Source organism: Pseudomonas sp. NPDC089996 (assembly GCF_044748405.1).
Lineage (GTDB): Bacteria > Pseudomonadota > Gammaproteobacteria > Pseudomonadales > Pseudomonadaceae > Aquipseudomonas.
The window spans coordinates 1-55396 of sequence record NZ_JBIVGA010000023.1; the positions used below are offsets into that span (position 1 = coordinate 1).

Genomic DNA, 55396 nt, shown 5'->3' on the forward strand with positions numbered 1-55396 from the left:
TGTGCTCCCACTCGTGCTCATGGCACCTGCGGCATTCAGCTTGTCATTCACCGCTCTCACTTCAGATTCTAATCCCCTCTTAAGACACAAGCGGCTTTAGCCGCGAAGAGGCCGGTACAGGCATTACAAAAACCGCTTTTGAATTCCCCTGATTGTCTGTAGCCTTCGGCGTCCGATAATAATCCGCGCCCGCAGAGGGCCGTGACGGCTTGCCTGCCGTCCGGCACCCCTAGCCGATCTGCCAGGGCCGGGTGATACACTCGATTTGACGCGCGCGCGCCTGCAGGTCCAGCGATCATGACCCAGATTTCCGAACGCCTGTTGGTTCAGGCCCACCTTGACGCCAAGCAGCCCAACCCGCTGACCGCCGAGCAGGAGGCCGAGTACCGTGCGGCCATCGCTGCCGAGCTGAAAGCGCAGAATGCCGTGCTGGTGGCCCACTACTACTGCGACCCGGTCATCCAGGCGCTGGCCGAAGAGACCGGCGGTTGCGTGTCCGACTCGCTGGAGATGGCCCGCTTCGGCAAGAGCCACCCGGCCGATACGGTGATCGTCGCCGGTGTACGTTTCATGGGCGAAACCGCCAAGATCCTCACCCCTGAAAAGCGCGTGCTGATGCCGACCCTGGAGGCCACCTGCTCGCTCGACCTGGGCTGCCCGGTCGAAGAGTTCTCGGCCTTCTGCGACAAGCACCCTGAGCGAACCGTGGTGGTGTATGCCAATACCTCCGCCGCGGTGAAGGCGCGGGCCGACTGGGTGGTGACGTCGAGCTGCGCGCTGGAGATCGTCGAAAGCCTGATGGACAACGGCGAGACCATCATCTGGGGCCCGGACCAGCACCTGGGCCGCTACATCCAGAAACAGACCGGTGCCGACATGCTGCTGTGGGACGGTGCCTGCATCGTTCACGAAGAGTTCAAGTCGCGCCAGCTGGCCGACATGAAGGCGCTTTATCCGGATGCCGCGATCCTGGTGCACCCGGAGTCGCCGGAAGCGGTGATTGAGCTGGCCGACGCGGTGGGTTCCACAAGCCAGCTGATCAAGGCAGCGCAGACCCTGCCGAACAAGACCTTCATCGTCGCCACCGACCGCGGCATCTTCTACAAGATGCAGCAGCTGTGCCCGGACAAGGAATTCGTCGAAGCGCCGACTGCCGGTAACGGCGCGGCGTGCCGCAGCTGCGCGCACTGCCCGTGGATGGCGATGAATACCCTGGAGCGGGTGCTGCATTGCCTGCGTAACGGGGGGGATGAGATTTTCGTTGATCCGGCGCTGGTGCCGAAGGCGATCAAACCGTTGAACCGGATGCTCGACTTTACCCAGGCGGCGCGCCTGAAGCTCTCCGGTAACGCCTGAGATTGCTGGGGCCGCTTTGCGGCCCTATCGCGACACAAGGCCGCTCCCACATTGATCGGCGCTCGCAGGACCTTGTGGGAGCGGCCTTGTGTCGCGAAAGGGGCGCAAAGCGCCCCCAAAATTGTCAGCGCCCCATCATTTCCTGAACCATGCGCTTCTGTTCCATGATCTCGCGCTGGCGCTGGTCGATCTGCGAGGCCAGCGGGAAGTTGCTGCCCGCCCGACGCTTGGCGTAATCCAGCTGCTGGATCGCCTGGTCGAAGTCCCCCACCAGCGTGAAGTACTCCGCCCGAGCCCGGTGCAGGCCGATGGTGTTGCCCGACAACCCGCGCACTTCTGCCATGTCGTACCAGACGTCCGGGTCGTCCGGCCGGCTTTTGAGCAGGCCGTCCAGCACCTTCTCGGCCTCGGCCGGCTTGTTCTGCTTCACCAGCAGGTCGGCACGCACCTGTTTGAGCGGGTAGTTGCCTGGGTACAGCCCCTGCATGCGCTCGGCGCGCTGCTGCGCATCGGCCAGGCGGTTGTTGGTGATGTCCAGGTCGATCTGCGCGAGGTTGTAGGTAATGTCGTTGGGCGCCTTGGCCAGCAATGGCTTGAGGTTTTCCCGCGCTTCGTTGAGCTGGCCGCCTTTGATCTGGGCCAGGGCCAGGCCATAGCGCGCAGCGTCCAGTTTCGGGTCTTCGTCGAGCTGTGCGCGGAAACGCTTGGCCGCCAGGCCCGGGGTGCCCTCGTAGATGAGTGCCACGCGCGCGCGTATCAGCTGGTAGCGCTGGCTATCCTCGACGCCGCCCTTGGGCGCCTGCTCGGCGCGGTTGCGGGTATCGGCGATACGCGATTCGGTCACCGGGTGAGTCAGCAGGAATTCCGGCGGCTTGGCGTCATAGCGGTATTGGCGCGCCAGGCGTTCGAACATGGTCGGCATGTTGCGCGGGTCGTAGCCGGCCTTTTCCAGGTTCTGGATGCCGATGCGGTCGGCTTCCTGTTCGTTCTGCCGCGAGAAGCGCCGTTGTTCCTGGATCGCCGCAGCCTGGGTGCCGGCAATCATGCCGATGCCCGCATCACCCGCACCACCTGCTGCCAGCACGATACCGGCCAGCAGCGCGGCCATCATCGGCAGCTGCATGCGCTGTTGGGCCTCGACGCCGCGGGCGAAGTGGCGTTGCGACAAGTGCGCCAGTTCGTGCGCCAGAACCGATGCATACTCGCCCTCGGTCTGGGCATTGAGGAACAGGCCGCCGTTGACCCCGACGATGCCGCCTGGCGCGGCAAAGGCGTTAAGCTCGCGGCTGTCGATGAGGATGAATTCCAGGCGCCGGTCCTGCAGCTGGCTGGTTTCGGCCAGGCGGTAGACAGTGGTTTCGACGTAGTCCTTGAGTTGCGGGTCGTTCAGCTGATTGACCTGGCCACGCAGCAGGCTAAGCCAGGCGCGGCCGAGGTCGTGCTCCTGCTTCGGCGAAACTATCGCGGAACTGGCGTCGCCCAGTGACGGCAGGTCGTCGGCATGGCCGGGGAGGGCCATCAGGCAGGCCAGCGTCAGCAGGGTAGGGCGCAGTAGATTCATGCAGAAGCTCGCGTCGATCAAAAGGCTTACTGTAGCCGGGTCGCGCGGAGCAGACCAGTGGCGGTATGCTAGCGGGCTTTTCCAATGACTATTCGCCCGGCCCCGGAGACGCGCCCCATGAGTGACACCCTGACCTGCGACGCCGAGCTCGACGCCAGCGGGCTGAGCTGCCCACTGCCGCTGCTCAAGGCGAAGATGGAGCTCAACCGCCTGGCCAGTGGCGCGGTACTGAAAGTCATCGCCACCGATGCCGGTTCACAGCGTGACTTCCGCACTTTCGCCCAGCTTGCCGGTCATACCCTGCTGCATGAGACGGCCGAGGCCGGTACCTATACCTACTGGCTGCGCAAGGCCTGAGCCACCCAAGGATCGTCAATGTTCAAAGTGCTTCGCGACTGGATGCATCGCTACTTCTCCGACGAGGAGGCGGTGGTGCTGGCGGTTTTGCTGTTCCTGGCGTTCACTGCCGTGCTCACCTTGGGGGGCATGCTTGCGCCGGTGCTGGCGGGCATGGTCCTGGCGTTCCTGATGCAGGGGCTGGTCAACGCGCTGGAGCGCGCGCGGGTGCCGACCCGTTTCGCGGTGATGCTGGTGTTCGCCCTGTTCATGGGCGCGCTGGCGGTGTTCATGCTGGTGCTGGTGCCGCTGCTCTGGCACCAGTTGATCACCCTGTTCAATGAGCTGCCGGGGATGCTCGGCAAGTGGCAGTCGCTGCTTTTGCTGCTGCCCGAGCGTTACCCGCACCTGGTGTCGGACGAGCAGGTGCTCCATGCGATCGAGTCGGTCCGGGGCGAAATCGGCAAGTTCGGCCAGTGGGCGCTGACCTTCTCGCTGTCGAGCCTGCCGCTGCTGGTCAACGCGATGATCTACCTGGTGCTGGTGCCGATCCTGGTGTTCTTCTTCCTCAAGGACCGCGAGCTGATCGGGCGCTGGGTCAGTGGTTACCTGCCGCGCCAGCGCAGCCTGCTGAACCGGGTTGGTAGCGAGATGAACCGGCAGATTGCCAACTACATTCGTGGCAAGGGCATCGAGATCCTGATCTGCGGGATTGCCACCTACATCGCCTTCATCAGCCTGGGGCTCAATTACGCGGCGCTGCTGGCGTTGCTGGTGGGCTTGTCGGTGGTAGTGCCTTACGTGGGCGCGGTGGTGGTGACCGTGCCGGTGACGCTGATCGCGCTGTTCCAGTGGGGCTGGGGCGACCAGTTCATCTTCCTGATGACGGTGTACGCGATCATCCAGGCACTGGATGGCAACGTGCTGGTGCCGCTGCTGTTCTCCGAGGCGGTGAGCCTGCACCCGGTGGCGATCATCTGCGCGGTGTTGCTGTTTGGCGGGTTGTGGGGGTTCTGGGGGATTTTCTTTGCGATCCCGTTGGCGACCTTGATCAAGGCCGTGCTGGATGCCTGGCCTAGGCAGGAGCCGAGCGTCTCACCGATGCTTTGATGCAATTGGGGCTGCAAAGCAGCCCCGACCAACATCAGCTTTTATGCAAGGCCTGGGCCGCTGCCAACACGGCATCCACATGCCCAGGCACCTTCACACCACGCCATTCCTGGCGCAGTACACCGTCCTTGTCGATCAGGAAGGTGCTGCGGTCGACGCCCATGTATTCCTTGCCATACAGCTTCTTCAGCTTGATCACGTCGAACAGCTGGCACAGGGCCTCGTCCTTGTCGCTGATCAGCTCGAACGGGAAGCCCTGCTTGGCCTTGAAGTTCTCGTGCGACTTGATGCCATCGCGCGACACCCCGAACACCACGGTGCTGGCCGCCGCAAAGGCGTCATGCTGGTCGCGGAAACCCTGGCCTTCGGTGGTGCAGCCCGGGGTGCTGTCTTTCGGATAGAAGTACACCACCACCTGCTGGCCCTTGAGCTCGGCCAGGCTTACGGTCTGGCCGCTGGTGGCCTGGGCCTGGAAGTCGGCGACGGGTTGGTCGAGTGCTACAGCCATGGTCGGTTTCCTTACATGGGGTTTTGTGGACGCCACGGCTCGATCAGGGCATCGAGGTTCAGGGCATCGGCGAAGTCCAGGAACTGGTCGCGCAGCCAGCTGATCTGCGTGCCGGCCGGCAGGATCACGGTGAACTGGGCGTTGAGCATGCTGCTGCCGGTCTGTGGCGCGAGGTAGGTGTCGCAGGTCATGGCTTCGAGCTCGACGCGGTGGTCGAGGAAGAACTGGCAGAGCTCGTTGATGATGTCCGGGCGATAGGCGGCGCTGACGTAAGCCACGTAGGGCAGAGCCTGCGGGCGCACTTCCTGGTCGGCACTGCGCACCACGTCGAGGGTCAGGCCGTGCTTCTTGCCCAGGCCTGGCAGCATGGCTTCGAGGCGCGCCAGGGCGTCCCAGCTGCCGCCTACCTGCAGCACCAGGGCGCTGGTCTCACCATGGCGGCTCAGGCGCGAGGTGACCACCGCGCAGCGGTTTTCGAAGGCGGCGCGGCTGAGGACGTTGGCCAGCTCCATGGGATTGGGGCCCAGGGCGCTGATGACAAGAAATTGTTCGCGGACGGAGGTGGGGGTGGACATGCAGCATTCCTAAAGCGATGAGCGGTCGGTACAGGACTGGCGAAAGCCTCCTGTCGGCAGGACCCGGGGCTCGCATGCGAGGACGTGGACGCTGGCCGGGGAGCAGGGTCGACGGCCCGGCGGGCCGCGCTGCACCGATCAAAGGGTCAAGGGTAGCGAAATAAGGCGCCGAGGGGAATGCTCCGCCCGCCTGCTTCGCTTGTGCAAGGCCGATGCCCCCAGTACCATTACCGCTCTCTTTTTCCGGCAGGAGCAGTTACATGATTGCGGGCAGTATGGTGGCGTTGGTCACACCCATGGATGCACAAGGGCGTCTGGACTGGGTAAGCCTCGACAAACTTGTAGACTTCCACCTGGAAAACGGCACCCACGCGATCGTTGCTGTCGGCACCACCGGTGAGTCGGCCACGCTGGATGTCGAAGAACACATCCTGGTCATCAAGCATGTGGTCGAGCGCGTCAAGCGCAGCAACAAGCCGATCCCGGTAATCGCCGGCACTGGCGCGAACTCCACCACCGAAGCTGTGCACCTGACCCAGAACGCCAAGAATGCCGGCGCCGATGCCTGCCTGCTGGTAGTGCCGTACTACAACAAGCCGACCCAGGAAGGCCTGTACCAGCACTTCAAGCACATTGCCGAAGCCGTCGACATTCCGCAGATCCTCTACAACGTGCCGGGCCGCACCTCCTGCGACATGCAGGCCGAGACCGTGATCCGCCTGTCGGCCGTGAAGAACATCATCGGCATCAAGGAAGCCACAGGCGACCTGGTCCGCGCCAAGGCGATCCTCGACGGTGTCAGCAAAGACTTCATCGTCATGTCCGGTGACGACCCGACCGCCGTCGAGCTGATCCTGATGGGCGGCAAGGGCAACATCTCCGTCACGGCCAACGTCGCCCCGCGCGAAATGGCCGACCTGTGCGAGGCCGCCCTTGAGGGCAACGCCGAAAAGGCCCGCGCCATCAACGAAAAACTCATGCCGCTGCACAAAGACCTGTTCTGCGAAGCCAACCCGATCCCTGTGAAGTGGGCGTTGGTGGAAATGGGCCTGATGCACAAAGGCATTCGCCTGCCGCTGACCTGGCTGAGCGAAGGTTGCCACGAAAAAGTCCGTACTGCCTTGCGCCAGTCCGGCGTACTGGTTTAAGAGGAAGTACACCGCATGAAGCGACTGGCTGGTCTTTCCGCGCTCGCCCTGATCATTTCCAGCACCAGTGGGTGTGGCTGGCTGTGGGGCGAGGATGGCTATTTCCGCGACCGCGGCAGCGATTACCTGCAGGCGCACCCGACTGCCCCGATGCAGCTGCCGCCGGACGCCGGCAACGTCAAGCGCCTTGACCCGTTGCTGCCGATCCCGCGCAATGTCGCCGACGATCGCGCCACCGGCGAGTTCGAAGTGCCGCGCCCGCAACCTCTGACCGCTGGCGCCGAAGCCAGCGATTACACCTTGCAGCGCAGCGGCAACAGCCGCTGGGTCCTGGCTCAGCACTCGCCGGCTGAAGTCTGGCCAGTGGCTCACCAGTTCTTCGAGGACAATGGTTTCCGCATCGCTGATGAGCGCCCGCAGACCGGTGAATTCAACACCACCTGGCAGCGTTTCGACGAACTGTCGGCATCGCTCGGCCAGCGCCTCGCGAGCGCCGCCAGCAGCGGCGACAGCGAGGTGCGTGTACGTGTGCGCATCGAGCCCGGCGTGCAGCGCAACACCTCCGAGGTGTACATCGTCAGTGTCGAGCGCCCGGCCGGCAGCAGCGCCGACACCGCGTTCCCGGCCACTTCGGCCAACACCGGCGCGGATGCGCTGCTGGTCGACGAAATGCTTGCCAGCATGAGCCGCAGCGCCGAGAAGGGCGGTTCGGTATCGCTACTGGCCGCGCGTGATTTCGACGCCCCTAGCCGTGTCAGCCTGAGCGAAGACGGCAGCGGCAACCCGGTGCTGTTCCTTGGCTCGGACCTGGACCGGGCCTGGTCCGGTGTGGGCCGTGCCCTGGAGCAGGGTGGCCAGTGGCGCGTCGAGGACATCAACCGCAGCCTGGGCCTGTACTACATCAACCTGTCGGAAAAGCCTGACGACAAGCAGAACGAGCCTGGCTTCTTCAGCCGCATGTTCGGCAGCGAACCGACCAAGGAAGAGCGTGAAGCCCGCGCCGAGCGTTATCAGGTACGCCTGAGCAAGGTCGGCGAGAGCGTGCAGGTCACCGTCGAGAAGAACATCAACACCGTGGCCCCGGCCGATGTCGCCCGCCGCGTGCTGAGCGCCATTCAGGACCACCTGGGTTAAGTGCGCTTCGCGGTACTCGGAAGCGGCAGCCAAGGGAACGGCACGCTAATCGCCAGTGGTGACACGTTCATCCTGGTCGATTGCGGGTTTTCACTGCGTGAAACCGAGCGGCGTCTGGCGCTCCTCGGGGTTTCGGCGGCACAACTGAGCGCCGTGCTGGTGACCCACGAACATGCCGACCATGTGCATGGGGTGGGGTTGCTCTCACGGCGCTACAATGTACCGGTCTACCTCAGCCAGGGCACGTTGCGCGGCATGCGCAAGCCGGTGGAGGTGGCCGGTTTTCTCGCTTGTGGCGAGCGGCTGCAGATCGGCGGGCTGGAAGTCAGCGCGGCACGGGTCGAGCACGATGCCTACGAGCCATTGCAGTACGTGATCAGCGACGGTCGCCGGCGTTTCGGCATGCTTACCGACCTGGGCTCGTACGATGCGCTGCTGCTCGAACGCTATCAAGGCCTGGACGCACTGCTGATCGAAGCCAACCACTGCCGCGACCTGCTCGCGCGGGGTCACTACCCGGTCTTCCTGAAGCAGCGGGTGGGTGGCATGCAAGGGCATCTGAACAATCATCAGGCTGCGCGCCTGGTGCAAGAGTTGGGCTGGAACAACCTGCAGCACCTGGTGCTGGCCCACCTCAGCAGCAAGAACAACCTGCCACATTTGGCGCGCCAGTGCTTTGTCGACACCCTCGGGTGCGACCCGGACTGGCTCCAGGTGGCTAACCAGGAACACGGGCTCGACTGGCGCGAAATCGCCTAGCCCAACACCTCAGCAAGCGGAGCCCAATCATGGAAAAACGCGAAGAACTCTACCGCGGCAAGGCCAAATCGGTTTACAAGACCGACGACGCCGACCGCTTGATCCTGCTGTTCCGTAACGACACCTCGGCGTTCGACGGCAAGCGTATCGAACAGCTCGACCGCAAAGGCATGGTGAACAACAAGTTCAACGCCTTCATCATGCAGAAACTCGAAGAAGCTGGTGTGCCGACCCAGTTCGACAAGCTGCTGGGCGACAACGAGTGCCTGGTGAAGAAGCTGGACATGATCCCGGTCGAGTGCGTGGTGCGCAACTACGCCGCCGGCAGCCTGGTCAAGCGCCTGGGTGTGGAGGAGGGCATCAAGCTGGAGCCATCCACCTTCGAACTGTTCCTGAAGAACGACGAGAAGGGTGACCCGTTCATCAACGAATCCCACGTTGTCGCGTTCGGCTGGGGCACCGCCGAGCAGCTGGTGGAGATGAAGAAGCTGTCGCTGAAGGTCAACGAAGTGCTGAACAAGCTGTTCGATGACGCAGGCCTGCTGCTGGTCGACTTCAAGCTGGAGTTCGGCGTATTCCACGGCCAGATCGTCCTGGGTGACGAGTTCAGCCCGGACGGCTGCCGCCTGTGGGACAAAGAAACCCGCAAGAAGATGGACAAGGACCGCTTCCGCCAGGGCCTGGGTGACGTGATCGAAGCCTACGAAGAAGTTGCCAAGCGCCTGGGCGTGCCGCTGTAAGCGGCACGTTCACGCAAGCGCCTGATACCACGCGATTTTTTTTGAAAAAAGATTTGCGTTTCAAGAAAACGCTGGTATGATGCGCGGCATTGGAGAGATGCCGGAGTGGTCGAACGGGACGGATTCGAAATCCGTTGTACTGGCAACAGTACCTAGGGTTCAAATCCCTATCTCTCCGCCATATTGTAAAAGTCCTTATAAATCAATGATTTACAAGGATTCGAAAATGGCGATTTGTAGCAAGGTTTTGTAGCAAAAACCTGACCTGCAGATCGCCATTTTTTTGTCTGTCGTTTGCCCTTCCTGCTGTTCGTCCTGAGCGTCTTTGGCCACTATGCCTGTCTATCCCTATCTGATGATGTTCTGGAGTCTCTGACGAGCCTCTAAGGCGTTCCCCTGTCCGATTTTGGATCAAGGCCGCCAAAGGTGCGGGGACTTGTACCCGTGGCTTTGGCGACCAGCTGATTGTCTCGGCTTCTCCTTGGCCATCTGACTAGACTCCGTTGGACGGCTGAATGGTCGGAAACCTGCGAAAAATGGGAAGGAGATAAGCCTATTTCGCTCAGTTAAACGCGGGGTAGGTTCCAGCTCTCATTGGGTGAGGGCAGTAGGTCGGGTCAAAATAAACGAGTGGCATTGCATTAAAAACAGACGTTTTGATTACGGCCGTTTTCCCCGAGTCTCCCGGGGTATTACTAAGATCGAAGTCATCAATGCCCACCTCGCCGACCTTAACTTCCCATATCCAAACTGTATTTCCACGAGCCGACTTGCCACGATTGAAAGCACCGTGTTGATCGCCTAGGACGTATCTGAAAGTTATATAAGTGCCGGGCTTTGGGAGATGCCCTTTAGGGCGATTTGTCTCAAGAGCCATCTTGAGCTCAAGATTTCTTGCATTGTGTCGTTGTGGCAAAAGGTCCGGATAGTGATGCGGGCGATTTCGAAGGTACATTCCTTCAGAAGCCTCGGCAATGGAGCCGCCCACTATATTTCCTACCATCGAGGAAAGATTTGCTAACTCTACAAGCCCACCTATAGGAGCGAGTCCACTTGCTACTAATTCAGCATCAATTGTATCGAGTGTGTTGTAAGTATTATGTATCGCCTGTAACAACATAGAGCCAGTTAGTCCAGTATAGAGCTCTAGGGCATCCAAATTTCTAAGGCACTGGGTTTTTTCGGCCCTTACAGCCATTGCTAAAAAAGCATCGTGCTCGTTTAATTTACCGCTCTCGATAAGTTCGGCCTTGAGTAAAAGCTCCGAAAGCTGGAAATCCAAAGCTTCCGATATATTTGCAGCGATACTAAGGGTAGGTTGACGTTCGCCACGCTCAAGCAGGCCAAGAGTAGTCCTATGTATACCGGCTCTATCTGCCAGAGCCTCTAAACTTAATCCTTTTGCTTCACGCAATTGCTTGACTAGACGGAACAGAACGTCAACTGTACTACGCTTTGGTTCATCCATACCGCATCACCATCATCATACCGTTTATGTGGTGGCATTTTGATCCAAATCATGATCTTGGGGTAGGAGACTATTGTCTCCACCGGGAGTGCGTGGTATGCTACCGCCACACTGGAGATTGCTAATGAAAGTTTTAGACCTATTTTGTGGTACAGGTGGTTTTTCTCACGGCTTTGAGCTCACTGAGTTAGGATTCGAGACCGTTTTTGGAATTGATGTACTTCCAATCGCCACCCAGACATTTAACGCTAACAGACCTAACTCATTAAGTGTCTGTTCAGACATTAGGAAGATAAGACGCTCCGAGCTTAGCGATAAATTGAAGCTGAAACGTGGAATGGTTGATGTGATTGTGGGGGGGCCACCGTGTCAAGGGTTTTCTTCTATCAGGCCATTTCGCTCAAGCAATGATGATGATCCTCGTAATAGCTTATTTGAAGAATATGCGTCGTTTGTGAACTACTTCCGGCCTCCTGTTTTTGTTCTTGAAAACGTAGTTGGTTTAGCAACACATAAGGATGGTTCAACTGTCGCTCTGATGGAAGAGTGCTTTAAAAGTTTAGGATATGACACTCAGTGGCGTATCTTAAATGCTGCTAACTATGGTGTTCCTCAGAAAAGAGAGCGTCTAATTATGATAGGTGTGGAGCGTGGAGGGAGAATAGAGTTTCCTGATACGACTCACAATTTTTCTGGGGCAACGATTAGTGTCAAGGACAAACGTCGAGTTCATGCTCCAACGTATGACCTGTTTAATATGAAAGAGGAACGACTTAAGCCTGCTGTTTCTGTCATGGATGCGATATCTGACCTTCCGCCGATTCAATCTGGCGAAGAGGCGAAGCGTTACACTGAATCTCCTCGTAATGAATATCAAAAGCTCATGCGTCGTGATGTAAAAGATGAGCTAAGCTTACATTTGGCTACAGCTCACTCTAAAAAAATGCTCGAAATTATTAAGCACTCGGGGAAAAATATTAACTGTATCCCCAAAGGAATGGTGACGAGTGGATTTAGTTCCTGTTATTCACGACTTGATGCTGATGAACCTGCAGTAACTATAACAGTGAATTTTGTGCATCCCGCCTCAAACAGATGTATTCATCCGGTCCAAAATAGAGCACTAACCCCAAGGGAAGGGGCTAGGCTGCAGTCTTTCGATGACGCCTATGTATTCTGTGGTAACCGCTCACAGATTACTAAGCAGATAGGAAACGCAGTACCGCCTTTGTTAGGTAAAGCGATTGCTGGTTCAATTGCTAAGCTTTTTTAAAATAGTATTAAGTCTAATAACCATATAGGGGGCTTCCGTTATGAGGCCCTTTTGAATAAAAATCTATGAGCTTTATAATGAAAGCGGATCTGTGGTTGAGGGTCGCAGGCAATGGTTCGGGGATATATCTTTGAACCTATGGTTGCTTAATTTTGGTGAATGAAGAGCGGCTGTTCATACTCTGCAAAAGTATAAAGAGTATTCGTGCAGCATAAGGTATTGATTTTTATTTGATGTGGGAGAGCGGTATATCCGCAGAGCATGGTTTTAGCTTTGAGGATATATGTATGTATTATGTGGCGTTATACGGCAGGTTTATTTTTCTGGTCGCATTTCTTCGGTAATACGTTTTTTGTATTCTTCTGCTTCCGCATCAATTTTGGTTTTGGCTGCTCTCCAATGTTCTTCATAGGTCCCTCTGTATCGCTCGGCTACTGTTAGTGCGGTTACGTCAAGGTTTTGCTGTTTTATCTTGTTTCCGGCTCTTCCGAACTCTTTAATTAAAACATCATTTGAAATTGATTTGCAGCCAGATAACTCCGCTATGAGCTTCTTGGCGAGACTTGATGTTAGTCTTAAGTCGGGATATTCCTCCATCTCTATCACTTTTATAAAGCTGACTAAGAACCTTTGACGCTCTCGTCGCTTGAAGCCTCCAACCATGCCGCCTATCTTTCCTGCTATTTCTGCTCTTCTCATATCTTCTCCTATGCTGTTTTAAATACAAATAACATAGGTTTCTAATAAGTCAATACTTCAGGGATATATCTTCGAACTATTACGCTGGTGTTTGGCGAACTGTCAATCGGAGGCAGAGTTTTTAAATTTCAATTTTTGGGGTGGCCTACCCCTCACGTTCAATCTTGAAATTAAACTGGGAGAGATTTTTGAAATGATGAGGTGATTTTTTAGGTGAAGTTAATTGCAGATATCAACTAAGTAAAATGCGATAGGGTAGGACCCTAAATTCGAGTAAGGTTGGATGATGAAAATATTTTTGTTTTGCTATTGACAACGATTTTTCCCGTAGTTAAGCCATAAATTGATGGTCAAGGAAATCGAATTGTCAATTATTTGATATAAAGTCATAAAAAATTTTCAAGATTTTTTTTGAAAATAGCATTTTAATGCCTGTCGTTCGGATGGATCGGTTTTGATCGAAAAATGTCTATTTTGAGTTTTGGACAAAAATAGAAACTTGGTGGAAATTGGTTTCGGTTGCTGTGGTGGGTTGTCCTATGGGATTTGATATGTATGTATACATACATATAGCTTCGGGGATATATCTCCAAACCTATGTAAGCTATGCGGTGGGGTAGTGCAAAATTAAGGCATCAGGGCGTGTCTTTTATTTTGGGTGGGAATTTGTATCGCTTGAGTGAGAACGGCCCCGTTTGCCCCGTTTCCGTGAGTTATACGGCTATCGAGGTGTCGGTGGGTATGTACGTGGGTGTATATGGGTAGGAATGGGAGGAAAGGAGGAGGGGAAGGAAAGAAGAAACACCCTCACCGGGTGCTATTATCTGATATAGGCTTTTGCACTAATTATAATACTATGGTTTTCCTTTCCAGTAGAATACAGTTCTACGGCTTACTTTTAGCTCTCGCATTACTTCTTGTACGGATGCCCCTGATGTAAGCATATCAATTCCCTTCAGTCGTTTGGATTTTCCATTGAGTGCCCCTCTAAAAGCCTGTATCTCGCTTGTGTGGGTTCTTGAAACATAATCGTCAAAGGTGCCACGGTTAAAGTTTCTATGCGTCCACTTCGCTACGCTCTTAGCCGTGTGTCTAACTTCGGATATGTCCAAGGGGGTGGAGAAATTGACGTTGTAGCCAGTGGCACGGTCGAGACAAGCGTTTAGCCATTGGTTGTAATCAGGCCAGCCCTGACGGATTGCTTTGTATGCCCATGCCCTAAGTTCATCGAAAAGCATACAGTTGCGACCTAATCCATAGTCCTCTACTGGCTTCTCTTTGGCCTTTGCAGGGGTGAGATCAAGGTAGTCTGCGAGGTCGTCCAGTGTGTAGGGGGTGGATTCCCATTCTTGGACGATCCAATGTGAATTGATCGGGTTCTTGCAGATCAAACCGGAATAGCCTCTATCGGCTCCCAGTAGGTGACACAATGCTGCCTCGATGGCCGCAGCGTAGCGTAAAGGGGCTGTTTTACCGTCGATTGCGGTTCGTATAGGGGTTTGTAGCAGGTAGAGCAAATGGGCGTGTCCATTAGCCGGATTTCGAGCGATTAGGTTGGGTGCTGGTGCTCCAACGTCATCCCAGTGCATTCCGGCGTTAGATTTATCGAGGTCGAAAACTATCCAGTATCTATGAGTTGGCCCGTTCGGTTGGACCAGTCGAGCAAGTTTTGCTTTGTCTTTTTTATTGATTTTTAAGCCGCTGATTAAATCGTCAGTGTGATAAGGTCTATTTGGTAAGTAGTCCTCAAATAATTTTATGCATCCCATCGTTATCCTCTTCTAATATTGAGTTTAGAAAAAGAAAACCTTGGGAGATGACTTGACAATGTTTTATTTGGTGATTAAATGGAGGTGTAAGTTTTATAAAATATTGTTAGATGTATCTGTTGCCACCTTCCCCAAGGTGGTTTTCTTTTTCTGCTCCTTTCAAGTTGCCATACTTTAGAGGTTTGTCAAATTTGGATAATAAAAATCCCGCTTTCCAGCGGGTTTTTATTATCTGATGGGTTTGACTATTGATACGGGTCATAAGGGTCTTGGAACGGGCTTGGTGGCTTAGGCTTGAGCAGTCTTCTCTTTCTTGCCTGCTTCGCCTGCTCGGCTTCTTCCTTGTCGAATTCAACGACTTGTTTACTTGTGAACGTGTCGGTTGCCCAAAGCTTTACTTTATCAGAAAAACCTAATGCTGCTTGGGTATGGTCTAGACCTTGTTCTTTTAGCTGTTCTGCTACGTGGAATAGATAGTCCTTACGTTTCTCTGTGCCTAAGCGACTGGCCATTTCATAGGTGTTTTCTCGTAATCTTTTGTAGTATTGCTCTGGGTTTTCGTCGAGCCTACGGGCCTCAAGTAGTCGATCTACCAGAATATCAAAGCGTTTCATCAATGGTTCAAGTTCTTCCTCGTAAACCTTGATAGCATTCTCTAACACTGATTTTCGTTCGGTGTCTTCTTTGATTTTTCTGCGTAAATCGTTTAATTCCTTTGTCATTTTCTCCTTCATGGTTTTGAAATTTGTAGATAATTCCTTCGTTTTGTTGGTTTTCTCGCTTATTTCGTCATTTAATTTTTGTCTGTGATGATTAAGCTCATTGTTTTCTTTTCTCTGCTCATTAGCCTGTGTTTCCAACGTCTGGATGGTTGTTTTGTAGGTGTTTATTGTGCCTTGAAGGTCTTTTATCGTCGTGTTAAGGGTGACGGCAGTGGCCTTTTGCTCGATAAGTTCTACCTCCTTTGTTGTTAGTTCTTGCTCCAGTTTTTCTATTTGTCTGATGTAATAATTGTGGCTTCGCTCACTTTTCGGTTTTTTTGCTTCCTGTTCAATTTTGTTCAGATGTTCTTTAGTTTCCTTGGATTTAGGTAGGAATTTGGCTTGCAAACCATATGCAGCGGCTAAACCATTAAAGTGCTCATAGAAGGCCGCTTGCATGACTTTTGACTTCCATGATTCGCGTTCGCGGATAAATCTATGGTTTTGCTTTTCTTCGGTGCGATTTGGGAGCTTGAAATCTTCTAATGTCGGTGGTGCGGATATCTTGTCAAGGCGAGCCTTATTTTTCGCGTAATATTGCGATGCGAACTCAAACTCTTGAACTGAAAAATCATATTTCCCAGTTTTAGTATTTTGAAGGTCGAGAAAGGCGTGGACGTGGTTTGTCGTTTCATCCAAGTGACTGAATGAAAATAGAAGGTCATTGTTGGGAAAATTCTTCTGGTAGAACTGGTGCAGTGCTTTCTGCAGTAAGTCAGTGTAAGCCTTGGTTATGGCCAGCTTATTAGGTTCAGGGGTTACAAGGATGATCTCTTTAACCCTGTTGACCGTCCTTGATACGGCTCGATCTGGGGCGTTTTGTTCGATCTCTTGCTTCTTGGTGGTGTAGTTCTCTAAGAGGTCGATACGCTGAGCTATACGGCTAATTTTGTGCTGATTGAGTAGGGCGGCGTAGTCTCCGACTACCAGCGGCCTTTCTCCCTCCATTACAGAGGTGACATATTCTTTTATCTCGGTTGGTTCGGTTGCGTTGATGAATTTAATCAGCTTGGATTTGAATTTTCTCAGTTTTTCTTTTTCTGTGGCTATCTCATCAGACGCTTCTGTTGCTTTGAGTTTGGTTTGTAACTGGTCATTAAAATCGGCCAATAATTGTTCTGCCAATTCCCTTGTTAATACCTGCTCAATGCCACCTACAATGGCGATATTGGGGTGGTCAGGATTGGGGTTGAATTCGAAGTCGTCATACTCGTTTTGGTCGAGTCGAAGCGAGTGTCTTAAGGAGCTTTCTAACCCTTTCAGGTTGGAGTAATTTCGATCTCTTTTGGTTAATGTGATGGTCTGCAAGTTGGTATCATTCATTTTATCCTCAGTGGTGGGTTGGTTTTTTGCTTTTTGCTTTTGCTTCTGTCCTGCCGACAAGGCACCTGCGTTAATCGTCACATCTTTTGCGTAGCAAAAGTGGGATGATTAACATAGCAGGTATGTTTTTAGGGCTTCTTTAAAAATTTGGACTATAGACTGTTATTTAATCATATAAAATACGTTTATCAAGTATGGTAATCCTGTTTTTGAGGTCGTGCGTGTGATGCGTGCGTCATGCGTAGGCGTGTGCTCGTGTGTGCGTATTGGCCAACATACTGATTTGATATCTATATAAGTGATTTCAAATAGTTAGATATCTATATATGTTGTTAGCAATAATCGTGTGCGGGTGTGCGTGCGAGCGTAGCAATGCACGCGAAGGGAAGGGATTTAAAGCACTTCTGATTTTAAAAGGGCGTTTTTATGTGTAACGCCCCTGAGATTTAATGAGTAACCCCTTTGGGCTTAAATCTTCACTGGATAATTTAGTTTGGAAATCGCAACGTGCTTTTGTTTAGGGCTTGGGCCTTCGGAATATACATCGAAGGTGACGGTTCCTGTCTCATGACCAACGATAGCCGCAATCATCACACCGGGCACGTCTTGACGTTGTAGCTGGGTAATGACTGTTTTACGTAGACTGTGGAAAACGAACTGCTCTGAGTAACCGAGAGCGGTTTTTAAACGACCGAATTGTTTACTGAGGGCGTCTGAGCGATTCCCATACTTGTTTTTTCCCGTGGATGGAATCAAGAAACCATCTGTTGACTCATCGGAGAGACGTTTGATGATTTTTTGAATTTGGGGATGGATAGGTACGAGTCGTTCGCTAGCGGCTGTTTTACCGTAGATATGAAGGCACTTCACTGACTCTTCCGTGACTATATCCTTCGTTTCAAGCTGGCAAAGCTCTTCGATACGTGCTCCGGTATATGCACCGAGCAAGATAAGATCGGTGAGTGTTTCACGGTTTTTAGTGGCTTTTGCACCTTCGTAGAGCTTTTTAATGTCTTCTAGGCTGAATGCCTTTCTATCTATTGAACCATCGCCACGTTTGCTGCGGTTGACCGGGAAGTCGTGCTTTTCGAATGGCGATTGTTGATCTCGATAGAGCTTCTTGAAATTTTCATCGTGTTTGAGTGCCCATTTCCTAAAGCTGGACCCTGCGAATAGGTATTGCTTTTTAGTCTTGACGGAGAGGCTGAGCGTATCAAGATAGGTGGCGATGCTCTCGTGGTTGAGGTCGCGTTGCTCGGCCTCAAGCCAAGAACCTATCATTTTTAAGCGATTAACTTGGGTATCTACTGTCTTTTGAATGATACCCTTGGTATTGGTCTGATAGGTCTCAAATGAGGCTATTCTGTGAGTTGTGATAGGGGATTTGATTTTGTAGTTGCTTGGATCGTCGAGAATGGAGCGGATTTCATCGATATTGGTGATGCTAATAGCATGTCCTGCGGTGATACTGTAATGCTCGACGGTTTTATGTAGCTGGGTATAATCATTGACTCGCTCAACCTTACGTTCGAGCGGGATGTTTTCCCCCACTGCATACCATTTGTCTATAAACGCCTGATATTCAAGGAAGGGTTTTTGTTTGTATAGATCAATGTTGGCATCTTCTGGGCTTTGCCATCCATAGCATTGGAGCATTACGTCGATGATAAAACTACCGAGTTCGTCCAACGCGGCCTGAGTGAATCTTGGGTCAACCTCGTTGCCCTTCTTAGGCATGACAAGGCTTATCAAGGCGTTTTCTTGGCTTGTGGCAATCATATTGGCGATGTTGTAGGACGTTTCTGGCAACTGAGCAGGGATAGGCGCTGCAATGCGTTGCCGAGCGGTAGCGATGGCTTGCTTCCACATGTGGAGAAACGCCAATTTTTTCATCTGGGCTTCTGGCTTGCTGCCTGTTTTGAGCGATTCGGTGAACTCGCTTCGGTTCAAGACGTGCCGAACGTCCTTCGGGACGCTTAGCCTGACGTGCCATGTGCCTGACCGTAATACGAGGTTTTCGCTTGCCATTCTCGACCTTGCCCGGTGGGGTTTTGTTGCTGGCAAGGTAGCTGGTTTTTGGCAAAATTTGTAGCAAAAATTTGTAGCAAAACTGGCTAGAAGTGCCCGCATCCATTGAGTTTAAAGGGGTAGATGGTCGATATCGGAAAGTCCCTATCTCTCCGCCATACATCGAGAAGCCCCGCTGATTTAGGTCAGCGGGGCTTTTTCGTTTCTGTGTTGTACTCGAAGGGGCCGTGCGCATTTCCCCATCCAGAAGAGAACACCACCATGAGCATCACTATACGCAGCGAAACCGTTGAAGACATCGACACCATCACGCAGCTGACCACGGCAGCTTTCGAACACGAAGAGCATTCGAGCCATACCGAGCAATTCATCGTCAGTGCACTGCGCCGCTGCGGGCAGCTCACCGTCTCGCTGGTGGCGGTAGAGCATGGCGAAATCATCGGCCATGTCGCTATTTCCCCGGTTCGGATTTCATCTGGCGCAACGGGCTGGTTCGGGCTAGGGCCGATCTCTGTATGGCCTGAGCGGCAGGGCCAAGGTATTGGCTCCGGCCTGATGAAAGCTGCTCTGGATGAGTTGCAACGCCTCGGCGGCGCTGGCTGCGTGGTGCTGGGGGAGCCTGGTTATTATGGCCGCTTCGGTTTCCAAGCCCATCCGGAGTTGGAGCTGCCTGGCGTACCTCAGGAATACTTCCAGGTGCAGGCATTTGCCTGTGAATTGCCAACAGGTTCTGTGCAGTATCACGAGGCGTTCGATGCTATCGAGTAGGTGAGCTGCCTGTATATCTGAACGTTCTTGATTGCGAAGTCAGACTCGCGGTTCACACCTGCATCCGGGAGTAGCTCATGAGTTCAGAGGCCTGTTCGCGGGCAGCTTGGCTGGGGATGCCGGGCTCGATGCAGAACAGGGGCGGGGTGTTGTTTTCGCCTTGGTAGAAGCAGGTTTTGCCTACGGGGTGGGGCCGGAGCCTGCAGCACATCACTTGAGCCTCAGTGCAGTGTCCGAGGCTCGGCCGGCAGGTGAGCCAGGTTTTGGCAGGGTTAGGAGTATGATTCAGAAGCGCCCTACAAGGCATGGGAAAAATCTGAAGTGAACATGTAAGAGGACGTGTATCCCGCTCTCATTCAAAACGTATTTCCGTGTGGCCCGCCTTTGCGAGCCTCGCCACGGGGCGATGCGCTTTATTTCAACTGAACGTCTTGCCTTGTTGGTAGAACGGGATCGACTTCAACCCCTCGACCGCCTTCAGCGTTTCCGGCGAGCGCTCGCGCAGGGTGGAAAACGCAAGGTAGGTGCGCACGCTGAGTTCTGGCGCACCGGCCACCGTAAACAGGCGCCCGTCGGCCAGATGCTCCCTGACCATGAACTGCGAGAAATATGCCGAACCGCCGTGCTTGAGAATGTACTCCAGGGCGATGGTTTCCTGGGTGATGGACAGCCGATGGCGCCGGGTACCCGGAAAGGCGTCATGATGCTGCTCGCTGAACGAGCGGCCCCAACTGATGTACACGTAACCCTCGCCGTGGCCCTTGAACAGGGTGTCGGCCTGGGTCGACACCAGTTGCAGCGGCTCCTCCAGGAAGGGCTCGAGGATCACGTCGGGCCAGTGATGCGGCTCATAAAGAATCGCCAGGTCCAGCAACCCTTCGCGCAGTTCGTTCATCAGCAGGATCGAGTAGTCCGACTGCACCTGCGTCGCCACGCGCGGCTGGTGCCGCTCCATCCAGGCCACCCAGTCGGCGGTGATGTTGCCCCAGTGGTTCATCGGCAGTCCCAGGCTGACCGTGCTGCGCATGTCGTTGGGCAAGGCCACGTCCTGCTGGGCGCGCTCCCAGGCACTGATCACCGATACGGCATGGCGGTAGAACAGATTGCCGCCGGAGGTCAGCGTGACGCCATGGCGGCTGCGGCTGAACAGCGGGCGGTTGAGGCGGTCTTCGAGGGCCTTGATCCGTGCGCTGACTGATGACTGGGTGATGTGCAGGCGTTCGGCGGCCTTGTGGAAGCTGCCGCTGGCGGCCACTTCGATGAAGGCCCGCAGGTGCTCGATGTTCATGAATGCGACCGTCGTCAAAAGGCGAGCCGGCTGGCCCGACTCGCCGATACTAGCTGCACTCAGGCCCAGATGTCGCCGATGGTGAAGCCTTCCGGGAACGGGTCGTCGTGGTCGAGGACGAAGGTGTTCAGGCCGTAGATCCAGCTCTTGCCAGTGATGGTCGGCACCACGGCCTGTTTGCCGGCAATGGTGGTTTCGTCGATCAGGCGGCCGGTGTAGACATTGCCCAGCAGCCCCTGGTGGCGGAAGTCGCGGTGCAGTGGCAGTTCGCCCTTGGCGTGCAGCGTGGCCATCTTCGCCGAGGTGCCAGTGCCGCACGGACAACGGTCCAGCGCGCCGGTCCAGGTGGCCGGGTCGTCCCAGGAGAACGCGCCACTGGCCATGGTCACGGCATTCTTCCAGTCGGCGTTGGGGTCTTCGCTGGGGCCGGACAGCTGGGAAATGGTGATGCCGATGCCGGGGTAGTCCGGGTGGGCGACCGGCAGTTGCTCGATGGCGGCCTGGCGGATCATCGACGATACCCGGGCGATCTCGCCGCCGTGTTCGGGGATCAGCTCAAGGCCCTTGAACTGACGCACATCGGCGATCACGTAGAACATCCCGCCCCAGCCCACGTCCACGCGCACCTTGCCCAGGTGCGGCACATCGATTTCGGCATCGATATGCGCAGCGAACGCCGGCACGTTCTGGAAGGTGACCGCCTTGACCTTGCCGGCTTCGCATTGCGCCTTGATACGGATCAGCCCGGCCGGCGCTTCCAGTACCAGTTCGGTGAGTGGCTCGCGCATCGGCAGCATGCCCATTTCCAGCAGCACGGTGACCACCGAGATGGTGTTGCCGCCGGACATTACCGGGTACTCGATCTGCTCCATGATGATGTAGCCGGCGTCGGCTTCGGGGTGGCTGGGCGGGACGATGAGGTTGCAGCAATGCGCCGGGTAGCCGCGGGGTTCGCGCAGCATCAGCTTGCGCAGCTGGTCATCGTTGGCTTCGAGCCATTTCATCTTGGCGTGCACGCTGTCGCCGGGGATGTGCGGGATACCGCCGGTGATCACGCGCATGGGCGTGCCGGCGTGGGTGTCGACGGCGTGTATGGTGCGTTTGAATGACATACGGGCGGCCCTTTATTGTGGTGTTTGAGCGGGGTCTGGGCCGCAGGATAAAGGGGCAGAGTTGGGCTGTAAGGCGAAAAATTCCGATCGGGTGATCGGTTTCGTGAATGGGTTTTGTACTGGTCTGCACCGGCCTCTTCGCGGGCACGCCCGCTCCCACAGGGATCGCAACAGGCCATAGGCCGGCGCTGTACCTGTGGGAGCGGGCGTGCCCGCGAAGAGGCCGGTGCAGGATAACGCTACCAGCGCAGCGAAACGGTGCCCAGCAATGTGCGCTCTTCGCCCCAGTAGCAACGCCCGGCGTTGTTGCAGCCCGCGACATATTCCTTGTCGAACAGGTTGCGGGCATTGACTTCGACCGACCAGTTGTCGTCGATCTCATACCCGACCTTGGCATCGACCAGCGTCACATCACCGGTATCGAGCTTGCCGTACAGGCTGGCCGGCGTATAGGCGAAGGTGCTGTCGAAATGCCGCACGCCACCGCCAACCGAAAGCCCTTTCAACAATCCATCACGAAAGCGATAGGTGCTCCACACCGATGCCTGGTTGCGCGGTACGCCGGTCATCTGGTGGTCTTCGTACAGCGAACCGGCCACGTCCTTGGTGATCCGCGAGTCGGTATAGGTGTAGGCGGCAGTCAGGTTGAGGTTCTCGTTGAGGTCGCTGTTGAGCTCCAGTTCAACACCCTTGGCGCGGCTGGCGCCGATCTGGCGGTAGTCACCCACGGCCGCGTCGTACAGCACGTCGTCCTTCTTGCGCAGGTCGTACACCGATGCGGTAAAGGCGGTGTTCCAGCCCTTGGGTTCGTACTTGATGCCCACTTCGTACTGCTCGCTGGTGGTCGGGTCCAGCGGGCCGCTCCTGCTTTCGGTCTGCTGGGTCGGGGCGAAGGCGGTGGAGTAGCTGAAGTAGGGCGACAGGCCGTTGTCGAACTGGTACATCACACCGGTCTGCCAGGTGAATTTGCTGTCCCAGCTGTCCATGTCGGCTTCGGCGTTGAGGGTGCCGGCCTTGTTGCGGTACTGGCTGTTGACCCGGTCCAGGCGCCCGCCGAGCAGCAGCACCCAGTGGTCGACCTTGGTCTGCAACTGGCTGTACAGGCCGTACATGGTCTGCTCAAGCAGCGCGTTCTGCACATGCGACGGGGTGCTCGGCGTGCCGTTCCACACCGGGTTGAACACGTTGATGGTGCCGCCGTTGCCAGCGTCCCAGTCCTGGTTGAACGAGGTGCGGTCCAGGCTCGCGCCCGCCAATACCGTGTGCTCGAAAGCGCCGTCGACGAAGTGGCCTTCGAACTGGTTGTCCAGCGAGTAGGCAATGGACTTGTTGTAGCGGTCATACGCCGTATTACTCAACGTGGTGCCAAAGCCGCCATTGTTGAGGTTGCCCGGCCACATCTCCTGGCGGTCGATACGCGACTGCATGTAGCGCGAGTTCTGGCGGAACTGCCAGGTGTCGTTGAAGCGGTGGCTGAACTCGTAGCCCAGGCTCCAGGTCTCGCGCTCGAAATTGTCCCAGTCCGGGTTGCCGGACAGCTGGTCCTTGTCGATCTTGCCGTTGGGGTTGTGCAGCAGGGTGCCAGCGGCGGGGTAACCGAGCTCCATCAGGGTGCGGTCGCGCTGGTAGGTCGCCAGTATGGTCAGGCTGTTGAACTCGTCGAAGTTCAGGGTCAGCGACGGGGCGAGGTACAGGCGGTCGTCGGGTTGATGGTCGATCTGCGTGTCGGACTTGCGGCCCATCATTACCAGGCGGCCGAGGATATTGCCTTCGTCGGTGAGAGGACCGGAGACGTCTACCCCGAGTTGGCGGCGGTTGTGCGAGCCGTAGCTCAGTTGCACTTCACCACGGGCTTCGGCGGTGGGGCGTTTGCTGACCAGGTTGACCACGCCGCCAGGGGCGTTTTCGCCATACAGGATCGAGGTCGGGCCGCGGAACACTTCCACCCGCTCCAGGCCATAAGGTTCGCTGCTGGTGTCATAGCGGTTGCCTTGCACCCGCAAGCCGTCGCGCAACAGGCCATAGCCGTAGTCGGTGGCGTTGAAGCCACGGATGAAGAACAGGTCGCCCGCTTGCCCGTCACCCCCGGCGAAGGGTGGCGAGAAGATGCCCGGCACGTAGCCGAGCACTTCGGTGAGGGTCTGCGACTGCTGGTCGTCCATGCGCTGGCGGGTCACGACCGAAACCGAACGCGGCGTGTCGGCGAGTGCGCTGCTGGTTTTACTGGCGGTGGCGCTGGCCACGGCGCGGTAGCCGCTGTCGCTCTGGCCGTTGCTGGCGAGCAGGGCGGCGTTGACGGTGGTGGCATCGAGTTGCAGGGCGCTGCCGTCGGTGGCCGGTTGCAGCACATAGCCTGCGCTGCCCTGTGGCACAGCCTGCAGGCCGCTGCCTTGAAGCAGATGGGCCAAGCCCTGGGGGACGCTGTAGCGGCCTTGCAGGCCCTGGCTGGTCTTGCCGGCGGCCAGGGCGTTGCTGCCGGCCAGGTAGATGCCGGCCTGGCTGCTGAACTGGTTGAGTGCACCCGCAAGCGAGCCAGGGGCGATGTCGAAATTCATCTCGGCACTGGCGGCCTGTTCGGCATGCGCCAGGGTGGCAGGCAGCATCAGTGGGGCGACGGCGCAGAGCGAAAGCGGTGCGGCTAGCGCCAGGCGAAATGCGGGGTGGAGGGGCTTCGGCATGCTGGTCCCTGGAATCGATACGGTGGGTTGGAGGGGCTTGTGAGGGGTTAACCGAACGAAACGAGGAAAAGGGAACCAAGATCGAATTTTTTTTGCCTGTTCTCGCAGGGCTGTACATAACGCGTTGCTGACACCGAGCTTGTGGGAGCGGCCTTGCGTCGCGAAAGGGCCGCGAAGCGGCCCCGACGATATCTGCGTTGTAGCCGAAATCCTGGGGCCGCTTTGCGGCCCTTTCGCGACGCAAGGCCGCTCCCACAAAGTCCAGGCTCCCTGCACGACAGCGCGGTCGATCAGGCCGGTTCGACCGTCACCCACCAAGGCGTGAGGCGCTGCACACGCACCGGCAATGCCGCCTGCAACAGCGCCAGGGCATGGTCGCTGTCGTCGAGCGGAAAGGCGCCCATCACCGACAGCTGCGCGACCGCAGGGTGCCACCCCAGATGTCCATGGCGATAGCGCCCCAGCGTCTGCAGCAGCTGCGCCAGCGGCATGTCCTCGGCGTTCAGGCGCTGGTGAATCCACGACTCGCCGGCACTCTGCGCCGGCCGAGTGGCGCCGATGGCCTGGGCGCTGAACGCCACCTGCTGTCCGGCCTGGACAATGCGGCGCTCGGCACTGCCTGCGGTACAGACCTCGACGGCGCCGGCGTAGACGTCCAGGCGCGTCAGCTCATCTTGCTGGCAGACCGCGAAACGGGTGCCCAGCGCCTGCATGCGGGCCTGGGCGGTATCGACGAAGAACGGGCGGCGGGCATCGTGGGCGGTTTCCACCAGGATCTCGCCAAAACGCAGGTGCAGCACCCGGGCCAGCAGGCTGAAGTCCAGGTCCACCGCGCTCTGCGCGCCAAGCCACAGCTGGCTGCCGTCGGCCAGGCGGGTTTCCCGTGTTTCGCCGATCCCCGTGATCAGGTCGGCGCTCCAGCCCTGCAGGGGCGCCCCGCGCCAGGCACTCCAGCCCAGCAGCGAGCTGGCGCCCAGCACCAGCAACGATTTGAGCCCTGTGCGGCGCGTCATGCGGCGTGCATCGTGCTCGCGCAGCACCCTTCCTGCCGCACTGCCTTCATGCTGCAGGGGTGCAAAGCGCTGGCCGACCCGTTGCACGTATTGCCAGGCTGCCTGGTGGTCGCCGTGCTGCTCCAGCCAGGCCTGCCATTGCCGTTGCAGCTGCGGCCCGACGTTTTCGTCCTGCAATTGCACATACCACTGCGCGGCTTGCTGCAGGCTGGCGTGGCTGAGTTTGTGTGCCGCGTGGGTCATGGCGTCATTCCACCAGCAGGCCGTCGAGTTCGGCTTCAAGGATGGCGCAGTGCAGAAACGCCTGGGCGAGGTACTTCTTGATCATGCGTTCGCTGACGCCGATGTGCGCGGCGATATCGCGGTAGGCGAGGCCATCGATCTGCGCCAGCAGGAATGCCTGGCGGACCTTGCCCGGCAAGCGTTGCAGCATTGCGTCCACTTCATGCAGGGTCTCGACGATCAGCGCGCGCTGCTCGGGCGAGGGCTGCAGGGTAGGGGGTTGCAGGGCCAGGTGTTCGAGCCAGGCGCGTTCCAGCTTCTGCCGGCGCCAATGGTCGATGCACAGGCCACGGGCAATGGTCGCCAGGTAAGAGCGTTCCGCCGACTGGCCATCCAACTGGCGCGGGCGATGCAGAATACGCACGAAGGTGTCCTGCACCAGGTCGGCGGCATCCGGCCGGTTGCCAAGGCGCCGATAGAGAAAGCCCAACAGCCAGCGTGAATGGCTCTGGTACAGGGAATGGATCGAACTGTTCAGCTCAGGAATCGAAACCACGGCGGCATCCGGCGCTAGCGCGTATTGGGTGCGAATGAGAAATGCTCGCAATACTAGGGCTGCTTGAACGATACTGCAATGGCTTCGATCAGCGCTTGGCCAGCATGAGACAACCTGCCGCCTTGCCTATTGCCGTGCAATTTGTTTGTGCTGGCATTTCGGTTACAATCGGCGAAACGATTCAGCCTTGTCGGTCAATTCGACAAAAGCCTGAGGCGTTTTCTGGTTCTCTGGCTGCTGAACAATCATCACAACAAGCCTGCGCTGAAGAACAAGGAATACGCTGGGCCAGCCACAGGCCCACCCTCCGTTCTACTGACTGGAATTGATCAATGTTCAAGAAAGCTGGCAAGACCTTGCTGGGTCTGGCTGTCGCTGCGAGCTTCATGCAAGCGCACGCCGCCGAAACCAAGAAAGTCGATGTGCTGCTGGTTGGCGGCGGCATCATGAGCTCCACCCTGGCCGTGTGGCTGCACGAGCTGGAGCCAAGCTGGTCGATGGAAATGGTCGAGCGCCTGGACGGCGTCGCCGAAGAAAGCTCCAACGGCTGGAACAACGCCGGTACCGGCCACTCCGCGCTGGCCGAGCTGAACTACACCCCGGAAGACAAAGACGGCAACGTCAACATCGCCAAGGCCATCGAAATCAACGAAGCCTTCCAGATCTCCCGCCAGTTCTGGTCGTGGCAGGTTCGCCAAGGCGTGTTGAAGAACCCGCACTCGTTCATCAACACCACCCCGCACATGAGCTTCGTGTGGGGCGATGACAACATCAAGTTCCTCAAGAAGCGTTACGACGCGCTGCAGGCCAGCCCGCTGTTCCGCCCGATGCAGTACTCCGAGGACCACGCGCAGATCGCCAAGTGGGTCCCGCTGATGATGGAAGGCCGTGACCCGAACCAGAAGCTCGCGGTCACCTGGACGCCCCTCGGCACCGACGTCAATTTCGGCGAAATCACCCGCCAGTTCGTCGGCCACCTGCAGACCCAGAAAGGCTTCGACCTGAAGCTGTCCAGCGAAGTGCAGGACATCACCCGCAACAAGGACGGCTCCTGGCACGTCGAGTACAAGAACCTCAAGGACGGTACCGAATCGGCCACCGACGCCAAGTTCCTGTTCATCGGTGCCGGCGGCGGCGCACTGAAGCTGCTGCAGAAGTCGGGCATTCCTGAAGCCAAGGAATACGCAGGCTTCCCGGTGGGTGGCTCGTTCCTGGTGACCGAGAACCCGACCGTGGCCATGCAGCACATGGCCAAGGCCTATGGCATCGCTTCGACCGGCGCACCACCCATGTCGGTACCGCACCTGGACACCCGCGTGCTGGACGGCAAGCGCGTGATCCTGTTTGGCCCATTTGCCACCTTCTCGACCAAGTTCCTGAAGAACGGTTCGTACCTGGACCTGCTGAGCAGCACCACCACCCACAACGTGTGGCCGATGACCAAGGTCGGTATCGACCAGTACCCGCTGGTCGAGTACCTCGCTGGCCAGCTGATGCTCTCGGATGACGACCGCTTCGAAGCCCTGCGCACCTACTTCCCGAACGCCAAGAAGGAAGACTGGAAGCTGTGGCAGGCCGGTCAGCGCGTGCAGATCATCAAGCGTGACGAAGAGAAGGGCGGCGTGCTGAAGCTGGGCACCGAAGTGGTGGCTTCCCAGGACCGCACCATCGCCGGCCTGCTGGGCGCCTCGCCAGGTGCCTCGACTGCTGCGCCGATCATGCTGAACGTGCTGGAAACCGTGTTCAAGGAAAAGGTCGCCACCCCTGAGTGGCAGGCCAAGATCAAGGAAATCGTACCGAGCTACGGCACCAAGCTGAACGACTCGGCAGCGGCCACCCAGAAAGAGTGGAACTACACCGCTGACGTGCTGCAGCTGGAGAAGCCACCGGTGATCGACGAGAGCGTCGGTACCACCGTTGCGCCGAGCAAGCCAGTTGAAAGCAAGCCAGAGAACGACATGGCGCTTTGACCAGGTAATGGGGTCAAGAAAGGCCACGGGTGACCCCCGTGGCCTTTTTTCATTGCTGTTCGGGCATGGCGCCGTCGACGCCAAGTTCCTGCAGTACCTCGCTCAGGTCGAGGTCTACCGCCAGCGCCAGGAAACTCACGTCACCCGCGTCACTGACGGGCGTCATCTTCGCCTCGGTGGCAGCCCTGAGCACCACCTGATCGCCATGCATCACATGCAGTTCCGAACCATCGGCCATTTCCAGCTTCAGGCTCCCGGAGGTGGCAAAAAGCAGCAGGTCGTTGCCCGGGCTCAAGTGTGCCGCCGCATGCAGATGACGATACTCCGCGATCCAGCCATCGCGCAGGAACGTCTTGCTCAAGGCGTAGGCCAGTGAACACTCCAGTGACAGGTCAGCCATTTCGTCGATCACCCGGTCACGTGGAACCTGGGGCATCAGGCGGGAAAATTCACTCAGGTTGGTCAGGGTGACTTTCCGGCGTGCAAGGCTCATAGCGTTTTCCTTTTTCAAGCCAGCAGCGTGATCGCCACGTGCCCGGCGACGCCGGCGCACACGCTGTAGATCAGGCTCCGTGACCAGTAGGCGACAATGACCACCGGTATGGCGGCCAGCAGGTCGGCATTCAGGCCGATCAGCGAACCATCCTTGGCCACCAGCAAGGCGGGTACGGTGATGCTGGCGATGATTGCCACCGGCAGGTATTCAATGACGTCATTGAACAGCCTGGGGGACTTCTCCATCTTCAGCAGAAACGGTGTCGCGCGGGTCAGGTAGGTGATGGCAGCCATCAGCATCACCGCTGCGATCAGGTAGTTCTCTTCAGGCATAGCCCTGCTCCACAGCCTACGGCGGTTGCGATGAATACGTTCAAGGGCGAGGGCGCGTACATGTTCAACAGGCAGGTGGTAACGATCACCACCAGAGCGATGATGGCTTTGGTGAAGGTGCTGCACAGCGATATCAGCACGAAGATCATCATTGCCGTCAGGGCGTAGTCCAGCTTGAACTGGGAGAACCGGTTCAAGGCATCCGACGCCACCGCGCCGAACACCGCACCGGCAATCCAGCTGGCATGGCAATAGGTATTGAACTGCAGCAGGTAGCCAGCCGAGGTCGGCCTGCCGTTTTCCAGGCGTTGGCTGTGAAAGGCAAAGGACTCATCAGTCAGGCCGAATGCGTACAGCAGCTTCTGCGGCTTGCTGATCGGCAGTTGGGCGCTGCGCTTGGACATGTACATTGCCATCAGCATGTGCCGCGAATTGATCAGCAAGGTCGACAACGCAATGGTGATCAGCGGCGCGCTGCTGGTCATCAATGCCAGCGCGGCGAACTGCGCCGCGCCGGCATAGACGAACAGGCACATGGCGGCCGGCAGCCACAAGGGCAGGCCGGCACTGATGCACATCACACCGAACACGAAGCTGACGACGAAGTAGCCGGTGATTATCGGCAAGGCGTCGACCAGGCTTTCCTTGCGCGAGGTATTCACCAGCACCGACGAGGTCACAGGTCGACCTCGCAGGTGATTTCACCACGGGTCTGCAGGAAGCCTTGTTTCTGCCAGAAGCTCAGTGCGCTGGGGTTGTCATCTGCAACGAACAGAAAGACCCGGCGAATACCGTGCTGGCGGAAATCGCTGAGAATCGAACTGGCCAGCGAGGTGCCGATCCTGCTCTGGCGATAGTCCGGTGCCACCGCCATGTGGTTGATGGTGCCGCGCGTGCCCATCAGGCCTCCTGCGACCGCGCCGACGATGGTGCCGGTGTGGTTTTCGGCCATGTAGCAATAGGTATGTTCCGAGCCGAGCAAGCCTTTGAGCAGCCCTTCGTCCTGCCAGTCGCAAAACGAGGTTTCCTCGAAGCGACGGAAGAAGTCGACGATCTTGCGGGCATGGAAAGGCGTGGCTTTCTTGATGCTCAGGCCATTGATGTGTTCGCCAGGGAACAACTTCGGCGTCGGGCCGATATAACTAGTCGATAATGTCATGCTCGCTGCCCGGTCGAGAGAAGGAGATTGCAATGATCTGCCGATAGCCCATTTCCGAAGGGCTCGGGTTGATCGCCGGCGTGACATAGTGTTGCAGCTCGCGATCGAGGAAATACGTGGTATCGAGAATGTTCAGGTAGGTGCCCGAGTCGATCACGTTCGACTGCTTGTCGTAGATGTTACTGGTAGCACCCTCGACGTTGTGACGGCCCCAGAAGTGCACGCCGCTGAATGGATAACCGTCGCAGTGAATACCTTCAGGGGTAATTTCGATCTGCGCCCCAGGTTTGATCTCGATACGAATCTGGTGCACCTGGCACTGCCAGCTGACCGTGTGCAGTTCCTCAGGCAGTACCGCCTTGTACACGTCGAAATCCAGGCGAATCAACGCGCGCAGTATCGGTGAGTTGAACACATCGGCACCGATGTCATCGAAATGACGTGCCATGCCACCGACATAGTTATTGTGCGCTTCGGATTGTTCGTAGGCGCGGTGATCGAGTTGGCACAGTTCGCCCGTGACCGGGTTGAAGTCGAAGTCGCTGTAACGGCGATAACGGGTGCCTTTGTCGGCCTGGCCATAATAACGGTCGATGCCCATGGTTTCCCAACTTTTGGAAAACTCGACAAACTCTTTGAAGCCCCCGTTCAACGCATAATCGCTGCCCAGGACGTTGACGGTCTTGTTTTGTCGCAGGGCCGCATCGATGTCTCTATTCAGTGTCAGCATGGCAAATCTCTTTTTATGAAAAGCTGCCAAAAATCTAACAGTTGAATTGCCCGCCGAAACTTCACTTTTTTTTGACGTGCCTCAACCGTTGCTTGCTACCCAGACGGTGTGCACCGTTATCGGGCAGACAGTGCCGGCGGTAGTGCGATATCCTCATGCCTTTCGTTGACGGCATGCGTCAATGGAACGGGGAGGGAGAGTGAATGGACATCAAGGTGCTTAAAAACATCGTGACCGTAGCCCGCACGGGCTCGATCACCGATGCGGCCGAACAGGTACACGTCACGGTCCAGGCCTTGGCTGCTCAGTTGAAAAAGCTCGAAGATCACTGCGGCTTCAAATTGTTCGACCGGACCAACAAAGGCGTATCGCTGACTCAGGAAGGCATGGGCATCCTGCCGCATGTGCTGGAAATCGTGCGTTCATCCGAGCGCATGCAACTGAAGATCAACCAGTTGCGCCAGAGTCGCAACCAGCGCCTGCCGTTGCGGGTTGCCTTGAACAGCACACTGTCGATGGAAATCAACCAGCAGATCATGGGCGCCGTGGTCAGCAAGTTGTCCGGCTACAATCCGATCTTCAGTTGCTCGGAGTCGCCCGACAACCTGGTCAAGCTGGCCAAGGACGAAGCGGACATGGTGGTGGTGCTCGGCCACAGCATGGGCGAAAACTATCACTCGGTGCCGCTGAAGGGCTTGCGCATCGAGGTCGTCGCCTCATCATCCAGCAATGACCGTTCGGCGCCTTGTGCGGTGATCAAACCGTTGCCGGAATGCCCGTACCACTCGATCTTTACCCGCTTCGCCGAGCGCCGGCCCGGCATGCTGGACGGGGCGACCGTGTTCCACTCCGGCAGCGAGATCGTCAGCGTTTCGATGATCAAGAGCTTTGGTGGCGTGGGCGTGCTGTCCCGTGCTGTGGCCGAGTCCAATGAGCTGTACGTCTGGCCGGGGTTTTCCGACTTCCTCGATGTTTACCTGGTCATGAAAGAGCCGTGGATCATCGAAGAAGAGTTCCCGCTGTTCTGCGCGGTCCCCACACCCATCCGCAGTCTGGACGCCATCAGCGCCTGACGGGGGGAAGCCGCTCCCAGGGGCGGCTCAGGAAAATCAGAGCTGGCGCAGAATGCAGTCCAGCAACCCGGGAAACCGCTCGCCCAGCATTTCGCTGCGCAGCGAATTCATGTGGGTAGTCCCGACATTGCGGGTGTGCACCAACCCCGCATCACGCAATACGCGAAAATGGTGCGACATGCTCGACTTCGGCCGCCCGCCGTCGAGTTCGCCGCAGCTGGCCTCGGCCACGCCGGCCAGGTGGCGGACAATGCCCAGGCGCACAGGGTCGCTCAGCGCATAAAGTACACGCTCGAGAATCAGGTCTTCAGGGTTGGGGTGTGGGTAGGCTCGCATGACCGACATGATAACGGGGGTTTCATTAATTGCCATAGTTCGATTATGATCGAACAATCGTATTCAGATGACTCCGGAGCTATCCCATGTCTGCCCTGTTCCAACCCTACACCCTCAAAGACGTCACGTTGCGCAACCGCATCGCCATCCCGCCGATGTGCCAGTACCTGGCCGAGGACGGCATGATCAACGACTGGCATCACGTGCACCTGGCTGGCCTGGCCCGTGGCGGTGCCGGCCTGCTGGTGGTCGAGGCCACCGCCGTGGCGCCGGAAGGGCGCATCACGCCCGGTTGCGCCGGGATCTGGAGCGATGCCCATGCTCAGGCCTTCGTACCGGTGGTGCAGGCAATCAAGGCGGCGGGCTCCGTGCCCGGCATCCAGATTGCCCACGCCGGGCGCAAGGCCAGCGCCAATCGCCCTTGGGAAGGCGATGACCACATCGCTGCCGACGATGCACGCGGTTGGGACACCATTGCCCCGTCGGCCATTGCCTTTGGCGCGCACCTGCCGAAAGTGCCGCGCGAGATGACCCTGGATGACATCGCCCGGGTCAAGCAGGACTTCGTCGATGCCGCCCGTCGCGCACGTGACGCCGGTTTCGAGTGGATCGAACTGCACTTCGCCCATGGCTACCTGGGCCAGAGCTTCTTCTCCGAGCATTCCAACCAGCGCACCGATGCTTACGGTGGCAGCTTCGACAACCGCAGCCGCTTCCTGCTGGAAACCTTGGCCGCCGTACGTGAGGTATGGCCCGAGAACCTGCCGCTGACCGCGCGCTTTGGTGTGTTGGAATATGACGGGCGTGATGAACAGACCCTGGAAGAATCGATCGAGCTGGCGCGTCGCTTCAAGGCGGGCGGGCTGGACCTGCTCAGTGTCAGTGTCGGTTTCACCATTCCTGAAACCAACATTCCATGGGGCCCTGCGTTCATGGGGCCGATTGCCGAGCGCGTGCGTCGTGAGGCAGGGTTGCCGGTGACTTCGGCGTGGGGCTTTGGTACGCCGCAGCTGGCCGAGGAGGCGCTGCAGTCACGCCAGCTGGACCTGGTGTCGGTGGGGCGGGCGCACCTGGCCAATCCGCACTGGGCCTACTTCGCGGCCAAGGAGCTGGGCGTGGACAAGCCTTCGTGGACCTTGCCAGCACCGTATGCACACTGGCTCGAGCGTTATCGCTGAACACAAAAGGGGCTGCTTTGCAGCCCATTCGCGCCGAACCGCCTCGAAGAGGCGGGCACAGGCTAGAACCGATCCAACCGGTAAGAAGCAGTCTGCGGACCGGCCGACCGCTCCGCCAACCGCCCCACCCATTGCGCCGTCACCGCCGCCTGGGTCAACCCCAGATGCTGATGCCCGAACGCCAGCAGCACCCTCCCGTCACACACCCGGTCGATCACTGGCAACGAGTCGGGCAACGATGGCCTGAAGCCCATCCAGGGCGTTGCACCTTCTGCACTCAGTTCCTGCTTGAACAAACCCTTGCTCAAGTGGTGCAACCGCCACGCCCGCTGCATGCTCGGCGCCGCTTCGAGCCCGGCGAACTCCACCGTGCCGGCCAGCCGTAGCCCGTCAGCCATGGGCGTCATGATGAACTTGCGCTCCAGCGAGGTCACCGCAAAGGGCAGGCGCTGCTGCTCCTGCGGCAGCATCAGGTGATAACCGCGTTCGGTGTCCAATGGCACGCGCCTGCCGGTCAGCGCCGCTGTCAGTTGCGCAGAATGTGCGCCGCAACAGAGCAGCACCTGGCGTGCCTTGAACGTGCCTTGGTCACTGGCCAGGCTGACCCCGTCACCCTGCAGTTGCCCACCTGAAACCCGCGCCTGGACGAATTGCACGCCGCTGGCCTTGGCCGCTTCGAACAGCGCCTTGACCACCTGGTACGGATCGATGAAATGCCCGGTTTGTGGAAAGAACAGCCCGCCCAGCAGCGTAGGGTTCAGCTGTGGAGCCGCTTGGCGGACGGTCTCGGCCGACCACCAGTCCACGGCCACGTTCTGTTGCTGCATGCGCGCCTGCAAGGCTTGCAGCGCCTGGCGCGACTCGGACCGTTCGAACACCAGCAACGAGCCGTCTGCCTTGAACAGCTCGCTGCGCCCGATCGAGCCCAGCAACTGCTGCCAGGCCCCCAGGCTGCCTTCGTTCAGCGCCCGGATACCGGCTACGCTGCGCTGGAACGGCGCCGGGCGCAGGTTGAGCAGCAGCCGGGTGAACCACGGCATGGCCTTGGGCAGGTATTTCCAGTCCAGGCGCAGCGGGCCCATCGGGTCGAGCAGCATGCGCGGCAGGCGCTTGAGGATCGACAGGTCGGCGATCGGAAACACCTGCTCGGTGGCCAGGTGCCCGGCGTTGCCGTAGGAGGCGCCGTGGCCGGGTGGTTGCTGATCGAGCAGCAGCACCCGCCGGCCCTGGCGGGCCAGCTGCAGCGCGCAGGCGACGCCGACGATGCCGGCCCCGACGACGGCGATATCGGTTTCAGGGGTGTCGACCATGCTCAACCTTCCCGTTGACCGTCAAGCAAGCGCCGCAGCTGCAGCGGGTTGCCATGCTTGAGCGCTTGCGGCAGCAGGGCTTCGGGGAAGTCCTGGTAGCACACCGGGCGCAGGAAGCGCAGGATTGCGGCAGTGCCGACCGAGGTAGTGCGGGCATCGGAGGTGGCCGGGAACGGCCCGCCGTGGACCATCGCGTCGCACACCTCGACACCGGTCGGCCAGCCGTTGACCAGAATGCGCCCGGCCTTGCGTTCCAGGGTCGGCAGCAGGGCGCGTGCGCTGTCGATATCGGCATCGTCCAGCTGCAGCGTGGCGGTCAGCTGGCCCTCGAGGTGCTCGGCCACCTGGCGTACCTGCGCGTCGCTGGCGCAGGCCACCACCAGCGATGCCGCACCGAATACTTCGGCCTGCAACGCCGGGTCGTTGAGAAACGCCTCGGCCTGGGTCACGAACAGCTGGGCCTGGCACTGGTTCGGCCCATGCTGGGGCAAGCCGCTGGCAGCAACCTGAGCGTTGGCATTGCCAGCCAGGTCAGCGACACCGGCCGCGTAGGCACTGGCGATGCCGGGGGTGAGCATGGTCTGCGCCGCCGCTTGGCTGACGTGCGCGCTGGCGGTTTCGATAAAGTGCTGTAAAGCCGGCCCCTGGCGGGCGATCACCAGCCCGGGGTTGGTGCAGAACTGCCCGGCACCCTGGGTCAGCGAGGCGACGAAACCTTGTGCCAAGGCCTCGCCACGGGCCTGCAGCGCTGCATCGAAGATGAACACCGGGTTGATCGAGCTCATTTCGGCGTACACCGGTATCGGCTCCGGGCGTGCCTGGGCCGCCTGGCACAGGGCAATACCACCGCTGCGCGAGCCGGTGAAACCGACTGCCTTGATGCGCGGGTCGCTGACCAGGGCGATACCGACTTCGCGGCCGGCACCGTACAGCAGCGAGAACACGCCTTCCGGCAGGCCGCAGTGCTTGACCGCACGGGCCAAGGCCTGGCCAACCAGTTCGCTGGTGCCGGGGTGCGCGGCGTGGGCCTTGACCACCACCGGGCAGCCGGCGGCCAGCGCCGAGGCGGTGTCGCCACCGGCTACCGAAAAGGCCAGGGGGAAGTTGCTGGCGCCGAACACCGCCACCGGGCCCAGGGCTACCTGGCGTTGACGCAGGTCGGCGCGCGGCAGCGGCTGGCGCTCGGGCAGGGCGTTGTCGACCCGCACATCCAGCCATTCGCCACTGCGGACCACGCGGGCGAAGGTGCGCAGCTGCGTGCAGGTGCGGCCACGCTCGCCCTGGATGCGCGCCTTGGGCAGGCCGCTTTCGGCCACGGCGCGGTCGATCAGGGCATCGCCCAGTGCTTCGATTTCGCTGGCGATGGTTTCGAGGAAGCTGGCGCGTTGCTCCAGCGAGGTTTCGCGAAAACTGTCGAACGCTGCCCAGGCCAGTGCGCAGGCCTGGGCCACGTGTTCGCCGGTGCCGCCGGCGTAGGCGGGTTCGAGAGCCTGGTGGGTGGCCGGGTCGATGGCGTGGATCGCGTCGCGGCTGCCGGGGATGGCGCGCTGGCCGATCAGCATGTTGCCTGTCAGGGTCATGGAGCCTCCTTCGGAATCAGTTTCTGGATCGGGGGGCGCTTTGCGCCCCTTTCGCGACACAAGGCCGCTCCTACAGGAGTGCGCGATCCTTGTAGGAGCGGCCTTGTGTCGCGAAAGGGCTGCGAAGCAGCCCCAGGGGTCAGGCCAGGTTCTGCTCGGCCGACCAGCTGGCGTACCACTTGCGGAACAGCCCGTACTGCTGCTCGGCGTAGTTGCGCTGGGCGTCGGTCAACACATCGGTTTCGTTGAAGTGCAGGCTGTATTCGCTGTCGCCGTTGAGCACCATCAGGTGCTTGTAGTACAGCACCAGGTCGCAGCCTTCATCGAACGACGACAGCACCGCCAGTGCCGCTTCCAGTTCACGGGCCAAGCGGCGCGCCTTGGCGTCGCCCTTGGCGGCCTGCTTGCTCAGGCTCACCAGCTGCAGCACTTCACGCGGCAGGGCGTTGCCGATACCGGTGATGGCACCGGTGGCGGCGCAGTTGACGAAGCCATGCACCACCTGGGTGTCGACGCCGACCATCAGGGTCACGTCGTCATCCTTGGAGGTAATGTGCTCGGCGGCGTAGCGCAGGTCGGCGCCACCGCCGAACTCCTTGAAGCCGATCAGGTTGGGGAATTCGCGGCGCAGTTCGAAGAACAGGTCGGCGCGGGTGGCAAAGCCGTAGTAGGGGCTGTTGTAGATCACCGCCGGCAGTTTCGGCGCAGCGGCGAGAATGGCCGAGAAGTGGTGCTTCTGGGCAATCAGCGAAGCACCGCGGCTGAGCACGCGGGGGATGACCATCAAGCCGGCGGCGCCGACCTTGGCAGCGTGGGCCGCGTGGGCGACGGCTTCGCGGGTGTTCACCGCACCGGTGCCGACGATGGTCGGGATGCCAGCAGCCACCAGGCGGGCCACGCCTTCCTGGCGTTCGGCTTCGGTCAGCAGCGGCCAGTCGCCCATCGAACCGCAGTAGACCACGGCGCTCATGCCGGCCTCTATCAGCTCGCGGCCCTTGCGCACAAGGGCGTCGAAGTCCGGCTTGCGCTCGGCAGTGCACGGGGTCATCAGGGCGGGCATGGTGCCGGTGAAGATGTTGTCAGTCATTGTTGTCACTCCTGGCGATATTCAGTTGTTTAAAAAGCCGGGTTCAGATGCCCCAGGCGAAGGGATCCTGTTCGTCGATCAGCAGGGTGCTGTCGGCAGTCATGTAGGCGCGGCCGGTGATGAACGGGCGAATGCGGTTGCCGTCGCGCTCGTAGCGGCCATGGAACTGGCTGCCGGTGATGCTGGCCTGCACCCAGGTCTGGCCTTCTTCAAGCTTGCCGTCGGCGGCCAGGCACGCCAGCTTGGCGCTGGTGCCGGTGCCACAGGGCGAGCGGTCGTATGCCTTGCCGGGGCACATGACGAAGTTGCGGCTGTCGGCATTGGCGTCGTCTGCGAACAGCTCGACATGGTCGATGGGCGCGCCGTTTTCGCCGGTGATGCCCTGGGCTTCGAGGGCCTTGAGCATGGCCCAGGTGTAGTCGGTGAGGGCTTCGCGGTTGTCCAGTTCGATGCGCTGGCCATGTTCGGCAACCAGGAAGAACCAGTTGCCGCCCCAGGCGATGTCGCCACGCACCACGCCATGCCCGGGCACGTCCACCGCCACCTGCTGGCGGTAGCGGTAGGACGGCACGTTGCCGACGGTGATGGCGCCGTCTTCATGCAGGGTGGCGCTGACCTGGCCGACCGGGGTGTCGATCTTGTGCACGCCGGGCTCTATCAGGCCCAGGTGCTGCAGCGAGGCGACCAGGCCGATGGTGCCGTGGCCGCACATGTTCAAGTAGCCGGCGTTGTTGAAGAAGATCACCCCGCAGGTGGCATCGGCCGAGACCGGTGGGCAATACAGCGCGCCGACCAGCACATCGTTGCCGCGTGGCTCCAGCAGGCAGGCACGGCGCCATTGATCGTGCAGCTCGCGCAGTTCGTCGCGCTGCTCGGCCATGCTGCGCCCCAGCAATCGCGGGAAGCCTTTCATTACCAGGCGGGTCGGTTCGCCGCCGGTATGCGAGTCGATGACGTGAATCTGTTTCATGGGCTTGTCCATTGCGTGAAAGGTCAGGAGGCGACGGCGGCGGGGCGGCCGCTGTAGGCGTCAGGGGAGGCTTCGCTTTCGTCTTCGCCTTCCAGGCGTACCAGGTGGGCCGGCACGCCGGTGGCGGCGCCCCAGTAGTAGATGCCCAGGGCACAGGCGGCCACGGCCAAGGTGTCGAACGGGTGGCCAAGCACGCCCAGGCCGCCGAAACTGCCCAGCCAGGACAGCAGGATGGTCACGGCGTAGAAGCCGATCAGCCAGGCCGACGAACGCACTTGCTGGGCCAGCGACAGGTGCTGGGTGGGGACGAAGCGACCGCACAGCAGGTACAACACGAACATCACGATCTGCAGGGCCAGCAGCCACGACACGGTGTTCCAGCCCGACCAGTAGACGATCAGCGCGGCGATGATGAACGACAGCGGGCCGAGCACGCCCATGCCCTTGACGCGGAACGGGCGTGGCATGTCTGGCGCGTTGCGACGCAGCGCGGCGACGGTGACCGGTGCCACGGCGTAGCTCAGGACCAGGGCGGCGGAAACCACGTTGATCAGCGCTTCCCAGGACGGGAACGGCAGGGTCCAGAACACCGACAGGCCGAAGGTCAGCCACAGCGCCGGGCGCGGGATACCGGACTCGGCGTCGATGCGGGTGAAGTACTTGAAGAAGGTGCCGGTCTGCGCCCAGCCATAGACCACGCGCGGAGTGGCGTTCATGTAGATGTTGCCGCAGCCGCTGGGCGAGATCACCGCGTCGGCCACCACCAGGTAGGCCAGCCAGCCCACACCCAGGGCCAGGGCGATGTCACGGTAGGGCAGGGCCAGTTCCTTGGTCACTGCGGCCCAGCCGTTGGTCAGCATCTCGGTCGGCACGCTGCCGAGGAAGGCCAGTTGCAGCAGGGCGTAGATTGCGGTGGACAGCAGCACCGAGAGGATCAGCGCGATCGGGATGGTGCGCTGCGGGTTCTTCACCTCGCTGGCCACCGAGATGATCGGCGTCAGCCCCAGGTAGGCGAAGATGATGCCACCGGCCGACACCGCCATTTCCACCCCGGACAGGCCGAACGGGGCAAAGCCCTGGACCTCGAAGTTCTCCGGCTTGAAGAAGCTGAACAGCACGCCGATCACCAGCAGCGGCACGATGAACTTGAACACGCTGACCAGGTTGTTGGCCTTGGCGAAGGTCTTCACGCTGCGGTAGTTGAGGAAGAAGAACAGCCCCAGCAAGGCGAACTGCACCAGCCAGCCGAGCACGGTCGGGTCGCTGGAGCCGGCCTTGGTCAGCCCGGGGAACCAGGCCGCTGCGTACTGGCGCGAGGCGACCACTTCGATGGCGATCAGGCTGGAGAAGGCGATCAGGGTGATGAAGCCCATCAGGTAGCCGAGCAGCGGGCCGTGCGAGTACACCGGGTAGCGCACCACGCCACCGGCCCGCGGCAAGGCGGCGCCGAGTTCGCAGTAGACGATGCCCAGCAGCAGCACGGCAAACCCGCCGAGGAACCAGGAGAGGATACCGGCCGGGCCGGCGATGGCCGAGACGTGGCTGGCGGCGAACAGCCAGCCGGAGCCGAAGATGGCACCGAGGCCGATGAAGGTGAGGTCGAGCAATGACAGCTGTTTCTTGAATTTGCCTGACATGGGTGCGCCTTTTTGTAGGTTTTGGATAGGCAGGTCTGATGTCACGTGGTGCGGCTTTTTACGGCCGCGCTCTTGTAGGTATTGGGCGGCTTGCGTGGGGCATAGAGTGGACCCGAACGGGGTGGGGGTTCTTGATGGTTTTCTGCAGGGGGAGTGACGAAATCGGCACAGTTGCAAAAAAGCAGTGGCGAGATCGAAGGGGGCAGATATAGGCTGAAAACCAGCGCTGGCAGCCTGAACACGCACTTTGTAGGAGCGGCCTTGTGTCGCGAAAGGGCCGCAAAGCGGCCCCGGCAATCTTGCATCAGGGCGCAGATTTTGGGGCTGCTGTGCAGCCCTTTCGCGACACTAGGCCGCTCCTACAAAAGCCTGTGCATAACCGGCCGATACAGCCAGCAGAGTACCGACAGATGACCGACACTTCCCTGGCAACCCTGTACCAGTCCCTCGACCAGCACCGCCCCGCCACATTGGAGGCCCTGCTGGCCGGTGTGTCGCTGCTGCTGCCGATCCTCGACGCCATCCCCAACGCCGCGATCTTCATCAAGGACCCGGCCGCCCGCTACGTGCTGGCCAACACTACCCTGGTCCAGCGCTGTGGGCTCAAGCGCCTGCAACCCTTGCTGGGCAAGACCAGCGCCGAAGTGTTCCCGGCGCAACTGGGCCCCGGCTACACCGAGCAGGACCGCCGCGTGCTCAGGGATGGCCTGGTGCTGGAAGACCAGCTCGAGCTGCACCTGTACGGCAGCCGTGAACCGGGCTGGTGCCTGACCCACAAGCGCCCGCTGCGCAACCCGGCCGGCGAAATCATCGGCCTGGTAGGCATCTCCGTCGACCTGCAGTCGGCCGCCGACACCCACCCCGCCTACCAGCGTCTGGCCGCCGTGGATGAGTACATCCGCCGCCATTTCCATCAGCCGATCAGCCTGAACGAACTGACCCGCATCGCCGGCATTTCCGTGGCGCAGCTGGAGCGTTACTGCAAGCGGGTGTTCCACCTCACCCCGCGGCAGATGATCCACAAGGCCCGCCTGGAGCACGCCCACCGGCTGCTGCATTGCGAATTGCCGATCACTGAGGTGGCGCTGCGCTGCGGTTACACCGACCACAGCGCGTTCAGCCGCCAGTTCAAGCAACTGACCGGCTTCACCCCCCGGCAATACCGCCAGGCGACGGCCGATCAGGCCGGCTGAAACAGCCGTTTGGCTTCGTCGAAGCACTGCTCGGCAATCGCCGAGCGTGGTTCGCTGCGGCGCAGCAGCAGGCCGACCGGGCTGTGGATGCTGGCGTCGGCGATGGGGATGATGCGCATGTGTTCGCTGAGATCTTCCAGGCCGCAGCCCAGTGGCATGATCGCGCAGCACACGCCGGTGTTGATGGCCTGCACCAGCTGGAAGGTCGAGTCGCTTTCCAGCACGGCATTGGGTTCGAGGCCGCGACTGCGGAAACTCAAATCCAGCGACTGGCGGTAGTGCATGCCCTTGCTCAGCAGGCCCAGGGGGATATCGCCAAGCTCGTCCCAGCGCAGGCTGTCGGCGTCGAACTGGAAATGTTGGGTGTCGAACAACAGGCCCATGGTGGTGGTGCCCAGCTCGATCACTTCGAAGAAGTTGGCGTTGACCTGGTCGAGGTAGCAGATGCCCAGGTCGAGCTGGTTGCGGCTCAGGCCATCCATGATCTGCTCGGTGCTGTGCGAGCTGATCTGAAACTGCAGCTCGGGGTATTTCTCGCGCAGCGGCAGCAGCAGGTGCATCGGGTTGAAACTGGCCAGCGGCACGGTGCCCAGGCGCAGGCTGCCGACCACCTGGCCACGGCAACTGGCGGCCTCGGCCTGCAGGCCATCATGGGCAGCGAGCAGCGTGCGGGCCCAGGCCAGGATGCGCTCGCCCGCTTCGGTGAAGCCCTCGAAGCGCTGGCCGCGCTTGACCAGCACCAGGTCCAGTTCGTCTTCCAGGTTGCGCAGGCGCATGGACAGGGTCGGCTGGGTGATATGGCACAGCGCCGCGGCCTGGCCGAAGTGGCGGGTCTGGTCGAGGGCAATGAGGAACTTGAGCTGCTTGATGTCCATGGAAGTGCCTGGGGTCTGGTTGTGCAGACCTTAACCCACGTCTGCGATAGATGTCATTGATCGGCCGGTTCGCCATTTCGATTGGACGCTTGTCAGGCTTGCCTCTAGCGTGACGACAATGCCATTCAAGGAGCTTCACCGTGCGCGTGCAACCTGATGCGGTTTTCGTCCCGCTGAACATCGCCGTACTGACCGTCAGCGACACCCGTAGCTACGACAACGACACCTCCGGCGAGCTGCTGGCCAGCCGCTCGGTGGAAGTTGGCCATCGCCTGGTGGCGCGGGCGCTGCTCAAGGATGACCTGTACAAGATCCGCGCCCAGGTGGCGACCTGGATCGCCGATGACGACGTGCAGGTGGTGCTGATCACTGGTGGTACCGGCTTTACCGGGCGCGACAGCACGCCGGAGGCGGTGCAATGCCTGCTGGAGCGCAGCGTCGATGGCTTTGGCGAACTGTTCCGTGCCCTGTCCATTCTGGATATCGGCAGCTCGACCGTGCAGAGCAGGGCACTGGCGGGGCTTTCCAACGGCACGTTGGTGTGCTGCCTGCCCGGCTCGACCGGCGCTTGCCGTACTGCCTGGGAGGGCATCCTGGTCGAGCAACTGGATGCGCGGCATCGGCCCTGCAATTTCGTCAAGCATCTGAAGCCCATCGACGCCTGCGAGAGCCGTGGCTAGCCTGTACCGGCCCTTTCGCGGGTTCACCCGCGAAGAGGCCATCAGCTCAACACATAATCCACCGGCAGCAACACCGGCGGCAGCGGCTCGACCCCAAGGGCTCCCAGCACATCCCGCTCTACAGTCCGCACCATGGCATCCATCGGCAGGTCGTTCTCATCCCGCCCGAACGGGTCTTCCAGTTCGTTGCCAATCGCATCCAGCCCGAAGAACGTGTAACCGACGATGGTGGTGAACAGCGGTGCCAGCCAGCCCAGCGGCTCGGCCAGGGCAAAGGGCAGCAGCAGGCAGAAGATGTAGATGGTGCGGTGCAGCAGCAGGGTATAGGGGAACGGCAGCGGCGAACCCTTGATCCGCTCGCAAGTGGCCTGCACTTCGGTCAGCCCGGCCAGGCGCTGTTCCAGCAGGGTATAGCGCCATTCACTGATCTGCCCTTGCGCTGCCAGCCGCGAGCAATGGTCGCCCATGTCGCGCAGGATGCCATCGCACACGTTGTACTCAGCTACCGGGACCGCTTCGTTCAGCCACGGGCGTGTGGCGTTCACTTCGTTTTCGTTGCGCAGCCGTGCATTCAGCCCGTGGGCAAACCCGCACAGGCTGCGCAGCAGCTCGGCGCGCAGTGCCGGGTCGACGATCACCCCACTTTCACGGATGAACGAGCGGGTTTCGATGATCAGCTTGCCCCAGGCCTTGCGCCCCTCCCACCAACGGTCGTAGCAGGCATTGTTGCGAAAGCTCATGAAGATCGACAGCGACAGGCCGAGCAGGGTGAACGGCGTGGCGCTGACCGGGTAGAAGAACGCCGGGAAGTGCCGTTCGACCAGCACGATCAGCGCGGCCAGCAAGGTGACCATCAGGCAGCGCAGGGCAATGCGCTTGACGATCGAACCTTTGAGGGTGAACAGCACGCGCAGCACATCGGGGCGGGGGTGGACGATCATGGAGATCCAGAGGCGGCGGCTCAGCCGCCGGTCATGTTCATGAAGCGCAGGATCTGCACCTCGCCACCGACCTCGAAGTGATGGCGGTAGGGCTTGAGGTGCAGCGAGTCGCGGATGGCCTTCTCCAGCCGTGCGGCATCACCGGGGTGGGCGCGCAGCACCTGCTTGAGGTCCATCGAGTGTTCGTTGCCCAGGCACAGCAGCAGGCGGCCTTCGACGGTCAGGCGCACGCGGTTGCAGGTGGCGCAAAAGTTGTGGCTATGCGGCGAGATGAAGCCGACGCGCGTTTGCGCCGCTTCGGCCAGGCGCCAGTAACGCGCCGGGCCCTGGGACGATTCGGTGGATTCGATCAGGCTGAAGTGCTTGGCCAGGCGCTCGCGCACTTCGTCGCTGGAGCAGAACGACTCGCTGCGCTCATGCTCGTTGATCACCCCCAGCGGCATCTCTTCGATGAAGGTGATGTCCAGCTCGCGGTCGATGGCGAAGCGCACCAGGTCGACCAGCTCGTGGTCGTTGCGGCCCTTGAGCACCACGCAGTTGAGCTTGGTGCGCTTGAAGCCGGCCTGGCGTGCGGCGTCGATGCCGGCGATCACCTGGGCGAGGTCGCCGGTGCGGGTGAGCTGCTTGAAGCGCCCGGCATCGAGGCTGTCGAGGCTGATGTTCAGGCGCGTGACGCCGGCATCGAACAGTGGCTGGGCGAGGCGCCCGAGTTGCGAGCCGTTGCTGGTCATGCACAGTTCGCGCAGGCCGGGCAGGGCGGCAATGCGCCCGCACAGGTCGACGATGCCCTGGCGCACCAGCGGCTCGCCGCCGGTCAGGCGGATCTTGCGGGTGCCGAGGGCGACGAAGCGCTCGGCCACCTGGAACAGTTCTTCGAGGCTGAGGATCTGCTGGCGCGGCAGGAACTGCATGTCTTCGGCCATGCAGTACACGCAGCGGAAGTCGCAGCGGTCCGTGACCGACATCCGCAGGTAGTCGATTTTCCGGTTGAAGCCGTCGATCAGGGCCCGGCTGTTCTGTTCCACGTTGGCGCTCGAAAGGAAGTGGGGTTACAGGATTCAAGCTATAGCCTGTGGCCAGCCCCGTCAAATCGCTTTCCCCGACCGATTCATCAATCCCCTCTATCACGGCTGAAGGCCCCATTTTTAAAGGGTTGTAACCGCGTCGAGGCCTTCGCGGGCACGCCCGCTCCCACAGGGATTGCGCATATTTCGAGTGCGGTGATGTACTTGAGCGGGCGTGCCCGCGAAAGCCGCGGCGCGGCGCCAGCCCATGATCGACATTGCTTATCAAGGGGTAAGACATATCGATTGGACGGCTCTATCGCTGGGTCCATACGCTGGAAGAAAGCATCGAAGCGTGAGGATTGACCGCATGAGCCAGGATCAACACATCAGGGACTACAAGGGCCCCGCCGCCGGCTGGGGCGCGCTGAAGAGCGTGACCAAGAGCTGGCTGGGCAGCGACAACGCCTTCAAGAACCTGCGGGCCATGCTCAAGACCAACCAGAACGGTGGCTTCGACTGCCCGGGCTGCGCCTGGGGCGAGTCGCCGGAAGGCGAGATGGTCAAGTTCTGCGAAAACGGCGCCAAGGCGGTGAACTGGGAAGCCACCGGCCGCTCGGTGGACCCGGCCTTTTTCGCCAGGTACAGCGTCAGCGCGTTGCTCGACCAGACCGACTACTGGCTCGAATATCAAGGGCGCCTGACCCACCCGATGCGCTACGACGCGGCCACCGACCACTATGTCGAAACCACCTGGCAAGAAGCATTCGAACTGATCGCCCAACACCTGCGCGCGCTCGACTCGGCCGACCAGGCCGAGTTCTATACCTCGGGCCGTGCCAGCAACGAGGCAGCATTCCTCTACCAACTGTTCGTCCGTGCCTATGGCACCAACAACTTCCCCGACTGCTCGAACATGTGCCATGAAGCCAGCGGCGCCGGCATGTCTGAAGCCCTGGGGGTGGGCAAGGGCACGGTCGTGTTCCATGACCTGGAGCTGGCCGACGCGATTTTCGTCATCGGCCAGAACCCCGGCACCAATCACCCGCGCATGCTCGAACCGCTGCGCGAGGCGGTCAAGCGCGGTGCCCAGGTGGTGTGCTTCAACCCGCTCAAGGAGCGTGGCCTGGAGCGCTTCCAGCACCCGCAGCACCCGTTCGAAATGCTCAGCAACGGCTCCGAGCCAACCACCAGTGCCTACTTCCGCCCGGCCCTGGGCGGCGACATGGCGGCCATGCGCGGTATCGCCAAGTTCCTCTTGCAGTGGGAGCGCGAAGCCCAGGCCAAGGGCGAGCCTGCGGTGTTCGACCACGCCTTCATCGCCGAGCACACCAGCGGCCTCGACGACTACCTGGCGGCGGTGGATGCCACCTCGTGGGCGCACATCGTCAAGCAGTCGGGCCTGACCCTGGCCGAGATCGAGCTGGCAGCGCGCATGTACCGCAAGGCCGAGCGGGTGATCATGTGCTGGGCCATGGGCGTCACCCAGCATCGCCATTCGGTGCCGACCGTGCAGGAAATCGTCAACCTGCAACTGCTGCGTGGCAACGTGGGCAAACCGGGTGCCGGCCTGTCGCCGGTGCGCGGTCACAGCAACGTGCAGGGTGACCGCACCATGGGCATCGACGAGAAGCCCAAGGCGGCGCTGCTCGACGCCATCGAAAAACGCTTCAAGTTCCGCGTGCCGCGTGCCCACGGGCACAACGCGGTGCTGGCTATCAAGGCCATGGAAGAGGGGCTGGCCAAGGTGTTCATCGCCCTGGGCGGCAACTTCGCCCAGGCCACGCCGGACACCCCGCGCACCCACGCGGCGCTGCGCAACTGCGCGCTGACTGTGCAGATATCCACCAAGCTCAACCGCTCGCACCTGGTCACCGGCCGCGATGCGCTGATCCTGCCGTGCCTGGGCCGTACTGAAATCGACCTGCAGGCCGAGGGGCCGCAAGGCGTGACTGTGGAAGACACCTTCAGCATGGTGCACATCTCCAATGGCCAGTTGCGCCCCCGTTCGCCGCACATGCGCTCGGAGCCGTGGATCGTCGCCGGCATGGCCAAGGCGACCTTGGGCAACCAGCCGATCGACTGGGAATACGCCGTTGCCGACTACAACCGTATTCGCAGCATGATCGCCGACGTTATCCCGGGCTTCGCCAACTTCAACCAGCGCCTGCAGCACCCGGGTGGCTTCCACCTGGGCAACAACGCGGCCCAGCGCAACTTCCGCACGGCGACGGGCAAGGCGCGCTTCATGCACCATGCGCTGCCGGAGGAGCTGATCAACGCCAAGGTGCTGGCGCGGGGCGACAAGCCGGACCTGATCCTGCAGACCATGCGCTCGCACGACCAGTACAACACCACGCTGTACGGGCTCGATGATCGCTATCGCGGGGTATTCGGCCTGCGCGAAGTGGTGTTCGTCAGCGAAGCGGACATCCGCCGCCTGGGCTTCGAGCCGGGCGAGCAGGTGGACCTGGTGTCGCTATGGGAGGATGGTGTGGAGCGGCGGGTGTCGGGCTTCCGCCTGGTGCCTTATGACATTCCGGATGGCCAGGCCGCGGCGTATTACCCGGAGACCAACCCGCTGGTGCCGCTGGAGAGTTATGGCGAGGGGACTTACACGCCGACGTCCAAGTTCATTGCGATCAGGCTGGAGAAGGCCAAGGCCGGGAACCGGATCGAGGCGGTGCTGGCTTCGGATTGAGTGGGGACTGCTGGGGCTGCTTTGCAGCCCTTTCGCGACACAAGGCCGCTCCTACAGGAAAAGCGATCCCCTGTAGGAGCGGCCTTGTGTCGCGGAAGGGCCGCAAAACGGCCCCGCTATCTATGAACCGGCAAAGCTGTGGTGTATTTCATCTGTTCCATGGCAAAACTGGAGGTGATGTTCGACAACCCGTCGGTACAGGTGATCAGCTTCTTGTAGAACCGGTCGTACGCCGCGATATCGCCCACCACCACCCGCAGCATGTAGTCCCAGTCCCCGGACATCCGGTAGAACTCCATCACTTCCTCGAACCCCTTCACCGTCGTCGCGAACTGCTCCAGCCAAACGCTGTCATGGCGCTGGGTCTTGAGCTGGACGAACACGGTCAGCCCCAGGCCCAGGCGCTCGGGGTCGAGCAGGGCGACACGGCCGAGGATGTAGCCTTCTTCTTCCAGGCGCTTGACCCGCTTCCAGCACGGCGTGGTCGACAGATTGACCGCTTCGGCCAGGTCCTTGAGCGAGATCGAGGCGTCACGCTGCAGCAGGGTGAGGATGTGTTGGTCGAAAGTGTCCATGGCGGGTCAAACCGTCGAGAAAAATATTCCCCAGAATACTCCAGGCTTGGGAAACTTTCCCCAATGCGTCCGGCATTGCCGGCGCTTGCGGTTGTTGCCATAGTTGCAGGCCTGAATCCTGCCAATGGGCCTGACCATGTCCGACAAGCCGCGTAATTTCGCCACCCGTACCATTCACGCCGGCGAGCAGTTCAGCGTTGCCGACAACGCCATCTTCCCCCCGATCTACACCGCCAGCTCGTACATCAAGCGCAGCCTCGACGATCACCCCGAATATGCCTACAGCCGTGTTGGCAACCCGACCCGGCATGCCTATGAAAGCTGTGTGGCAGCGCTGGAGGAGGGCGTGGGCGCGGTGGCGTGCGCTTCGGGTGTGAATGCCACTGCCACGGTGCTCGAGTTGCTGCCCAAGGACGCCCACGTGGTGGTGATGAACGGCGTCTACGGCGGCACCTTCCGCATCCTCGAGGACTACCGCGGGCGCACCTCGGGCCTGACCACCACTTATGTCGACCTCAATGACGTCGAGGCGGTGGCGGCTGCGATCAGGCCCGAGACCCAGTTGATCTGGATCGAGTCACCGACCAATCCGTTGCTGCACCTGGTGGACATCAAGGCGGTCTGCGATCTGGCCCGCGCCCGCGGCATCCTCACCTGCATCGACAACACCTTCTGCTCGCCGTGGAACCAGCGGCCAATCACCCTCGGCGTAGACCTGGTGATGCACTCGGCGAGCAAGTACATCGGCGGCCATTCCGACCTCACCGGCGGCGTGGTGGTCGCAGCCAGTAACCCGCTGCTGACACGGCTGCGCAAGATCAGCATGGCGGTCGGGGCGATCCAGGGGCCGTTCGACTGCTACCTGGCCCTGCGCGGGTTGAAGACCCTGGATGTGCGCATGGAGCGCCAGTGCGCCAACGCGCTGCAGGTGGCGCGCTTTCTCGAAGGCCATCCGCAGGTCGAGCAGGTGTTCTACCCGGGGCTGGAAAGTCACCCGCAACACGCGTTGTGCCAGCGGCAGATGCGCAGCGGCGGGGCAGTGGTGGCAATGAAGGTCAGAGGGGGTGACCGCGCAGCGCTCAACCGGCTGGTCGAGGCGCTGCAGATCTTCGTGCTGGCCGACTCGCTGGGTGGGGTGGAGAGCATGATCAACCACTCCTGGAGCATGTCGCACAACTCGTTGAGCCCGGCGCAGAAGGGCGAGATGGGGATCAGCGAGAACCTGCTGCGGTTGTCGGTGGGGATCGAGGATTACCGAGACCTGATCGAAGATCTGGATGGGGCGCTGAAAGCTTCAGCGATTGGCTAGCAGGAACGCGTTCTTGTGGGAGCGGCCTTGTGTCGCGAAAGGGCCGCCAAGCGGCCCCGGCAATCTTTACTTCAACGCTGAAACCTAGGGGCCGCTGCGCAGCCCTTTCGCGACACCAGGCCGCTCCCACAGGGGCCGTGCATGTCTATGGCATCGATCAGGCCTTGGGCGGATGGATGATCCGCTCGATCTTGTCCTTGAGCAGCAGCCTTTCCTTGCGCAGGCGGTTGACCGCCTCGTCGTTGGTGCCGTTGGCCTCGGCGGCCAGCACCTCCTTGTCCTTGGCGTTGTATTCCTTGTGCAGCTTGTGAAGGTCCTGGTCCTTGTCTATGAGCGCCTGGAAATCGTCAGCGGTAACGTGCAGGTCAGCGAGCAGATCATGCGGAACTGGCATTTCTTCACCTCTGTCAGGGTTGGTCAGTAAGGTCCTGACCTTTGAGGATAGCCGCCTTTGCGAAGGAGGGGGCTGGGTAGGTTGTCGCATCCATCTCCATGCCTGGCCCTTGCGTCTGCCCGGCTGAACGTATGCTGAATGAAGTTGATTCAAGCTGGAAAAAAGCATCGGCTTACGAATTTGTTACCGTCTTTTTCACAAAAAATTGATGGTGCACTTTCTAAAGTTCGGCCAACTTTCCCATGCTGCTCTCAGGTGTGGGCGCTGATAACCACTCTTGATTGTGAATGCCGATGCTCAACTTCAAATCCCTGCGGACTGAATGGGTCACGCTGTTGGCCAGCGTTTACCTGCTGGTCGGTCTCAACCTGTTTCTCTGGGAGCACCTGCAAGAAGTGGTGCCCGCCGGCTTGTCGGGGCTCTGGCTGATCCTGGCATTCGCCGTGCTGATGCTGTTCGCGTTCAATCTGGTATTGACGCTGTTTGCCTTCCGTTATGTATTGAAACCGCTGTTGATCCTCTTGTTCATGAGTGGCGCGGGTGTCGCTTACTTCATGAATCAATACGGTGTGCTTATTGATTCGGGCATGTTCCGTAATATGGCCGAAACCAATGTGGCGGAAGTGCGCGATTTGATGTCGTTGAAGTTCGCTGCCTATATTCTGTTGCTCGGCGTATTGCCGTCGCTATTGCTGTGGAAAGCACCGATCGCCTATCGCCCCTGGCACCGTGAGGTGCTGGGCAAGCTGGTGGTCAGCGCTTCCTGCGTGGTGGCACTTGGTTCGGTGGCGCTGGTGAACTATCAGGGCCTGTCGTCGCTGTTTCGCAACCACCACGAACTGCGCCTGATGCTCACCCCAAGCAACATCGTCGGCGCGTCCATTGGTTATGTCAGCGAGCGCGTCGGCACGGCATCGCGCCCGTTCCAGCAATATGGCGAAGATGCCAGACGGGATCTGGCCTGGCAGAAGCATGCGCGCAAGTCGCTGACGGTGCTGGTGGTTGGCGAAAGTGCTCGGGCCGATCACTTCGGCGTGCTGGGCTACGACCGCGATACCACCCCGAAGCTTGCCAAGGAACAGGGCCTGTTGAGTTTCACCGATGTGCATTCGTGCGGTACCGAAACCGCCGTGTCGGTGCCGTGCATGTTCTCCGGTATGCAGCGCAAGGACTACGACGCCCGTGTGGCGAAGAACCGCGAAGGGCTGCTGGACATTCTTCAGCGTGCCGGCCTGGCCGTGCAGTGGCGCGACAACCAGTCGGGGTGCAAAGGCACGTGCGACCGCGTGCAGTTCATCGACGTGAGCAACCTCAAGGACCCGCAGCTGTGCGCCAGCGGCGAGTGCCATGACGAAATCCTGCTGCAGGGCCTGGGCGAGCTGATCGACAACCTCGACCAGGACACCGTGCTGGTGCTGCACCAGATGGGCAGCCATGGCCCCGAGTACTTCAAGCGCTACCCCAAGGGCGGCGAGCGCTTCACCCCGGTGTGCCAGAGCAACGCGCTGAACCAGTGCAGCGAGCAGGAAATCATCAACGGTTACGACAATACCCTGGCCTACACTGACAAGGTGCTTGCCTCGCTGATCGATACCCTGCGCAGCAAACAGGACAAGGTCGACACGGCGATGATCTACCTGTCCGACCATGGCGAGTCCCTGGGCGAGTACAACCTGTTCCTGCATGGCACGCCTTATGCCATTGCCCCGGAGCAACAGAAGCACGTACCCCTGCTGACCTGGTTCTCCGACAGCTACAAGGAGGATTTCGGCATCGACACCGACTGCCTGGCCAAGCTCAGCGATGCACCGTTGTCGCAGGACAACCTGTTCCACTCGATGCTGGGCCTGCTGCAGGTGCACACCGAGGTCTACCAGCAGTCGCTGGACATGTTCGCCAGCTGCCGGCCGTGGCTGGCAGCCCAGCGCTGAAAGCCGTTCATCCAATCCGCGAATGGCGCAGGTTTCACCACCAGGGCTTGCGCCGTATATACTGCGCGCCAATGTATGTGGGAGAGCCTTGTGGCCATCGAAATTCACTGGATCCATGACGACCAGACCCTGGCCGAACACTGCCGCAAATGGCGCGAACTGCCCTTCGTGGCGCTCGACACCGAATTCATGCGGGTCGACACCTTCTACCCCAAAGCCGGTCTGGTCCAGGTCGGCGACGGGCAGCGGGCTTTCCTCATCGACCCGCTGCTGATCGGCAACTGGCAGCCGCTGGGCGAACTGCTTGACGACAGCAGCGTGGTCAAGGTGCTGCACGCCTGCAGCGAAGACCTTGAAGTGCTGCTGCGCCTGACCGGCAAGCTGCCGCAACCGTTGTTCGACACCCAGCTGGCGGCCGGTTACCTGAACCTGGGCTTCTCCATGGGTTATTCGCGCCTGGTGCAGGAAGTGCTGGGCATCGAGCTGCCCAAAGGCGAAACCCGCTCCGACTGGCTGCAGCGCCCGCTGTCGGAAACTCAGGTCAGCTACGCCGCCGAAGATGCCGTGCACCTGGCCGAACTGTTCGCTGCCCTGCAGCCACGCCTGTCCGGCGACAAGTATGCCTGGGTGCTGGACGATGGCGCCGAACTGGTGGCCGCGCTGCGCCGTGAAGTCGAGCCCGAGACCTTGTATCGCGACGCCAAGCTCGCCTGGAAGCTGGGCCGCCAGCAGCTGGCGGTGCTGCGCGAACTGTGCGCCTGGCGCGAGCGTGAAGCGCGAAGCCGCGACGTGCCGCGCAACCGCATCCTCAAGGAGCACTCGCTGTGGCCCATGGCCAAAAGTCAGCCGGACAACCTTTCAGCCCTGGCCAGGATCGAAGAAATGCACCCGCGCACCATCCGCCAGGACGGCGCCTGCCTGCTCGAGCTGATCAAGCGCGCCGCCAGCCAGCCGCCCGAGCAATGGCCAGAGCCGCTGCCCGAACCGCTGCCGATCGAGGCCGCCGGTATCCTCAAGCGCCTGCGTGCCATCGGCCAGGCCGAAGGCGAGCGCCTGGGCATCGCCCCCGAGCTGATGCTGCGCAAGAAAGCCCTGGAAGCCCTGCTCAAGAGCGGCTACCCCAACGGCCCCTACCAACTGCCCGATTCGCTGCGCGGCTGGCGCCGTGAGCGGATGGGCCAGGCCCTGCTCGACGACCTCGCAGGCGCCGGAGAGAAGCAATGAAACGTATCTGCTCGATCTACAAGAGCCCGCGCAAGAACGAGATGTACCTCTACGTGCTCAAGGCCGATGGCCTGGAGCGCGTGCCGGAGGGGCTGCTGCCCTTTTTCGGCAAGCCTGTGCACGCCTTCGACCTGGTGCTGACCCCGGAGCGCCAACTGGCCCGCGAGGACATCGCCAAGGTGCTGGAAAACCTCGAGAGCCAGGGCTATCACTTGCAGATGCCGCCAGCCGAGGACGAGTACATCGAGCACTTGCCCGAAGAGCTGCTGCGCCGTAACGACCCGGTCTGATCATGCGTGTACTGATCGCAGAGCATGAGCATGCTCGATACGCCGCATTGCTGCGCGAAGCCTTGCCGGAACTGGAAATCCTGACCAGCGGCGACTCCGCCGAACTGGCCCGCCAGGCACCGCAGTGCCCGGTCTGGCTGGGCCAGCCAGACTTGCTGGCGAGCTTGCTGCGTCAGGGCCACAAGCCGCAGTGGATGCAGTCGACCTGGGCCGGCATCACGCCGCTGCTGGCCGAGGGACTGCCGCGTGATTATCGCCTGACCCGCGCCGTGGGCATCTTTGGCCAGGTGATGGCCGAGTATATGTTGACTTACATGCTCGGCCACGAGCGTGAAGTGCTGTCCCGCCTGGTCAGCCAGGTCGAGCGACGCTGGGATGAGCGCCCGGGGCGCAGCCTGGAGGGGCGCAAGGTGCTGATCGTCGGTACCGGCGATATCGGCCAGCGGGTGGCCGAGTTTCTGGTGCCGTTTGGCGTGACCCTGTACGGCATCGCCAGCACTGCCCGCGAGCAGGCGCCTTTCGTCGAAGTGGCGGCGCTGCCGGACCTGCCGCGCATGGTCGGGCAGGTAGATTACGTGATCAACCTGCTGCCGGACACGCCCGCGACCCATGACCTGTATGACGCGGCGCTGTTGCAGTGCTTCCAGCCCACGGCGTTGTTCATCAACGCGGGGCGGGGCGCGGCGGTGGTCGATGCCGACCTGGTCGAGGCGTTGAAACAGGGGCACCTGGCCGGGGCGGTGATCGACGTGTGCCGGCAGGAACCGCTGCCGCAACGGCATCCGTTCTGGACCGCCTGGGGGTTGTTGCTGACCGGGCACAGCTCGGCGCCCACCTCGCCGGCGGCGATGGTGCGATTGTTTGCCGAGAATGTGCGGGCGTATGCAGAGGGGCAGGGGTTGCGCGGCGAAGTGGATTTCGCCCGGGGGTACTGAGCTTCAAGCTACAAGCTACAAGAGAGTTCAGCTTGCAGCTTGCAGCTTGCAGCTTGCAGCTTGCAGCTTGCAGCTTGCAGCATCAGAGGCTGAAATCACCCTCAACCGCCAGCTCGCTCAGCGGCCGGCGCGGGCTTGGTACTTCACGCGCCTGCAGCGCTTCGTCCAGGCTGGCCTTGTCGCCCAGCTTGCCGATCGCCACCATGGCATGCAGCTCATAGCCTTCGGGAATCTTCAGCTCCTGGCGCGCCAGTGCCTGGTCGAAGCCGGCCATGCCGTGAGTGTGCCAGCCGCTGATGCTGGCCTGCAGCGCCAGGTGCCCCCAGGCGGAACCGGTATCGAAGGTGTGCCACAACGCCGGCTTTTCTTCCGTCGAGCCCGGCGCGGCAAAAGTGGTCTTGGAAATGATCAGCACCAGCGCCGACGCCTGCTGCGCCCAGCTGCGGTTGAACGGCACCAGCAGGCTCAGGTAACGCTCCCAGCTCGGCGTGTCGCGGCGTGCATAAAGGAAGCGCCAAGGCTGTGAGTTATAGGCCGACGGTGCCCAGCGGGCCGCTTCGAGGAAGCTCAGCAGGGTCTCTTCGCTGATCGGTTCGGCAGTGAAGGCGCGGGGCGACCAGCGGTTGATGAACTGCTCGTTGATGGCGTAATCGGCAATACGGGGGGTGGCACTCATGGCTGCTCCTGCACGTGGATGGCAAAGCACGCACGCTACTGCGTGTGCCTGGCACTGACAAGCGGTCTGGCGTTGCCGAAGGCCAGGCTCTAGACTGGCGCCGCCGCGCGCCGCGGCCTGAAGATGAATGCAGGAACTCCGTGTGATGATCGCTGACAGCGCGCCGTTCTGGCGGCGCAAGACCCTCGAACAACTCAGCCCGCAAGAGTGGGAGTCGCTGTGCGACGGCTGCGGCCTTTGCTGCCTGCAAAAGCTCGAGGACGAAGACGACAACAGCGTCTATTACACGCGCATCGCCTGCAAGCTGCTCGACCTCGAAACCTGCCAGTGCGGCGATTACCCCAACCGCTTCGCCCATGTGCCGGATTGCATCCAGCTCACCCCGGGCAAGGCCGACCAGTTCAAATGGCTGCCGAGCACCTGTGGTTACCGCCTGATCAGCGAGGGCAAGGATCTACCTGAGTGGCATCACCTGGTGTGCGGTGACCGCAAGCAGGTACATGAACAACGCATCTCGCAATCGGGGCGTATGCTCAGTGAACATGATGTGGATGAAGACGACTGGGAAGACCACCTGATTTTCCGCGCCAGCTGAACGGCGAACCGGTCGCCGCTGAGGAACAAG

General features: G+C 60.2%; 51 protein-coding genes and 1 tRNA gene. 22 read left to right on the top strand and 30 right to left on the bottom strand.

What is annotated here, in order from left to right; all coding sequences use genetic code 11:
- Positions 1-297: 297 nt before the first annotated feature.
- Entirely contained in the window at positions 298-1356 is a 1059-nt protein-coding gene (gene nadA, locus ACIPW4_RS25660) for a quinolinate synthase NadA (RefSeq protein WP_400663054.1), read from the top strand.
- 124 nt (positions 1357-1480) lie between these two features.
- Here the strand turns inward: nadA and ACIPW4_RS25665 are convergent, their stop codons facing one another.
- Entirely contained in the window at positions 1481-2917 is a 1437-nt protein-coding gene (locus tag ACIPW4_RS25665; RefSeq protein WP_400663057.1) for a M48 family metalloprotease, read from the bottom strand.
- A gap of 117 nt (positions 2918-3034) precedes the next feature.
- Here ACIPW4_RS25665 and ACIPW4_RS25670 point away from each other — a divergent pair, with 117 nt between their 5' ends.
- Positions 3035-3274: a sulfurtransferase TusA family protein gene (locus tag ACIPW4_RS25670; RefSeq protein WP_400663059.1), complete on the top strand. Its 240-nt coding sequence runs from the start codon at positions 3035-3037 to the stop codon at positions 3272-3274.
- 18 nt (positions 3275-3292) lie between these two features.
- Positions 3293-4363, top strand: coding sequence for an AI-2E family transporter (locus tag ACIPW4_RS25675; RefSeq protein ID WP_400663062.1), 1071 nt, complete (start codon positions 3293-3295; stop codon positions 4361-4363).
- Between the two features lie 34 nt (positions 4364-4397).
- On the opposite strand, the gene ACIPW4_RS25680 is transcribed toward ACIPW4_RS25675, so the two are convergent.
- On the bottom strand, positions 4398-4871 hold the full coding sequence (locus tag ACIPW4_RS25680) for a peroxiredoxin (protein WP_400663065.1): 474 nt from the start codon (positions 4869-4871) through the stop codon (positions 4398-4400).
- A gap of 11 nt (positions 4872-4882) precedes the next feature.
- The gene (locus ACIPW4_RS25685) at positions 4883-5446 is read right to left on the bottom strand and encodes a glycine cleavage system protein R (protein WP_060510219.1); all 564 of its coding nucleotides are present in this window, start codon (positions 5444-5446) and stop codon (positions 4883-4885) included.
- A gap of 260 nt (positions 5447-5706) precedes the next feature.
- Between ACIPW4_RS25685 and dapA the strand changes: the two genes are divergently transcribed.
- The 5 genes from dapA (at position 5707) to ACIPW4_RS25710 (ending at position 9408) form a co-directional block, all read left to right on the top strand.
- Positions 5707-6594 carry a 4-hydroxy-tetrahydrodipicolinate synthase gene (gene dapA / locus ACIPW4_RS25690; RefSeq protein WP_400663068.1) on the top strand — a complete coding sequence of 296 codons (888 nt, stop codon included), beginning with the start codon at positions 5707-5709 and terminating at the stop codon, positions 6592-6594.
- A 15-nt stretch (positions 6595-6609) separates the two neighbouring features.
- Positions 6610-7728, top strand: coding sequence for an outer membrane protein assembly factor BamC (bamC, locus tag ACIPW4_RS25695; protein WP_400663071.1), 1119 nt, complete (start codon positions 6610-6612; stop codon positions 7726-7728).
- Entirely contained in the window at positions 7729-8487 is a 759-nt protein-coding gene (locus ACIPW4_RS25700) for an MBL fold metallo-hydrolase (protein WP_400663074.1), read from the top strand.
- 29 nt (positions 8488-8516) lie between these two features.
- Positions 8517-9227 (top strand): phosphoribosylaminoimidazolesuccinocarboxamide synthase, encoded by a 711-nt coding sequence (gene purC, locus ACIPW4_RS25705; RefSeq protein ID WP_008097517.1) that lies wholly within the window; start codon positions 8517-8519, stop codon positions 9225-9227.
- Positions 9228-9318: 91 nt separating this feature from the next.
- A tRNA-Ser gene (locus tag ACIPW4_RS25710) sits at positions 9319-9408 on the top strand.
- Between the two features lie 381 nt (positions 9409-9789).
- Here the strand turns inward: ACIPW4_RS25710 and ACIPW4_RS25715 are convergent.
- Positions 9790-10695, bottom strand: coding sequence for a helix-turn-helix domain-containing protein (locus tag ACIPW4_RS25715; RefSeq protein ID WP_400663077.1), 906 nt, complete (start codon positions 10693-10695; stop codon positions 9790-9792).
- Between the two features lie 124 nt (positions 10696-10819).
- Between ACIPW4_RS25715 and ACIPW4_RS25720 the strand changes: the two genes are divergently transcribed.
- Positions 10820-11968 carry a DNA cytosine methyltransferase gene (locus tag ACIPW4_RS25720; protein WP_196126784.1) on the top strand — a complete coding sequence of 383 codons (1149 nt, stop codon included), beginning with the start codon at positions 10820-10822 and terminating at the stop codon, positions 11966-11968.
- A 315-nt stretch (positions 11969-12283) separates the two neighbouring features.
- Here the strand turns inward: ACIPW4_RS25720 and ACIPW4_RS25725 are convergent, their stop codons facing one another.
- The 4 genes from ACIPW4_RS25725 to ACIPW4_RS25740 all read right to left on the bottom strand — a co-directional run bounded on the left by ACIPW4_RS25725 (position 12284) and on the right by ACIPW4_RS25740 (position 18650).
- Complete coding sequence (locus ACIPW4_RS25725; RefSeq protein WP_400663080.1) at positions 12284-12667, bottom strand: hypothetical protein; 384 nt, start codon at positions 12665-12667, stop codon at positions 12284-12286.
- A gap of 854 nt (positions 12668-13521) precedes the next feature.
- The gene (locus tag ACIPW4_RS25730) at positions 13522-14436 is read right to left on the bottom strand and encodes a replication initiation protein (RefSeq protein WP_400663083.1); all 915 of its coding nucleotides are present in this window, start codon (positions 14434-14436) and stop codon (positions 13522-13524) included.
- Between the two features lie 245 nt (positions 14437-14681).
- Positions 14682-16601: a hypothetical protein gene (locus ACIPW4_RS25735; RefSeq protein WP_400663086.1), complete on the bottom strand. Its 1920-nt coding sequence runs from the start codon at positions 16599-16601 to the stop codon at positions 14682-14684.
- Between the two features lie 387 nt (positions 16602-16988).
- Complete coding sequence (locus tag ACIPW4_RS25740) at positions 16989-18650, bottom strand: tyrosine-type recombinase/integrase (protein ID WP_400663089.1); 1662 nt, start codon at positions 18648-18650, stop codon at positions 16989-16991.
- Between the two features lie 159 nt (positions 18651-18809).
- Here ACIPW4_RS25740 and ACIPW4_RS25745 point away from each other — a divergent pair, with 159 nt between their 5' ends.
- Positions 18810-19316: a GNAT family N-acetyltransferase gene (locus ACIPW4_RS25745; RefSeq protein ID WP_400663092.1), complete on the top strand. Its 507-nt coding sequence runs from the start codon at positions 18810-18812 to the stop codon at positions 19314-19316.
- Positions 19317-19734: 418 nt separating this feature from the next.
- Here the strand turns inward: ACIPW4_RS25745 and ACIPW4_RS25750 are convergent, their stop codons facing one another.
- The 5 genes from ACIPW4_RS25750 to ACIPW4_RS25770 all read right to left on the bottom strand — a co-directional run bounded on the left by ACIPW4_RS25750 (position 19735) and on the right by ACIPW4_RS25770 (position 26185).
- The gene (locus ACIPW4_RS25750; RefSeq protein WP_400663095.1) at positions 19735-20604 is read right to left on the bottom strand and encodes a LysR family transcriptional regulator; all 870 of its coding nucleotides are present in this window, start codon (positions 20602-20604) and stop codon (positions 19735-19737) included.
- Positions 20605-20663: 59 nt separating this feature from the next.
- A complete protein-coding gene (locus ACIPW4_RS25755; protein ID WP_400663097.1) occupies positions 20664-21716 on the bottom strand; it encodes a proline racemase family protein in 1053 nt (350 codons plus the stop codon).
- Positions 21717-21955: 239 nt separating this feature from the next.
- Positions 21956-24394 carry a TonB-dependent siderophore receptor gene (locus tag ACIPW4_RS25760; protein WP_400663099.1) on the bottom strand — a complete coding sequence of 813 codons (2439 nt, stop codon included), beginning with the start codon at positions 24392-24394 and terminating at the stop codon, positions 21956-21958.
- A 290-nt stretch (positions 24395-24684) separates the two neighbouring features.
- Positions 24685-25650, bottom strand: a complete 966-nt coding sequence (locus tag ACIPW4_RS25765; protein ID WP_400663102.1) for a FecR domain-containing protein — start codon at positions 25648-25650, stop codon at positions 24685-24687.
- A gap of 4 nt (positions 25651-25654) precedes the next feature.
- Positions 25655-26185, bottom strand: coding sequence for a sigma-70 family RNA polymerase sigma factor (locus ACIPW4_RS25770; RefSeq protein ID WP_400663105.1), 531 nt, complete (start codon positions 26183-26185; stop codon positions 25655-25657).
- A gap of 332 nt (positions 26186-26517) precedes the next feature.
- Here ACIPW4_RS25770 and mqo point away from each other — a divergent pair, with 332 nt between their 5' ends.
- Positions 26518-28155 carry a malate dehydrogenase (quinone) gene (mqo, locus tag ACIPW4_RS25775; protein ID WP_400663108.1) on the top strand — a complete coding sequence of 546 codons (1638 nt, stop codon included), beginning with the start codon at positions 26518-26520 and terminating at the stop codon, positions 28153-28155.
- A 49-nt stretch (positions 28156-28204) separates the two neighbouring features.
- Here mqo and ACIPW4_RS25780 read toward each other — a convergent pair whose 3' ends face one another.
- The 5 genes from ACIPW4_RS25780 to ACIPW4_RS25800 are packed head-to-tail and all read right to left on the bottom strand — an operon-like array spanning position 28205 to position 30872.
- A complete protein-coding gene (locus ACIPW4_RS25780) occupies positions 28205-28648 on the bottom strand; it encodes a hypothetical protein (RefSeq protein WP_400663111.1) in 444 nt (147 codons plus the stop codon).
- Between the two features lie 14 nt (positions 28649-28662).
- Positions 28663-28983 (bottom strand): AzlD domain-containing protein, encoded by a 321-nt coding sequence (locus ACIPW4_RS25785; protein WP_400663113.1) that lies wholly within the window; start codon positions 28981-28983, stop codon positions 28663-28665.
- Positions 28962-29663, bottom strand: coding sequence for an AzlC family ABC transporter permease (locus tag ACIPW4_RS25790; RefSeq protein WP_400663115.1), 702 nt, complete (start codon positions 29661-29663; stop codon positions 28962-28964). The genes ACIPW4_RS25785 and ACIPW4_RS25790 overlap by 22 nt, the downstream gene beginning before the upstream one ends.
- The gene (locus ACIPW4_RS25795) at positions 29660-30142 is read right to left on the bottom strand and encodes a GNAT family N-acetyltransferase (protein ID WP_400663118.1); all 483 of its coding nucleotides are present in this window, start codon (positions 30140-30142) and stop codon (positions 29660-29662) included. The genes ACIPW4_RS25790 and ACIPW4_RS25795 overlap by 4 nt, the downstream gene beginning before the upstream one ends.
- On the bottom strand, positions 30126-30872 hold the full coding sequence (locus tag ACIPW4_RS25800) for a 2OG-Fe dioxygenase family protein (protein ID WP_400663120.1): 747 nt from the start codon (positions 30870-30872) through the stop codon (positions 30126-30128). Before ACIPW4_RS25800 ends, ACIPW4_RS25795 begins: the two co-directional genes overlap by 17 nt.
- A gap of 203 nt (positions 30873-31075) precedes the next feature.
- Here ACIPW4_RS25800 and ACIPW4_RS25805 point away from each other — a divergent pair, with 203 nt between their 5' ends.
- The gene (locus tag ACIPW4_RS25805; protein ID WP_400663123.1) at positions 31076-31945 is read left to right on the top strand and encodes a LysR family transcriptional regulator; all 870 of its coding nucleotides are present in this window, start codon (positions 31076-31078) and stop codon (positions 31943-31945) included.
- 36 nt (positions 31946-31981) lie between these two features.
- Here ACIPW4_RS25805 and ACIPW4_RS25810 read toward each other — a convergent pair whose 3' ends face one another.
- Positions 31982-32317, bottom strand: coding sequence for an ArsR/SmtB family transcription factor (locus tag ACIPW4_RS25810; protein WP_400663126.1), 336 nt, complete (start codon positions 32315-32317; stop codon positions 31982-31984).
- Between the two features lie 50 nt (positions 32318-32367).
- On the opposite strand from ACIPW4_RS25810, the gene xenA reads away from it, so the two are divergent.
- The gene (gene xenA / locus ACIPW4_RS25815; protein WP_400663129.1) at positions 32368-33459 is read left to right on the top strand and encodes a xenobiotic reductase XenA; all 1092 of its coding nucleotides are present in this window, start codon (positions 32368-32370) and stop codon (positions 33457-33459) included.
- 62 nt (positions 33460-33521) lie between these two features.
- Here the strand turns inward: xenA and ACIPW4_RS25820 are convergent, their stop codons facing one another.
- The 5 genes from ACIPW4_RS25820 to ACIPW4_RS25840 all read right to left on the bottom strand — a co-directional run bounded on the left by ACIPW4_RS25820 (position 33522) and on the right by ACIPW4_RS25840 (position 40043).
- A complete protein-coding gene (locus ACIPW4_RS25820; protein WP_400663131.1) occupies positions 33522-34769 on the bottom strand; it encodes an NAD(P)/FAD-dependent oxidoreductase in 1248 nt (415 codons plus the stop codon).
- Between the two features lie 2 nt (positions 34770-34771).
- Entirely contained in the window at positions 34772-36349 is a 1578-nt protein-coding gene (locus ACIPW4_RS25825) for an aldehyde dehydrogenase (NADP(+)) (RefSeq protein WP_400663134.1), read from the bottom strand.
- A gap of 139 nt (positions 36350-36488) precedes the next feature.
- Positions 36489-37436, bottom strand: a complete 948-nt coding sequence (locus ACIPW4_RS25830) for a dihydrodipicolinate synthase family protein (protein WP_400663137.1) — start codon at positions 37434-37436, stop codon at positions 36489-36491.
- A gap of 43 nt (positions 37437-37479) precedes the next feature.
- Positions 37480-38406, bottom strand: coding sequence for a 4-hydroxyproline epimerase (locus ACIPW4_RS25835; protein WP_400663139.1), 927 nt, complete (start codon positions 38404-38406; stop codon positions 37480-37482).
- A 23-nt stretch (positions 38407-38429) separates the two neighbouring features.
- Positions 38430-40043, bottom strand: a complete 1614-nt coding sequence (locus ACIPW4_RS25840) for an APC family permease (RefSeq protein ID WP_400663142.1) — start codon at positions 40041-40043, stop codon at positions 38430-38432.
- Between the two features lie 410 nt (positions 40044-40453).
- Between ACIPW4_RS25840 and ACIPW4_RS25845 the strand changes: the two genes are divergently transcribed.
- Positions 40454-41236, top strand: coding sequence for a helix-turn-helix domain-containing protein (locus ACIPW4_RS25845; RefSeq protein WP_400663145.1), 783 nt, complete (start codon positions 40454-40456; stop codon positions 41234-41236).
- Here the strand turns inward: ACIPW4_RS25845 and ACIPW4_RS25850 are convergent.
- Positions 41224-42111: a LysR family transcriptional regulator gene (locus tag ACIPW4_RS25850; protein ID WP_400663148.1), complete on the bottom strand. Its 888-nt coding sequence runs from the start codon at positions 42109-42111 to the stop codon at positions 41224-41226. The genes ACIPW4_RS25845 and ACIPW4_RS25850 overlap by 13 nt on opposite strands.
- Before the next feature lie 140 nt (positions 42112-42251).
- Between ACIPW4_RS25850 and moaB the strand changes: the two genes are divergently transcribed.
- The gene (gene moaB / locus ACIPW4_RS25855; protein ID WP_400663151.1) at positions 42252-42791 is read left to right on the top strand and encodes a molybdenum cofactor biosynthesis protein B; all 540 of its coding nucleotides are present in this window, start codon (positions 42252-42254) and stop codon (positions 42789-42791) included.
- Between the two features lie 41 nt (positions 42792-42832).
- Here moaB and ACIPW4_RS25860 read toward each other — a convergent pair whose 3' ends face one another.
- Complete coding sequence (locus tag ACIPW4_RS25860; protein WP_400663153.1) at positions 42833-43732, bottom strand: bestrophin family protein; 900 nt, start codon at positions 43730-43732, stop codon at positions 42833-42835.
- Between the two features lie 20 nt (positions 43733-43752).
- Positions 43753-44757 carry a GTP 3',8-cyclase MoaA gene (moaA, locus tag ACIPW4_RS25865; RefSeq protein ID WP_400663155.1) on the bottom strand — a complete coding sequence of 335 codons (1005 nt, stop codon included), beginning with the start codon at positions 44755-44757 and terminating at the stop codon, positions 43753-43755.
- Positions 44758-45106: 349 nt separating this feature from the next.
- On the opposite strand from moaA, the gene ACIPW4_RS25870 reads away from it, so the two are divergent.
- Complete coding sequence (locus tag ACIPW4_RS25870; protein WP_400663157.1) at positions 45107-47437, top strand: FdhF/YdeP family oxidoreductase; 2331 nt, start codon at positions 45107-45109, stop codon at positions 47435-47437.
- Between the two features lie 116 nt (positions 47438-47553).
- On the opposite strand, the gene ACIPW4_RS25875 is transcribed toward ACIPW4_RS25870, so the two are convergent.
- A complete protein-coding gene (locus tag ACIPW4_RS25875; protein ID WP_400663159.1) occupies positions 47554-48012 on the bottom strand; it encodes an Lrp/AsnC family transcriptional regulator in 459 nt (152 codons plus the stop codon).
- Between the two features lie 124 nt (positions 48013-48136).
- On the opposite strand from ACIPW4_RS25875, the gene ACIPW4_RS25880 reads away from it, so the two are divergent.
- Complete coding sequence (locus ACIPW4_RS25880) at positions 48137-49321, top strand: trans-sulfuration enzyme family protein (protein ID WP_400663161.1); 1185 nt, start codon at positions 48137-48139, stop codon at positions 49319-49321.
- A 157-nt stretch (positions 49322-49478) separates the two neighbouring features.
- On the opposite strand, the gene ACIPW4_RS25885 is transcribed toward ACIPW4_RS25880, so the two are convergent.
- Entirely contained in the window at positions 49479-49715 is a 237-nt protein-coding gene (locus ACIPW4_RS25885; protein ID WP_400663163.1) for a YdcH family protein, read from the bottom strand.
- 293 nt (positions 49716-50008) lie between these two features.
- On the opposite strand from ACIPW4_RS25885, the gene ACIPW4_RS25890 reads away from it, so the two are divergent.
- The 4 genes from ACIPW4_RS25890 to ACIPW4_RS25905 all read left to right on the top strand — a co-directional run bounded on the left by ACIPW4_RS25890 (position 50009) and on the right by ACIPW4_RS25905 (position 54095).
- Positions 50009-51646, top strand: a complete 1638-nt coding sequence (locus ACIPW4_RS25890) for a phosphoethanolamine transferase (protein WP_400663165.1) — start codon at positions 50009-50011, stop codon at positions 51644-51646.
- Between the two features lie 90 nt (positions 51647-51736).
- Entirely contained in the window at positions 51737-52870 is a 1134-nt protein-coding gene (gene rnd, locus ACIPW4_RS25895; RefSeq protein ID WP_400663168.1) for a ribonuclease D, read from the top strand.
- Positions 52867-53160, top strand: a complete 294-nt coding sequence (locus ACIPW4_RS25900; protein WP_400663170.1) for a YcgL domain-containing protein — start codon at positions 52867-52869, stop codon at positions 53158-53160. Before rnd ends, ACIPW4_RS25900 begins: the two co-directional genes overlap by 4 nt.
- A gap of 2 nt (positions 53161-53162) precedes the next feature.
- Positions 53163-54095 carry a D-2-hydroxyacid dehydrogenase gene (locus ACIPW4_RS25905; protein WP_400663171.1) on the top strand — a complete coding sequence of 311 codons (933 nt, stop codon included), beginning with the start codon at positions 53163-53165 and terminating at the stop codon, positions 54093-54095.
- An 82-nt stretch (positions 54096-54177) separates the two neighbouring features.
- Here the strand turns inward: ACIPW4_RS25905 and ACIPW4_RS25910 are convergent, their stop codons facing one another.
- On the bottom strand, positions 54178-54771 hold the full coding sequence (locus ACIPW4_RS25910; protein WP_400663174.1) for a nitroreductase family protein: 594 nt from the start codon (positions 54769-54771) through the stop codon (positions 54178-54180).
- A gap of 145 nt (positions 54772-54916) precedes the next feature.
- Between ACIPW4_RS25910 and ACIPW4_RS25915 the strand changes: the two genes are divergently transcribed.
- Complete coding sequence (locus ACIPW4_RS25915; RefSeq protein ID WP_400663177.1) at positions 54917-55366, top strand: YcgN family cysteine cluster protein; 450 nt, start codon at positions 54917-54919, stop codon at positions 55364-55366.
- The last annotated feature ends 30 nt before the right edge of the window (positions 55367-55396 follow it).

What these genes read in the sequence shown, in the direction of transcription:
- nadA (WP_400663054.1), top strand. Translation starts at nt 298, where the DNA reads ATGACCCAGATTTCCGAACGCCTGTTGGTTCAGGCCCACCTTGACGCC.
- ACIPW4_RS25665 (WP_400663057.1), bottom strand. Translation starts at nt 2,917, where the DNA reads ATGAATCTACTGCGCCCTACCCTGCTGACGCTGGCCTGCCTGATGGCC.
- ACIPW4_RS25670 (WP_400663059.1), top strand. Translation starts at nt 3,035, where the DNA reads ATGAGTGACACCCTGACCTGCGACGCCGAGCTCGACGCCAGCGGGCTG.
- ACIPW4_RS25675 (WP_400663062.1), top strand. Translation starts at nt 3,293, where the DNA reads ATGTTCAAAGTGCTTCGCGACTGGATGCATCGCTACTTCTCCGACGAG.
- ACIPW4_RS25680 (WP_400663065.1), bottom strand. Translation starts at nt 4,871, where the DNA reads ATGGCTGTAGCACTCGACCAACCCGTCGCCGACTTCCAGGCCCAGGCC.
- ACIPW4_RS25685 (WP_060510219.1), bottom strand. Translation starts at nt 5,446, where the DNA reads ATGTCCACCCCCACCTCCGTCCGCGAACAATTTCTTGTCATCAGCGCC.
- dapA (WP_400663068.1), top strand. Translation starts at nt 5,707, where the DNA reads ATGATTGCGGGCAGTATGGTGGCGTTGGTCACACCCATGGATGCACAA.
- bamC (WP_400663071.1), top strand. Translation starts at nt 6,610, where the DNA reads ATGAAGCGACTGGCTGGTCTTTCCGCGCTCGCCCTGATCATTTCCAGC.
- purC (WP_008097517.1), top strand. Translation starts at nt 8,517, where the DNA reads ATGGAAAAACGCGAAGAACTCTACCGCGGCAAGGCCAAATCGGTTTAC.
- ACIPW4_RS25715 (WP_400663077.1), bottom strand. Translation starts at nt 10,695, where the DNA reads ATGGATGAACCAAAGCGTAGTACAGTTGACGTTCTGTTCCGTCTAGTC.
- ACIPW4_RS25720 (WP_196126784.1), top strand. Translation starts at nt 10,820, where the DNA reads ATGAAAGTTTTAGACCTATTTTGTGGTACAGGTGGTTTTTCTCACGGC.
- ACIPW4_RS25725 (WP_400663080.1), bottom strand. Translation starts at nt 12,667, where the DNA reads ATGAGAAGAGCAGAAATAGCAGGAAAGATAGGCGGCATGGTTGGAGGC.
- ACIPW4_RS25730 (WP_400663083.1), bottom strand. Translation starts at nt 14,436, where the DNA reads ATGGGATGCATAAAATTATTTGAGGACTACTTACCAAATAGACCTTAT.
- ACIPW4_RS25740 (WP_400663089.1), bottom strand. Translation starts at nt 18,650, where the DNA reads ATGCGGGCACTTCTAGCCAGTTTTGCTACAAATTTTTGCTACAAATTT.
- ACIPW4_RS25745 (WP_400663092.1), top strand. Translation starts at nt 18,810, where the DNA reads ATGAGCATCACTATACGCAGCGAAACCGTTGAAGACATCGACACCATC.
- ACIPW4_RS25750 (WP_400663095.1), bottom strand. Translation starts at nt 20,604, where the DNA reads ATGAACATCGAGCACCTGCGGGCCTTCATCGAAGTGGCCGCCAGCGGC.
- ACIPW4_RS25755 (WP_400663097.1), bottom strand. Translation starts at nt 21,716, where the DNA reads ATGTCATTCAAACGCACCATACACGCCGTCGACACCCACGCCGGCACG.
- ACIPW4_RS25760 (WP_400663099.1), bottom strand. Translation starts at nt 24,394, where the DNA reads ATGCCGAAGCCCCTCCACCCCGCATTTCGCCTGGCGCTAGCCGCACCG.
- ACIPW4_RS25765 (WP_400663102.1), bottom strand. Translation starts at nt 25,650, where the DNA reads ATGACCCACGCGGCACACAAACTCAGCCACGCCAGCCTGCAGCAAGCC.
- mqo (WP_400663108.1), top strand. Translation starts at nt 26,518, where the DNA reads ATGTTCAAGAAAGCTGGCAAGACCTTGCTGGGTCTGGCTGTCGCTGCG.
- ACIPW4_RS25780 (WP_400663111.1), bottom strand. Translation starts at nt 28,648, where the DNA reads ATGAGCCTTGCACGCCGGAAAGTCACCCTGACCAACCTGAGTGAATTT.
- ACIPW4_RS25785 (WP_400663113.1), bottom strand. Translation starts at nt 28,983, where the DNA reads ATGCCTGAAGAGAACTACCTGATCGCAGCGGTGATGCTGATGGCTGCC.
- ACIPW4_RS25795 (WP_400663118.1), bottom strand. Translation starts at nt 30,142, where the DNA reads ATGACATTATCGACTAGTTATATCGGCCCGACGCCGAAGTTGTTCCCT.
- ACIPW4_RS25800 (WP_400663120.1), bottom strand. Translation starts at nt 30,872, where the DNA reads ATGCTGACACTGAATAGAGACATCGATGCGGCCCTGCGACAAAACAAG.
- ACIPW4_RS25805 (WP_400663123.1), top strand. Translation starts at nt 31,076, where the DNA reads ATGGACATCAAGGTGCTTAAAAACATCGTGACCGTAGCCCGCACGGGC.
- ACIPW4_RS25810 (WP_400663126.1), bottom strand. Translation starts at nt 32,317, where the DNA reads ATGGCAATTAATGAAACCCCCGTTATCATGTCGGTCATGCGAGCCTAC.
- xenA (WP_400663129.1), top strand. Translation starts at nt 32,368, where the DNA reads ATGTCTGCCCTGTTCCAACCCTACACCCTCAAAGACGTCACGTTGCGC.
- ACIPW4_RS25820 (WP_400663131.1), bottom strand. Translation starts at nt 34,769, where the DNA reads ATGGTCGACACCCCTGAAACCGATATCGCCGTCGTCGGGGCCGGCATC.
- ACIPW4_RS25825 (WP_400663134.1), bottom strand. Translation starts at nt 36,349, where the DNA reads ATGACCCTGACAGGCAACATGCTGATCGGCCAGCGCGCCATCCCCGGC.
- ACIPW4_RS25830 (WP_400663137.1), bottom strand. Translation starts at nt 37,436, where the DNA reads ATGACTGACAACATCTTCACCGGCACCATGCCCGCCCTGATGACCCCG.
- ACIPW4_RS25835 (WP_400663139.1), bottom strand. Translation starts at nt 38,406, where the DNA reads ATGAAACAGATTCACGTCATCGACTCGCATACCGGCGGCGAACCGACC.
- ACIPW4_RS25840 (WP_400663142.1), bottom strand. Translation starts at nt 40,043, where the DNA reads ATGTCAGGCAAATTCAAGAAACAGCTGTCATTGCTCGACCTCACCTTC.
- ACIPW4_RS25845 (WP_400663145.1), top strand. Translation starts at nt 40,454, where the DNA reads ATGACCGACACTTCCCTGGCAACCCTGTACCAGTCCCTCGACCAGCAC.
- ACIPW4_RS25850 (WP_400663148.1), bottom strand. Translation starts at nt 42,111, where the DNA reads ATGGACATCAAGCAGCTCAAGTTCCTCATTGCCCTCGACCAGACCCGC.
- ACIPW4_RS25860 (WP_400663153.1), bottom strand. Translation starts at nt 43,732, where the DNA reads ATGATCGTCCACCCCCGCCCCGATGTGCTGCGCGTGCTGTTCACCCTC.
- ACIPW4_RS25870 (WP_400663157.1), top strand. Translation starts at nt 45,107, where the DNA reads ATGAGCCAGGATCAACACATCAGGGACTACAAGGGCCCCGCCGCCGGC.
- ACIPW4_RS25875 (WP_400663159.1), bottom strand. Translation starts at nt 48,012, where the DNA reads ATGGACACTTTCGACCAACACATCCTCACCCTGCTGCAGCGTGACGCC.
- ACIPW4_RS25880 (WP_400663161.1), top strand. Translation starts at nt 48,137, where the DNA reads ATGGGCCTGACCATGTCCGACAAGCCGCGTAATTTCGCCACCCGTACC.
- ACIPW4_RS25885 (WP_400663163.1), bottom strand. Translation starts at nt 49,715, where the DNA reads ATGCCAGTTCCGCATGATCTGCTCGCTGACCTGCACGTTACCGCTGAC.
- ACIPW4_RS25890 (WP_400663165.1), top strand. Translation starts at nt 50,009, where the DNA reads ATGCTCAACTTCAAATCCCTGCGGACTGAATGGGTCACGCTGTTGGCC.
- ACIPW4_RS25900 (WP_400663170.1), top strand. Translation starts at nt 52,867, where the DNA reads ATGAAACGTATCTGCTCGATCTACAAGAGCCCGCGCAAGAACGAGATG.
- ACIPW4_RS25905 (WP_400663171.1), top strand. Translation starts at nt 53,163, where the DNA reads ATGCGTGTACTGATCGCAGAGCATGAGCATGCTCGATACGCCGCATTG.
- ACIPW4_RS25910 (WP_400663174.1), bottom strand. Translation starts at nt 54,771, where the DNA reads ATGAGTGCCACCCCCCGTATTGCCGATTACGCCATCAACGAGCAGTTC.
- ACIPW4_RS25915 (WP_400663177.1), top strand. Translation starts at nt 54,917, where the DNA reads ATGATCGCTGACAGCGCGCCGTTCTGGCGGCGCAAGACCCTCGAACAA.